This is a genomic window from Thauera sp. ZXT1-4, assembly GCF_052598215.2.
The window spans coordinates 1-56278 of sequence record NZ_JBQWSN020000007.1 but is presented as its reverse complement, the minus strand read 5'-3'; the positions used below and the strand labels follow the sequence as shown (position 1 = coordinate 56278).

Genomic DNA, 56278 nt, shown 5'->3' with positions numbered 1-56278 from the left:
TCCGACCCATGCTGCAACGCACCATCGCGGCATGAGCAAGCGATGCGGATGCAAACACCCATACTCAAGGAGATTCACATGAGCAACTACGTCACCCCCGAGCAGTTCGTCGCCGCCAACAAGACCAGCATCGAAACCATGCTGACCCTGGCCAACACCGCCTTCGCCACCGTCGAGCGCCTGGCTGCCCTGAACCTGAACACCGCCCGTTCGCTGCTGGAAGACGGCGTGGCCAACACCAAGGCCCTGCTGGCTGCCAAGGACGTGCAGGAGCTGACCAACCTCCAGATCTCGCTGGCCCAGCCGGTCGTCGAGAAGGCCGTCGCCTACACCCGTAGCGTGTACGAAATCACCTCGCAGACCCAGGAAGAAGTCTCCAAGGTCTTCGAAGGCCAGATGGCCGAAGTGAACAAGGGCGTCGCCACCGCACTCGACAAGGCTGCCAAGTCGGCACCCGCCGGTTCGGACGTTGCCGTCGCCGCCGTCAAGTCGGCCATCGCCGCCGCCAACAGCGCCTACGACAGCATGAGCAAGGCCGCCAAGCAGGTCGCCGAGATCGCTGAAGCCAACGTGGCTGCCGCGACCAACGCCACCGTCAAGGCCGTGAGCACCACCGCCAAGACGGCCGCCCCCAAGAAGGCTGCCTAAGCCTCTTCGGTACCGCTGAACAGAAAGGCCCCGCATTGCGGGGCCTTTCTGCGTCCACGTACGCTGGAACGTGGCCGCGTGAGAACTGAATCCGGCGGACATCGAAAGGCGGCGGAAACACCGCCCCCTCCAGCACTCCGGCCGCCGCAACCTGGTCCGATTACCGCTCTGCAGCTGCTGCCTCAGACGTCCTGCGCGCTCTTTCGCTCGGCGCCGCCCGCATCTTCTTCGGGCGTACCTGCCGGACTGGCTGCCACCTCGGCGTTCCCATAGTGGTGCGGAAACAGCCGATGCATCTCGGCCTCGATCCAGGCCTCGGCCCGCTCGCTGACGTCACCCGCCTTTGTGCCTTTGGTGTCGATCGCAGGACCGATGCTGACGATGATCTCCCCCGGGCGCTTGATGAAGGCATTGCGCTGCCAGAACTCACCCGCATTGTGCGCCACCGGCACCACCGGAACCCCCGCACGCTTGGCCAGGATCGCACCGCCCGGCTTGTAGCGCCGGGTCGTCCCGGGCGCAACCCGGGTCCCCTCCGGAAAAACCACCACCCACAGACCTTCCTTGAGGCGCTCGCGCCCCTGCTCGACCACCTGCGCGAGCGCATCCTTGCCCGCGGAGCGGTCGATCGCGATGCCCGGGATCATGGCGAGCGCCCAGCCGAAGAAGGGGACGCGCAGCAGTTCGCGCTTGAGCACGTAGCACAGCGGCGGAAAGATCACCTGCAAGGCGATCGTCTCCCACGCCGACTGATGCTTGGACAGCACCACGGCCGGCCCCGCAGGGATGTTCTCACGACCGAGCACGCGGTAGCGAATGCCGAGCACGTGGCGGATCACCCACATCATGATCGGCACCCAGCTGGTGATCAGCCGGTGGCGCGTCATCGGCGGCAGCCAGAAGAACAAGGTCGGGAAGACCACATAAGGCACCGTGACGACGGCGAGCGCGATGGCGAAGAGGATGGAGCGGATCAGATGCACTTCAGTACTCGAAGGGTTCAGGATGTCAGTTCGGCCGCAAGAGTGGCCAGGTCGGGGAACACCTCGGTGCCGGGCGGCAGTTCCGGGTTCTCGCGCGTCTTCTCGCCCTTGCCGGTGAGCACCAGATAGGGCTTTGCGCCCACCGCTACCGCAGCCTGCAGGTCGCGCAGGCTGTCCCCCACGACCGGCACGCCAGTCAATTCCACGTTGAAGCGTGCGCCGATCTGCTCCAGCATGCCAGGCTTCGGCTTGCGGCAGTCGCAGGTGGAGTCGGCCGGATGCGGGCAGAAGAAGATCGCATCGAGACGACCGCCGACCTGCGCGAGACTCTTGACCATCTTCTCGTTGATCGCGTTGAGCGTATCCATGCCGAACAGCCCGCGCCCGACGCCCGACTGGTTCGACGCCACCACCACCCGCCAGCCCCACTGGTTCAGGCGAGCGATCGCTTCCAGCGCGCCAGGGATCGGCTTCCACTCATCCGGCGACTTGATGAACTGATCGGAATCGAGGTTGATGACCCCGTCGCGATCTAGAATGATGAGCTTCATCGTCTTGCTCCTTGCGTCGCAGCGACCCCCACGCCCCATGCGGCCGCGGGGTAATCAGGCCGACAGGCGCGAGATGTCCGCCACCTGGTTCATCAGGCCGGCAAGCTGCGCCAGCAGCGCGAAGCGGTTCTGGCGCGTCAACGGCTCTTCGGCCATCACCATGACGTCCTCGAAGAACTGGTCCACCGCCGCGCGCAGCCCAGCGAGCGCACACAGCGCGTCGGTGTAGTCCTCGTTGGCGACGTGCGAGCGCACCAGCGGCGCGACCTCGACCACCTGGCGGAAGAGCGCCTTCTCGGCTTCCTCCTGCAGCAGCGCGAAGTCCGGCTCGCCCGGCGTGCCCTCGGCCTTCTTCAGGATGTTGACGATGCGCTTGTTGGCGGCGGCCAGGGCCTCGGCCTCGGGCAACGCGCGGAAGGCTTCCACCGCGGCGAGCTTGGCCGGCACCAGATCGATGCGCGCGGGCTTCAGCGCCAGCACGGCGTCGATCACGGCGCCGTCGCGGCCCGTCTCGCGGAGCAGGTTCTTCAAGCGCTCGAACATGAAGTCCTGAAGCTGTGCGGAGAAGTCTTCGGTGGTCAGCAGGCCGGGCTTGAAACCGCCTGCAGCGGTGTCGATGAGCTTCGGCAGCTCGAGCGGAAGCGGCGCCTCGATGAGGATGCGCAGCACGCCGAGCGCGGCGCGGCGCAGCGCGAACGGATCCTTGTCACCGGTCGGCACCATGCCGATGCCGAAGAAGCCGACCAGAGCGTCGAGCTTGTCGGCCAGCGCCACGGCGGCGGCGACGTTGCCCGCGGGCAGCGCGTCGCCGGCGAAGCGCGGCTGGTAGTGGGCCTGGATGGCATCGGCGACGACCTGCCCTTCGCCGTCGGCGAGCGCGTAGTAGCGGCCCATGATGCCCTGCAGCTCGGGGAACTCGCCCACCATGTCGGTGACGAGGTCGGCCTTGGCCAGACGCGCGGCGCGCTTCGCCGCGGCGACGTCGCCATGCAGTTGGGCGGCGATCGCGCCTGCCAGCGCCTCGACGCGCTCGACGCGCTCGAGCTGGCTGCCGAGCTTGTTGTGGTAGACCACCGGCGCCAGGCGCGGCAGGCGCGCCTCGAGCGTCTGCTTCTTGTCCTGCTCGAAGAAGAAGCGCGCGTCCGACAGGCGCGGGCGGACCACGCGGGCGTTGCCGGCGACGATGTTGCTCGGATCGGCCACCCGCATGTTGGAGACGATCAGGAAGCGGTTGAGCAGCTTGCCGGCACCATCGAAAAGCGGGAAGTACTTCTGGTTGGCGCGCATGGTCAGGATCAGGCATTCCTGCGGCACGGCGAGGAACTCGGCCTCGAACTCGCCCACGTACACCGTCGGGTGCTCGACCAGCGCGGCGACCTCATCGAGCAGGTCGGCGTATTCGTTGAGCAGCGCGCCCTGCTTCGCTGCTTCGGCGAGCAGCTGGCGCTCGATGTCGGCGCGGCGCTCGGCGAAGCTGGGGATGACCTTGCCCTCGGCGAGCAGCGTGGGCTCGTAGGCGTCCGCAGTCGCAATGTCGATGTCGCCGCGGCTCATGAAGCGGTGGCCGCGCGTCGTGCGGCCCGAGTCCAGGTCGAGCACGCGGCCCGGCACCACGTCAGCACCGTGCAGCAGGGTGAGCTTGTGCACCGGACGCACGAAGGTGGCATCGCCGTCGCCCCAGCGCATGACCTTGGGGATGGGCAGTGCCTTGATCGCGTCCTGCACGATGCCCGCGAGGACGTCGGCGAGCTTCGCACCCGGCACCATGGCGGTGTGGAACAGCGCCTCGGCCTTGCCGTCCATACGACGTTCGAAGCCGACGAAGGCGTCGGCGGCAATGCCCTTCGCTTCCATCTTCTTCAGCAGCGCCGAGGTCGGCTTGCCCTCGGCGTCGAGCGCCACGGACACCGGCATCAGCTTCTCGGTGACTTCCTTGGCTGCGGCTTCGGAGGCCACCTGCGCCACCGTCACCGCCAGCCGGCGCGGGCTGGCGAAAGTGCGAAAAGCCGCGTCAGTGGGCGCCAGCCCCCTGGCCTTGAGGCCCTCGGCGATCTTCGTGGCGAAAGTCTCGCCCAGGCGCGGCAGGGCCTTGGGCGGCAGTTCTTCGGTGAGCAGTTCAACGAGCAGGGTCGCGCTGGTCATCACGCGGCCTCCTTGGTGGTGTTCAGCATCGGGAAGCCGAGGGCTTCGCGGGATTCGAAATAAGCCTGGGCGACGGCGCGCGACAGGTTGCGGATGCGGCCGATGTAGGCGGCACGCTCGGTCACCGAGATGGCGCCGCGGGCGTCGAGCAGATTGAAGGTGTGCGCGGCCTTCAGCACCATCTCGTAGGCCGGCAGCGGCAGGCCGACCTCCATCACGCGCTTGGCCTCGGACTCGTAGTTGGCGAACAGCGAGAACAGGAAGTCGACGTTGCTGTGCTCGAAGTTGTAGGTCGATTGCTCGACCTCGTTCTGGTGATAGACATCGCCGTAGGTGACCGCGCGCCCGTCGGGGCCAACCGACCACACCAGGTCATAGACGTTTTCCACGCCCTGCAGGTACATCGCCAGGCGCTCGATGCCGTAGGTGATCTCGCCCAGCACCGGCTTGCAGTCGAGACCGCCGACCTGCTGGAAATAAGTGAACTGGGTGACCTCCATACCGTCCAGCCACACTTCCCAGCCCAGGCCCCAGGCGCCTAGGGTGGGATTCTCCCAGTCGTCCTCGACGAAGCGGATGTCGTGCACCATCGGGTCGATGCCGAGCGCACGCAGGCTGTCGAGGTAGAGTTCCTGGATGTTCAGCGGCGAGGGCTTGAGCACCACCTGGAACTGGTAGTAGTGCTGCAGGCGGTTGGGGTTCTCGCCGTAGCGGCCGTCCTTGGGGCGGCGCGAGGGCTGCACGTAGGCGGCGTTCCAGGGCTCGGGGCCGATCGCACGCAGGAAGGTGTGGGTGTGGCTGGTGCCGGCGCCCACCTCGAGGTCGTAGGGCTGCAGCAGTACGCAGCCGCGCTCGCCCCAGAAGTGCTGGAGTGTGAGGATGACTTGCTGGAAGGTCGGTTTCACGAGTCTGGATTCGGTGGTCATGGTCTCGGGCAGCCTCCGGGCTGCGCAGCGCACGCAAAGGCGATGATTTTAACGGGCTTCGGGCTGCAAGGGGGCGTCAGACGTGCGCAGGGCGACCCATCACCGCGGCAGTCACGATCAGCAGGGCCACACCAATCGCGAGCCAGTCGCCCCCGCGCGCATACGGCGTGAGCCCCGCGTAGCCCTGCGCCTCAACGCGCAGCACGCCACGTTCGAACGCGGGTAGCAGCGCGGCGACGCTGCCATCCGGCTGCACCAGCGCGGTCATGCCGGTGTTGGTCGAGCGCAGCATCGGGCGTCCGGTCTCGAGCGCACGCACACGGGCGACCTGCAGGTGCTGGGGCTGAGCGAGCGAGTCTCCGTACCAGGCGAGATTGGAAATATTGAGCATCAAGGTGGCCTCCGGCAGCGCGCGTGCGAGCTCTGCACCGAAGAGATCCTCGTAGCAGATGTTGAGCGCCACGCGTTGCGCGCCGAAGCGCATCGGCGGCTGGTCGGGGGCGCCGCGCGTCTGGTCGGACATCGGAATCTGCGCCAGCCGGTAGAACCAGCCGAAGAGCGGCGGCGAGTACTCGCCGAAGGGCACCAGGTGCTGCTTGGCGTAGTACTGCACAGGCGCGGTGCCGAGGCTGATCGCCGCGTTGTAGATGTGCCCGGCCTCATCGCGGCGGAACACGCCCATCACGAGGTCTCCGCCACCTTCACGTGCCGATTGTGCCAGCCATTCCAGGTAGCCTTCAGGCAGGCGATCGAGCAGTGTCGGCACGGTGGTCTCGGGTAGCACCACGAGCGCAGGCGGCTGCGGCCCAGCAAAAGCTTCGCGCACCAGGTCCAGGTTTGCCTGGAGCACGTCGGCAAAGCGCTCCGGATCCCACTTCAGGCTCTGCTCGAAATTCGTCTGCACCAGCGCCACGGTGACCGGCGCACCGCTCGGCACGGTCCATCCCCGGCCAGCCAGCCCCATGCCGACTGCGAGCACGACGCCCACCACCGCCACCGGCGCCCAGCGCCGCACGGGGGCACCACGCCCCATGGGCAGGAAGACCACCAGAGCAGCGACGAACGCGGCAAGCCCGCCGACGCCGTAGGCGCCGATCAGCGGCAGATAGCCGGCGAGCGGACTGGGTGGCGTCTGCGAGTAACCGACGCCCAGCCAGGGAAAACCGGTAAACACCACGCCGCGCAGCCACTCGGCGAGCAGCCAGAGCGCGGCAAAGAGGGCGGCTGAACGCACGGGCGCCGCAGAAGGCGCTCGTCGTGGGGGCGCGGCTCCGACCCTTTGCGCGGAACGCGGCGGGCGTCGACGATGCAGGCCCGCAAAGCCAGCGCCGGCAAGTCCCGGGAAAAGTGCGAGGTAGCCACAGAACAGGGCGATGGCAAGCACGGCCAGCGGTGCAGGCATGCCACCATAACGCTCGAGGGCCACGTACAGCCAGGACACCCCGCCGGCAAAAGCGCCAAACCCCCAGACGAACCCGAGCGCAAAACCGTCACGCAGGCGGGTCACACCGACGAGCAGCCAGGCGAGCACCCCCAGCGAAATCAGCGCGAGCGGATACCACTCGAAGGGCGCGTAGCCGAACACCGACGCGCCGCCCGCAAGCAGCGCGAGCAAGGCGCGACGCCGCATCACTCTTCCACGGGCTCGGGCTGGGGCAGACGCTCCACCACCAGGGTATGCACCCGGCGACTGTCGGCGCGCAGAACCTGAATCTTCAGCCCTTCCACCTCCAGTGCCTCGCCACGCTTGGGCAGGCGCCCGAAATGGCGGATGACGAGACCACCGACGGTGTCGTACTCCTCGTCGCTGAAGTGGGTCGCGAAAGCCTCGTTGAAGTCCTCGATCTCGGTCGTCGCCTTGACGCGGTAGCGTCCGTTCTGATCGAGACGGATGCTGTCGCCAGCCTCGTCGAAGTCGTATTCGTCCTCGATGTCGCCGACGATCTGCTCGAGCACGTCCTCGATGGTGACCAGCCCGGCCACGCCGCCGTATTCATCAACCACGATCGCCATGTGGTTGCGCGATACGCGGAACTCGCGCAGCAGCACGTTGAGGCGCTTGGATTCGGGCACGAACACCGCGGGGCGGAGCATGTCGCGCAGATCGAACTCGCGCCCGGCGAAGTAGCGCAGCAGATCCTTTGCGAGCAGGATGCCGGCGACATCGTCCTTGCCGTCTCCGATCGCGGGGAAGCGCGAGTGCGCGGTGTCGATGGCGAAATTGACGATCGCATCGATCGGATCGTCCAGGTGCACGCAGTCCATCTGCGCGCGCGGGATCATCACGTCGCGCACCTGCATGTCGGACATCTGCAGGGCGCCTTCGATGATGGAGAGCGCATCGGCGTCGATCAGGTTGCGATCGAAGGCCGAGTGCAGTTGCGCGAGGAGTTCTTCGCGATCTTCCGGTTCGCGCGAGAGAAAGGCCGAAAGTCGCTCAAGTAAGGAAGGTTTAGGGGAACTGTCCATTTTGGGTGTCGACGTCTCCGCTTCAGGCGCTCAAGGCGTATGGGTCGGCGTAGCCCAGCTCGCGCAGGATGGCGGTCTCGAGCGACTCCATCTCGGCGGCTTCCGCTTCGGTTTCGTGATCGTAGCCCTGCAGGTGCAGCATGCCATGCACGACCAGATGCGCAAAGTGCGCCTCCAGGGTCTTGCCCTGGGCGGCCGCCTCGCGCACCACGACCGGCACGCACAGCACCAGGTCACCGGCGAGCACATCGCCCCCGGCATCGGGCGCGCCGGGCAGCGCCTCGTTTTCTGCATAAACGAAAGTCAGGACGTTGGTGGCGTAGTCCTTGCCCCGGTAGTCGCGATTGAGCTCACGCCCTTCGGCCTCGCCCACCAGACGCACGGTGACCTCCGCGTCCCGGCGCGCCGCGGCCCGGACCCAGCGGCGGATGTGATTTTTCTTGGGCGCGTTGGCCTTGTCCTCGCCTTCCAGCGCCTTCTGCACCGAGAGCTTGAGCACCGGCTCGTGTCCGCCTTCGGGCAACTCCAGCGGATCGACAAAGCGCATGTCGTGATGGACGTCTACGCGCAGGGTGAGCAGATTGCAGGCACCTGGCTGCAGCGAAAGCATCGGCACCGCGCTATCGTCCTCACAATCGGCCTCGATCTCGAGATCGCCCCAGGCGGACTCGGGGAAGGCCAGCAGCAGCCGGCGGCCGTTTCCGAAGTCGATCTCGAGGCGCTCGGCCTTCACCCGGCTCGCCTTGCCATCAGCGGCGATCGCGGTGATTCGGGGCGTGCTCACGACTGTGTCATTCGCCATTTCGGGAGTCTTCCTCTTCCTCTGTCTCTTCTATTGCCTGCGTCGCCCTCGCGCGCGCGGCGGCCTTCTCGCGCTCGATGCGCGCAGCTTCGCGGTCGTAAGCTTCCACGATGCGTGCGACAAGCGGATGACGGACCACGTCTTCCTTGCGGAATTCGGTGATGGCGATTCCGCGCACCTCGGAGAGCACCTCGCGCGCTTCCCTCAAACCACTGCGCTGGCCGCGTGCCAGGTCGACCTGGGTCAAGTCGCCGGTGACCACGGCCTTGGCACCGAAGCCGATGCGGGTGAGGAACATCTTCATCTGCTCGGGCGTCGTGTTCTGCGCCTCGTCGAGGATGATGAAGGCGTTGTTGAGCGTGCGCCCGCGCATGAAGGCGAGCGGCGCAATCTCGATCAGGCTGCGCTCGAAGAGCTTGCCGACGCGGTCGAAGCCCATCAGGTCGTAGAGCGCGTCGTACAGCGGGCGGAGATAGGGGTCGACCTTCTGCGCGAGGTCGCCGGGCAGGAAGCCAAGACGCTCGCCCGCCTCGACCGCCGGGCGGGTGAGGATGATGCGCTCGACCAGGTCGCGCTCGAAGGCGTCCACCGCACTCGCCACCGCAAGGTAGGTCTTGCCGGTACCGGCCGGGCCGATGCCGAAGGTGATGTCGAATTCCTGGATATTGCGCAGGTACTCCACCTGGCGGGGCGTACGACCGTGCAGCTCGGTACGCCGCGTCATCAGCACCGGTGCGGACTGCGGCGATTCGCCCTTGTTGGCGATCTCGATCAGGCCAAGCTGCACGTCGTCGAGCGAGAGGTCACTCTCGGCGCGCTCGTAGAAGTGCTTGAGCGCCATCTCGCCGCGCAGCACCTGCGCCGGATGACCGGTGAGCGTGAAGTGCTCGCCACGCCGGCTCACGGTGATGTCGAAGGCGTTCTCGATCTGGCGCAGATTCTCGTCGAGCACGCCGCAAAGGTTTGCGAGCCGGGCGTTGTCGACCGGTTCGAAGAAGACTTCAAGGGTCTTCGCCATTCAGGATTCCCGGGTGAGGATTTCGCCGCGCAGGCTGTGGGGCAGCGCGGCAGTGATGCGCACATCCACGAACTGCCCGATCAGGCGGTCGCGCACGGGCGAGTCGGAAGGGAAGTTGACCACGCGGTTGTTGTCGGTGCGCCCCATCATCTCGACCTCGGCGTTCTTCTTCGCCGCGCCCTCGACCAGAATGCGCTGCACCGAGCCGACCATGGCCTCGCTGTTGGCCTGGTACTGCGCGTCGATGCGCTTTTGCAGGCGGGCGAGCCAGGCGAGCTTGGTGTCGTGCGGCACAGGGTCTTCAAGGTCGGCCGCCGGCGTGCCAGGACGCGAGCTGTATACGAAGCTGAAGGAGCCGTCGAAGCCGATGTCCTCGATCAGCTTCATGGTCTTCTCGAAGTCGTCCTCGGTCTCGCCAGGAAAGCCGACAATAAAGTCCGAGGTCAGCGACAGATCCGCGCGCGCCGCGCGCAGCTTTCGCACCACCGACTTGAACTCGAGCACCGAGTAGCCGCGCTTCATCGCCGCCAGCACGCGGTCCGAACCCGACTGCACCGGCAGGTGCAACTGCGAGACGAGCTTGGGGATCTTCGCGTAGCAGTCGATCAGGCGCTGCGTCATCTCGCGCGGGTGCGAGGTGGTGTAGCGGATGCGTTCGATGCCGGGGATCTCGGCCACGCACTCCAGCAGGAAGGCGAAGTCCCCCTGCTCTCCGTCCTCGCGCACCAGTTCGCCGCGCCAGGCGTTGACGTTCTGGCCCAGCAGCGTCACTTCCTTGACGCCCTGCGCCGCCAGGCCGGCGACCTCGGCGAGCACGTCCTCGAGCGGGCGCGACACCTCGTCGCCGCGGGTGTAGGGCACGACGCAGAAGGTGCAGTACTTTGAGCAGCCCTCCATGATCGACACGAAGGCGCTCGCGCCCTCGACGCGCGCCGGCGGCATGGCGTCGAACTTCTCGATCTCGGGGAAGGAGATATCCACTTGCGAGCGCCCGGTCTGCTTGCGCGCCTCGATCAGGCCGGGCAGGCGGTGCAAGGTCTGCGGGCCGAACACGACGTCCACATAGGGCGCGCGCTTGACGATGGCCTCGCCCTCCTGGCTGGCCACGCAGCCGCCCACGCCGATGATCAGCCCGGGCTTGGCCTGCTTGAGCAGGCGCGCACGCCCGAGATCGTGAAACACCCGCTCCTGCGCCTTCTCGCGCACCGAACAGGTGTTGAAGAGGATCACGTCGGCCTCTTCCGGGTCGTCGGTCTTGACCAGTTCTTCGTGGGCACCGAGCACGTCCGCCATCTTCTCGGAGTCGTACTCGTTCATCTGGCACCCGAAGGTGCGGATGTAGAGTTTCTTCATGTTCAGGAAAACACCAGGCTGAGCCTTGCGGCCGTTCGGGCGAGTATCGCGGCAGCCATCAGCGCTTGGGCTCGGGCATGGCCGCTTCTTTCGGGGTGAGGATCCACACCCGGTGCACCTCGCCATTGCTGTCGAGCAGCATGCGCACCGTATGGCTTCCACGAATGTGGGATGGCAGCACGATGCGGTTGTGGGTGTCACGGATCTGCGCACCGGGACTCAGGCGCAGCGCCAAGTCCTTAACCCGAACCACGCCGGGTTGCGAGAACCCGGCCGTCGCCTTCACGGCATCATCGGGAATCGGCCGCGGCAGCGCCGCAACCGCCAGCGAGGACGCCATGCCAAGCACGCTGACCATGAGAACGGAAACAAAATGCGGGCGCAAGGGCAGACCGGACAGATCCGGAATGGTAGGAACAGGCGGCGATCATCCCCGATCGCCCGCCTGATGTCAATGCAAAAGCCTTATAAATCAAGACTTCGGAGGTAGGCCGCGCGCCACCCGCGGCCGCTCGCCCAAGCCCTCGCCTTTCGGCTTTCGGCCGGCCGACTGTTGACGCATCCCGGCCCGACCCGCTATATTCGCGCGCTCTGTTGGTGATGTAGCTCAGACGGTTAGAGCGATGGATTCATAACCCATAGGTCGGCGGTTCGATTCCGCCCATCACCACCAACAAATTCAAGGGCCTGCAGCGATGCAGGCCCTTTTCATTTTCAGCCGGGCTAACACCGGGCTAACACCAGCGCCGAAAACGTTAGCCCGCGCCCGTCGCCCGCCCCGACTCAGCAGCCCCAAGAAGCCCGACAAACTGTCGGACTCCACGCCCATGCGCCGCCGCTCCAGGCAGAGCGTGTTCGCCACCACAAAGCGAGAAACCCGCCACTCGGACGGGTCCAGTTTGAATTCAATTTGAAAACGGGGATTTTTTCTCCGCGTGCGGGGCCTGTGCGGTCTAGCCTCTGGCGGTTCCAGACTTTCAGCCCGACCCCGTCACCGTTGAAGCTCGGCAAGCTCTCGCGCCAGGCGGTCGCGCTTGGGCAGCAGGTGTGGCAGTCGGTGCGCGCCCCACGCCGACGGGTGCGCGTTGTGCCGCTCGATCTCAGCTTCTACCCCGGCCAGTGCAGCCCGCAGCCTGTCGACGGCAGCCTCTTGAGCGCGTCGGCAGGGGATTCCGCAGTAACGTCGCTTGCGCCCCTTGCCCGATTGATTCAGCGGCTTTCCGCAGGTACGACAGGCATCAGGCATCGCGGCGAAAAACTCCGGCGATTCGGTCAAAAAAACCACGTTTAGCTCAAGAGACTGGACCGTGCGGTTCCCAGTCTAGCTGACGTTGAGTTTCAGCCCCCCCTGCCGGTGGAACTGCTAGCCACAGACGACAGAACCGCGCACGGGGCGGATCTGGCTGCTGTCGCTGAGTGAAAGTCACTTCGCACCGGTCATAACGTAAGCGTCAGCGATGACCAAGCATGAAAAACCCGCCACGCGGGCGGGTGCCTCATGTGCCGATCGGGGCTGCCCGACAGAGTATTACTGCTGAATGCCAGCTTGCGGGATGTCCGTGACGGTCTCCTTTGCAGCTGTAATCACCGTTGGGAGTTGGCACCTTTGCTGGATGGCGACTTTTTCTAGCGCATCCCTCTCACCCTTTAGCTTGGCGTACTCGGCAGCTTCGGGACCGTCCCCGCCTTCCAAGAAGAACAACGTCGGCCAGAAGAGGATCATGCCTACGGTCATTTGTGCCGTATCGTTGTCCGCGTCTTTCTTCAGGCCAGCGTACAGCTCGTTGGCCCTACCTGACACTCGCTCCAACTCGGCCCCAATTTGCGAACAGTCATAATTTTGGTACTGCAAGGGCGATACTGATGCCGTCGCGATCTTGTCTGGATGAGTGGCACAGCCTGTCACGGCGAGCATGAACGCTGCAGTAGCAGCGGCGGTTACCAGATGCCTCATAGGTGCGATCCTTTGGAGTGAGCTAAAAGCCAAGACATAACGTTCTGTAACGAAACATTACGTTAAGCAGCTCTACTTGTGAATTAGACAAAGGTCATAGGCTCTACCCTCTACGTTCAGCTCTTCCCAAGCAAACAGCATGGTCGCTTAACGCTTGGCGCAGGGATCAGCGCCGCCTCAGCCCGTCGAGCCGCGCCTCCACGATTCCAAGCTGTCGCGCCCACGCCTGCATGACGCCGCCTGTCAGCCGGGAGTGTTCGGCTCGCAGTCGCCAGAAGGTGCGCCAGTGCATCCCCTTCGGCTTGCCGCCCTCGCCGTTCAGGATGCCGGGTTCCCACCCTAGCCTCGCCCGGATCGCATCGGCCCGCCTGATTGCGCGGTCGGTGTCGCTCTCGCGCTGCACCTCGTAGGCCAGTCGGTAGCAGCGCTGACAGGCGAAGATCGCGCCGCCGTACAGGATCGCCACGCGCCGCCCACAGCACGGGCACAGGAACCACGGACGTTCGCCACCATAGTGGCAACTGCTGCGACTGAGCCGCACCGTGTAGTCGTAGTCCTTCCATTCGCCCCGGTCGGTCGCACGGTAGCACAACTGGATAGACGCCTCGCCCGCCTCGATATTTACGCTCGCCCGCTTTTGCCCGTTGCGATACCAGTTCCAGCCGCCACGCCACCCAGGCACCAGCACGCCAGCACGATGCAGCTCGCGCACGTCGAGCCGCCGATAGTGCGCAGTCACATCACGTCCACCGCGCCGCCCGCTACCGCTTCCGCCCATGGCACCCCCGCAGATTTACCGAAATCATCAGGCAGCTTGACCACATGAAAGCAGCCCCGAAACGCCCGCATCCCTCGCCAGCATTGGGATGCAGCCTGTTTTTACGATGTGCGATTTTTCGCATGGTGTCAGCCCTCGTGCGGCAGGTAGCTGGCGCAGCCGTCGCCATGGTCGTCAGGCAGCTTGCGCAGCGGGTGATGCTCGCCATACGCCCCAGGCAGATCGTCGCGCCCTGAGCAGTAGCCCGCCGACAGGCCCGGCCTTTTGCGGTGTCGGCATGTCGAGCAGCCCCTCGCCGCCGATTGCCGCGCCGATTCATGCGCCGATTGCGCCAGCGGCTCAGGCAGCGGTTCAGCCGCCACGGCATCGGGATAGGCCACCAGCGCCTCGGGATGGTCGGCAGCAGGCGCGAAATGTACCTCCACCGGCTCACGGTCGGCGTAGTGCAGCAGCCAGCGGGTTGCCCGGATCGGCGGCGCGGTGTCAGTCGGCGGCATCACGCTGGAATCGCCCCCGCCTTTGTCCTTTTCGGCCGTTCCAGCCGTTCCGGCCAGTGTTTGCAAGGGATTCGCTGGAACGTCTGCCGGAACGTCTGCCGTTCCAGCCGTTCCAGCGGCCCGTTCCAGCTTGGCGAGCAGGTCATCAAGCCCCATTGCCCACCCCATGCAGCGCGTCGGCACGGACGTGATAGACGCGCACCTTGCGCCCGCCGACGTTCTCGGTTTTCGAGCGTTCGCCCGTCGCGCTCGCTTTGGGGATCACGCCCGCCGCTTCCAGCACGTCGAGCGCCCGCTTGAAGTCAAAGCCCTTCAGCGCCTCGCGCAGCCCGTCCGCGTTGAACAGGTACAGCCGCCCGCCCGCGTCGTCAGGCTTCCACCAGCCCGCCCGGTCACGGATCGCCGCGCCGTCTGCCGTCCAGTCGGAGAACCGGCTATCACCATGCCGTTCGAGGAACCCGGCCAGCTTGTCGAGAATTTGCCGCCGCTCGTCATTGCCACCGCCCCGCATGGCCCGCCACGCCTGGAACCCGATCACCGCAGCATCGAGCGCCGCACCTTCCGGCCATCCGGTGATGCCGTACTCGGTCGCAAGTTCGCCCGCCAGCGCCAGCAGTGAAAAGCGGGATGCCGCTCGCTTGTCCTGCCCTTCGGCCTCTGGCGGGTTGAAGTCAGGCAGCGCCTTGAAGCGTTCGAGCCGCCCGGCCATATCGCGCTCGTCGTGGGTCAGCCGTTCGAGGAACGCCCGCCCGGCCCGGCCATGATGTTGAGTCGCCGCCCGCTTGATCGCATCCGACAGCGCGGTGCCGCTCGCCATGCCGTGCAGTTCATCGAAGCAGCCGAAGCGCCGCGCAGCAGGGATGTCGAGCAGCCGCACCGCCTGCCCTGCCTTTGTGCGGTGTCCGCCTTCCATCATCGTCGTGCCGATGGTGCGCTCGCCCGTCGAAACGATAAACGCCTGCCAGCGGGTAACGGATCGCGCCGCGCCGGTACGGCTTGCCCGTTGCTTGCTGCGCCCGTTGCCCAGGCTATAGACGATTGCGCCCACCTCGCGGGGATCGCATTCGCTGATTTCATCGAGCGCCAGCAGACAGTCATTGAACAGCGCCGCCGCGCCTTCCATGCCGTTCGCGGTCGCCCGCCAGCTCCGCCGATACCCAGGCCCGCCCCACACAGAACACGCGGCTTCCAGAACCGTCGTCTTGCCGGTCGAGGAATCGCCCACGAAATGCAGCCCGCCGCCCTCGGTATTGGTGCGCTTGAGCAGCGGCCCCGCGAACGCCGCCGACAGCCCCAGCACGAACAGCGGGTTCGCCACCGCCCGCCCCGCAATCTCGGCTCGCCACCCGTCGAGCGTTCCGGCCTGCCCATGCTCGTCGTGCGAGCGTTCGCCGCTCTGGAAGATCACGCCCGCCGCGTTCGGCCCGATCACCGCATCAGGCAGCACGAACACGTTGCCGCACCATCCGACTTGCAGCGCGCACCGGATGCGCTTCTTCGGCGTGCGCTCTTGCAGGTAGCGTGCGAGCGTCTGGCGCGCGAAGGGATCAAGTTCCAGCCCCATCGCCAGCAGCTCGCCGCGCAGATCGGAACCGTCGCCCTTCAGCAGCTCCATCGGCATCGCCCACGAACGCCAGCGGCCCGCCGTGTTCTTGAAGCGCAGCAGCCGCCCGAAATTGTTTTCGCTGCCGTCGAAGGTCTGGGCCTCGATATGCAGTGGCCCGCACACCCAGGAATCGACGGGAACCGGCATTTCCTCCTTCTTCGGCTTGCTCATGCCGTGCAGCCACACGCCCGGCCTCAGCTTCCGCCCGGTGTCGAGCAGCGTCCAGTCGTCATACACCTTGAAGCAGGGGCGGTCATCCTCTGCCACGGACTGCACCACCTTTTCCTCGGTGCCGCCGCCAGCGGTCGCAGCCTCGATCAGTTCGGCCAGCGCCGGAACGTCTGGAACGTCTGCCGTTCCGCCTGCCGTTCCGCTGGAACCCGCGCCGCTATTGGGCGGAACGCCTGGAACGTCTGGAACGTCGAAAAACGGATGAAGCGATGGAGAATCAGCCTCAGCGCCGGAAAGGTCGGCGGTCATGGTGTCGAGCAGGTCATTCGCCATGACGCGCCCCCTTCCGACGGATCGCCGCCGCATCGTTGAAGTCGGAACCGGCCACGCCCTCGGGGAACTCAGGAACGATCAGCCGCGCCCCGGTCGCCTTTGCCGCAGCGGTCGCGTAGGTCACGCCTGGATTGCCCTCGGTCTGGCGGTCGTTGTCCGCGCAGATCACCAGATCAGCACCAGCCCAGGCGGATCGCGCCGCCCTCGCCACAGCCAGCAAGTTGCCCGCGTTCATCGCGCACAGCACCGGATGCCCGGTTTCCTCATGCAGCGTTGCGCCGGTCGCCCACCCCTCGCAGATCAGGATGATTGCCGGGTTGCTCAGGCCGCCAATCGGAGAGAACAGGCCACCCGCCCGGCCCGGCTTGAACCGCTTGCCGCCGTCCGCCTGGATGCGCTGCACGTTCCACAGCAGCCCGTAAGCATCGAACAGAGGAACGATCAGCAGCCCGCCACGCTGGCGCAGGTTGTGCGGCTTCACCGCCTTTTCCAGAAGGTACGGGTGAGCCGGGTCAGCCGGAACCGCAGCAGCCCATTCGGCCCGCGCCTCGATAGCCCGCGCCTCGTGTTCCGCCCGCCGCTCGGCTTGTGCCTTCAGTCGTGCCGCCTCGATCAGCTTGGCGAAGGCTTCACGCTCGGTGTCACTCATGCGCTTGCCGTCCGCCGCCCAGGTCGAGCGCAGGCCGGTTTTCCACGAACCGAAAGCGCCAGCGGCCCGCCCGTCGAGGTGCAGCGCATACCAGCCGTTGCGGGAACCGCCCTTGTCGCCTTCAACGTGGAAGCGGTGCAGTTGCCCGTCCGCCTCGATCACGTCAGGCGGAACCACCCCGGCCTCGCGCATGGCGGCGCGGAACAGTTCAATGGTGTCGTAGCTCATCAAGCCACCCCCATCAGCAGCAGCCCGGCCACCGCCGCGAGAACCAGCAGCCCGGCCACCTCGGGATCAATGCCGCCCGCCTGTTTCGGACGCAGCACATAACGCGCCATCCGGTGCGGAGCGCGGCCCGCTTCGGACGGTTCCGCCGTCCACGCGGTGTCGATTTGCTCGCCCTGGTCGCGCAGTTCGCAGATGCGCTGCGCCGGGTTCATGATTTCGAGGTACAGCCGCGCCTCGGTCGTCGTGATCCATCCGGCCTCACGCATCGCCGCCTGAAGTCGCGCCCGTTGCGCATCGCAGCCGTTGCCCGGAAAATCCGCGTGAATCTGCTGAAGCAAGCCCTTACGGGTCGCGCCGTCGCCACGGTCGCGGCCCGTTCCTTTTTCGGTCATGGCTTGCCCCTTACGCAGTCGCGCCGGTTTCGCGCACACGCGCCGCCAGCCATGCGTCAAGGTCGGCACGGCGGTAGCGGACTTTGCGCCCGATCTTCAGGAAGGGAAGCGCATAGCGCCCGGTCGAGCGCCATACGGACAGGGTGCCGGGCGATACGTCGAGCATCGCGGCAGCGGCTTTGTCGTCGAGCAGATCAGCGCCCGCCGCGATCAGGTTTTGCAGGTTTTGGGTTGTCATGGTTCGCGTCCGATTGAACCCGCAACGCTCGAATGCGTTGCGGTATGGATGCGAACTCTGAAGAAAGGCAGGATGGCGAAAAATGCCGACAAGGGGCCACCCGTAGCAGGCTGGCCGCTTGCCGTGTCGGTCTAGCCGCTAGGCGGACTTCCTCATCCACTCAGCAATAGTGCGTTGCGCGTTCTCGGGAGAAAGGTTCGCGCCGATTGTGCGGCCATGCGCCATGACGGATTCTTTTAGATCGTGTGCAGCCTTGTTTGCAGAAGGCCACTCACCAGCGCGGTATTGCTCAACAGTCCATTCTCGCAGCTTTTTCATGGGCGTATGGCGCTTCGCTGCCCCAATCGCGCCCAACTCAGAGAAGTTGATTCGACGAGCCGCAGCAATTGCCGCCTCCACATCCTCGCTGCCTCGATTGGCGTATTCCACACACCTTATTGCAGCAATCCCTACTGACATAGCGTAATCAACAAAAGCCCGCGATTTGAGGCTATCCCATCCTTGTGCTTCAAAGGATAGGCTGTGATCCTCCCAAGTCCTGGTGCGCCACGTATCCACAGCGAGCGCACACGCCTCACCAAGCGCCCGCAAAACCTCCCTCCCCTGCGGGCTATCACCAAAAGCTTTCCACAGTCGATCAGCCTCTTTGGAGTACTCCGGGCAGTCGCTGAAGTCCTGCTGCCAGTCGTCGATAGCGTCATGGATAAAAAGAAGCCCTCCCTCTGACACGTCAAGATCAATGCCAACGGATTCCGCGCTAACTCGTAGTTGACGCTCTGCAAACTCAAACTGCTTTTCAGTGCTCATTCTGCGCCCCTTTACGCTTGCCCTTGAATAAGGTGCCGCGCCAGCCGGGCAAGGGAACCCGGTTTTCGGCCTCGGGGATCAGCCTCGGCCTAGGCGCGGCAGAACTGAAGTTTTCTTAAGTCATGCAGCGCCGCGCTTGGTCGGCAGCGTCACCACGTCCGCCGCATCCTTCAGGCCCGCCGCTTCGAGTATGGCGCTTGTTGCGGTATTCACGGACTGGCGAACCGGATCAAGGTCTAGCCGCGCATAGATCGCCGTCGCTTGCGGGGATTTGTGGTTCAGAGACTTGCCGATGATCGCAAGGGACGCGCCGGTTCTCGCCTGCCAGCTTCCCAGGGTGCGCCGCAAGTCATGCAGCGTTACCCCGTTCGGCACGTCGCGCCCGTAGGGGATGCCCGCCCGCGCCATAACGCGCTCAACGGCCTTCTTCGGCTCAACGATATGGCCCGTCCGCCCGGTGCCGGGGAACACGAACCCGCCGCCCGTCGCATCCTTCCGCGCTTCGAGGATCGCCACCGCTTCCGGGCATAGGGTCACGCTCTGCGGCTCGTCGTTTTTCGTGCGCGGGATGCGCCACACGCCTGCCGACAGATCAAGCTCGCGCCAGTGCATCGCACACAGGTTGGCCCGCCTCGCGCCCGTCAGCAGCGCCAGCAGGATGAAGTCGCGCATGATCGGTTCTTCTTCGGCCACCGCCGCGAAGAACCGCGGCAGTTCATCGGCTTGCAGGAAGCGGTCGCGGGAAACCTTCTTGCCCGCCACCTTCACGCCTTGCGCCGGGTTGTAGTCGAGGAACCCCCACTCCACCGCCTTGCCGAAAACGCCCGATGCAAGCGCCCGGATGTTGCGCACGGTCGCCACGGACTTGCCCGCCCGCTCCGCGTCGTGCAGCACCTTGGCAATCATGGCGCGGTCGATTTCCGACAGCTTTTTGCCGCCCATCGGCTTTTGCAGGTAGTCGCGGAACCGCTGCACGTCAGCAGCCCATGCCCGCTTCTTTTCGCCGTGCCGGGTGCCGTACTCGGTGAAAAACTCCGACAGCGTAGGTTCAGCCTTGAACGCCCGCCGCGCCGCCGCAGGGTTCGCGCCGCTGGCGAACTCGCCAAGCGCCAGCGCCGCAGCCTTCCGGGCTTGCTCACAAGTCATGTCGGGGAAGGTGCCAAGTTTCACCCAGGCCACCGAAGCACCCGCCCGCTTCACCACATAGAAGGTCTTGGTGCCCGCCGCCGTCGCCCTCAGCGCCAGCTTGCGAACCTCGGTGTCGTAGATCGTCAGCCGCTTGCCCGGCTCGGGAAGTTCGAGCGCCTGGAGCGTCGTTTTCGAGAACTTGAGATTTGCCATTCACTCACCCTGCATCGTCCGGGCTAACATCGGGCTAACACCGGGCTAACATTTCACGGCAAAAACCGTCCAAAACCGTGTTAGCCCGTTAAGGTGAGTATCGTATAAGCACCTTGTTTCGTAAAGAGTTATTAAGCTCGATTAACCCACAGGTTTACAGCGAAACACGGATTCATAACCCATAGGTCGGCGGTTCGATTCCGCCCATCACCACCACCAAACACAAAGCCGCTGATTCGAAAGGATCAGCGGCTTTTTGCTTCTGCAAGTGGCACGGGATGCCTGCTCCGACACGTCCTGCACCCTATGGCGCGCTCGCCGTCCGGCAGCGACTCGACTATGTGAGCTTCAAGGTCCTGACCCGCAGCGACCGCGCACTCTCAAACCCACCCGCCCTCCTGACGCCTTCGATCAAGATGCGGTCGAAAGCCGTCTATCCGCCCCCTGCGAACCGGAAGCTCAACGCATTTGCCGCCGGCACAGAGGATGAAACCGAGCCGTTGGCATGTGTTACTGGACACCAGAAAACGGCATCCGGCCTACGCCGCACCCACTTGCCTCCCTTTTGAGCAACCCATGCAAGCTTATGGCAAACAAGGCTTCGCCACACTTATCCACAGCTCTGCCAACAGCTCTTTCCCCACGGACTGGGGACAACCCAGCGCGAGGGTCGCAAAGCAGGCGCAATCGGGAGCGGACGACGCCGACGGTGGGTTGCCTCAGTCAGCGGCCTACGATTCGACGCAGTTCCGCCCTGCGAGCTTGGCCCGATAGAGCGCCATATCGGCACGCTTGATCAGCGCATCGAAGCCCTCGTCGTCGGCAAGCACGACGGCCCCGAAACTGGCGGTGACAGAGCCCGCCGCGTCGAAGTGTCTGGCCTCGATGCCCGCACGCAGGCGCTCCGCGGCGCGAAGGGTTTCGCTCAGGTCAGCACCGGAGAGCAGCAACAGGAACTCCTCGCCCCCCCAGCGCCCGACCACATCTTCCTCGCGCACCTGCTCGCGCACCACTTCGATCACGCCGCGCAACACGGCGTCGCCAGCGTCATGGCCGTGGGTGTCGTTGATCTGCTTGAACAGGTCGAGATCGAACATCACCAGCCCCAGCGGCGTGCCAGTGGCATGGGCGCGTGCGATCGCATCGTTGAGCCTGCGAGAGAACTCGGCCCGATTGGCCGCGCCGGTCAGGGTGTCGGTGGTGGCCAGGATGCGGATGCGCCGCTCGACCTCCTTGCGCTCGGTGATGTCACGGCAGATGCAGAAGATGAGCTTCTGTCCGCGAAAGATCGTGCGGCTGTTACTGAGCTCGATCTCGACGACGCTACCGTCCTTGCGCATCTGACGGGTTTCGAAGTGGTGTCCATCCGCATCGATGCAGTGAATCATCTCGAGCAGATCATCCGCCGTGTACTCGTAGGCCCAGTCCCACACGTGGAGCTGATAGATCTCTTCCATCGTGTGGCCGAGCGTCTCCGCGAAGCGCGGGTTCGCCTCATAGACCCGGCCATTCTGGTCGAGTACGACCACTCCGTCGCGTGACTGCGCAAACAGGGTGTGCCACAGAGAGTCCCGGTCGCGGAGAAGTTGCTCCACGGTTTCGCGCTCGAAGTACCCCGCGTCGGGGTCTTCAGCAGGCGCTTCCTGCGTCAGGGGATTGTGACTGGCATTCATTTGGATCGGATTGACAGCTTGTTAGGGACGGCCCGCCTGAGAACGGAACCATCTGACCAATAGCTTGCGCGACTCAAGACGCAAGAACCGTAATTTTTGTCACACATACACAATTTATTATGTTTTTAGCCTTTTATCCCCACAGACATGATTCTTCCCGGAAGCACCAGGAATGAAGTTGTGTCCGGTTTATAGTTGAAATCTATGCATCAACGTCGAACGATCAATTAGCCAGAATATAAGCACTCGTTTATGTTTGCCGGACAACCGACACGGAGTTCACCCATGAATGAGGAGATTCACACCGACATCGCGATCATCGGCGCCGGCAGCGCAGGACTGTATGCCCTGCGCGAGGTGCGCCGCGCCGGCCGCGACTTCCTCCTGATCGACCGCGGCCCACTGGGGACGACCTGCGCGCGCGTAGGCTGCATGCCCTCCAAGGTGGCGTTGCACGCCGGTGCGCAATGGGCTGCACGCAGCCAGTTCGCCGAGGCCGGCATCCGTGGAGCAGAGAAGCTGGAGATCGATCTGAGCCGCACGTGGGCCCATGTGCGCAGCAAGCGCGACCAGTTCACCGCGAGCGCGGCCGGCAAGGCGCGTGAGGCAGCGGGCAAGCGTCTGATCGAGGGCAGCGCGCGCTTCATCGAGCCGACGCTGATCGAAGTCGAAGGGCCGGCGGGCGTGCGACGCATCCGCGCACGGGCAGTCGTCATCGCCACCGGGTCACGGCCGGTGATACCGGCCTGGCTCGACCCGGTACGGGAACGCACCGTGAGCACCGATGAACTCTTCGAGCTCGAGACCCTGCCGCACTCGGTAGGCATTCTTGGCCTGGGCGCGATCGGTCTGGAGATGGGCCTCGCGCTGTCCCGGCTCGGCGTGGGCGTGGTCGCGGCAGACCTCGCACCGACGATCGCCGGCATCGCCGACCCGGAAGTGGGCGAGCGTGCGATCGCCCACTTCGGCGAGGAGATGGAGATGTGGCTGGGTGCCCAGACGACGGTCACCCCGATTGGGCGGGGCGTGCGCATGCGGGCGGGCGACCGCGAGGCCGACGTCGAATTGCTGCTGGCCGCGCTCGGCCGCCGCCCGAACGTCGACGGGCTTGGGATGGCCGAGGCCGGTTTCCCGCTCGATGAACGCGGCATGCCCAGGTTCGACCCCACGACCCTGCAGATCGGCGATCTGCCGGTCTTCATCGCCGGCGACGCCAACGCGGACCGCCCGCTGATGCACGAGGCCGCCGACGAGGGTGCAATCGCCGGCTTCAACGCCGCACGCGGCATCCCGGTGCGCTTCGCGCGCAAGGTCGCGCTCGGCATCGCCTTCACCGATCCGGACATCGCCAGCGTGGGCGCACGCTTCGACCAGCTCGACCCGGGACAGATCGTGGTCGGCAAAGCGACCGGCGCAGCCAACGGACGCGCCCGCATCCTTGAGGCCCAGTCCAGCCTGCTGCACGTGTACGCCGACCGCAAGGACGGCCGCCTGTTGGGCGCATCCATGATGATGGCCGGCGGCGAGCACATCGCCCACCTGCTCGCGTGGGCGATCCAGCGTGGCGAAACCGCGCGCAGCCTGCTCGAACTGCCCTTCTATCACCCGGTGGTGGAAGAGATGCTGCAAACAGCGCTACAGGACATCGTCCGCAGCCTTGGCGATGACAGTCCCCTCCCCATCGGACTTGCACAGGAAACCGAAGCATGAAGCACAGCCCTACCCGCCTTGCCACTTTGGTACTTGCCGCCGCCCTCGGCTGCAGCACCGCACACGCTGCGGCCCCGCTCGAAGTCCAGCTCACCGGCGTCCAGCACGCGCGCGGCGCAATCCGGGTCGGCCTCTACGCCGACGACAAGACCTTCCGCAAGGAAGCCCAGGCGCTGGCCCTGCAGCAGGTGCCGGCCACGCCCGGCAATGTCGTGGTGCGCTTCGACGATCTCGCCCCCAGCCGCTACGCGATCATGGCTTACCACGACGAGGACGGTAACGGCGAGATGAACCGTCGCTTCGGCATGTTCCCGACCGAGGGCTATGGCCTGTCGAACAACCCGCAGGTCGTTGGTCCGCCCGCCTTTGCGGACAGCGCCTTCGAAGCCGGAGAAAAGGCGCACACGATCACGATCGAGCTGCGTTACTGAAGCGCATCCCGGCAGTGTGCATGGCAAAACCCCGCCCCCGCCACCGACGCCCTGGTCCTGTTGGGGGTGCCGGATTACCTCAAGCACATGCTGGACGAGGCAGTCTCGGACTGAAGCAGCTGCGGCGCGCCAGCGCACGCGCGGTGAGCGGTGAGCGGGCTCATTTCAAGCGCAGGATGCGCACCGCACCCGCCAGCACCAGCACGCCGATCACGCCACCGACCACCCAGTCCGGCCACGCTCGCCCACTCCACGCCACCAGCGCGCCGGCTGCGATGACGCCGAGGTTGGCGAGCACATCGTTGGCCGAGAAGATGTAGCTCGCCCGCATATGCACGCCGCCCTCGCGGTGCCGGGCAATGAGCACCAGGCAGGCCACATTGGCGGCGAGCGCGAGCAGCGACACGCCCATCATTCCGGCCGCCTCGGGCATCGCACCGGTCACCACGCGGCGCGCGACCTCGGCGAGCGCACCCAGCGCCAGCACCATCTGCAGTACGCCCGCGAGCCGCGCCGCCGCCAGCTTGTAGCGCGCGGCGCGGCCCACTGCGTAGAGCGCGACGCCATAGACCGCCGCGTCGGCGAACATGTCCATCGCGTCCGCTACCAGCCCCGCCGAGCGCGCCCACAGACCGGCGCCGAGCTCGATCACGAACATCAGCACGTTGATCGCGAGCAGGATCCTCAGCACGCGCGCCTCGGCCGCATCATCGGGGAGCGTGGCGACCTGCGCTTCGCCGTCTGCCAGCAGGCGCGACTCGGCCAGCTCCGCACCATAGCCCAGCGGCACCAGGCGCGCGAGGATCTCCGCCGGATCACCGCCGTGATCCACTGCCAACCGCCGTCCGGCAAGGTCGAATTTCAGCGCTGCCACCGGGGCATCGGCCAGGCACATGCGGACCATCTGCTCCTCGGACGGGCAATCCATGCCGGGAATGCGGAACACGCTGCGCGTATGCGCACCGACCACGCCAGCCCGTTCGGCCTCCCGCCGGGCATCGCACGTCTCTCCCCCTGCTCCGTGCGCCCGGCCCAGCGTGCGTGCACCACCGCCGGCTGCCTGGGGGGGCTGCAGGCACGCCGCCGTTCCGGCGCAAGCGCACTCGCCACCACAGGATGACGGAGCTCCCTCTGCTGCCTCGCGCGTGCGCTCACTCATCATCGCTCGTCCATCGGTTGGTTGCAGTCTGTATCACCCCCTTTTCACGGATGCCGGACTGCGGTTGCAAGAACGTGGCCATGTCGGTTGTGACCCTCTGCGGTAGATGCCAGAACATGCCCGCCCCGCATTTTGGCGCAGCCCGCACTCGACGGGTGAGGCAGGCTGCGGGCTGGGCCTGACATAATGTAGCCCACCGAGTTCGCTGCCCTGCCATGACCACTCCCGCCATGACCACACCTGCCAAACCCCTCGCCGGCCTAAAGGTTCTTGAGCTCGGCACCCTGATCGCCGGTCCCTTCGCCGCCCGCATCCTCGCCGAGTTTGGCGCCGAGGTGATCAAGATCGAGTCCCCTGACGGTGGCGATCCACTGCGAACATGGCGCAAGCGCTACGAGGGCACCTCGCTGTGGTGGTACCTGCAGGCACGCAACAAGAAGTCGGTGACGGTAAACCTGAAACATCCCGACGGGGTGGAGGTGGTGCGCAGGCTGGCAACCGAGGCCGACATCGTGGTGGAAAACTTCCGCCCCGGCGTGCTCGAGAAGCTCGGTCTGGGATGGGAAACCCTGTCGTCCCTGAACCCCGGGCTGGTCATGCTGCGCCTGTCGGGCTTCGGCCAGACCGGACCGATGGCGCAACAGCCCGGCTTCGGCGCCATCGGTGAGTCGATGGGCGGGTTGCGCTATGTGACCGGCTTTCCCGACCGCCCGCCGGTCAAGACCGGGATCTCGATCGGCGATTCGATCGCCGCACTGTGGGGGGCGCTCGGCGCAATGATGGCGTTGCGCCACCGGGAGGTGAACGGCGGTCAGGGTCAGGTGGTTGACGTAGCGCTGTACGAGGCCGTGTTCGCGATGATGGAATCGCTGGTGCCGGAGTTCGACGTGGTCGGCTTCGTGCGCGAACGCACCGGCAACATCATGCCCGGCATCACCCCCTCCAATACCCACACCACGAAGGACGGCCGTCACATCACCATCGGCGCCAATGGCGACGCAATCTTCCGCAGGCTGATGAAGGCGATGGGACGCGACGACCTCGCCGCGGACCCGACGCTGGCTGACAACGCAGGGCGCGATGCCCGCCGTGATGAACTCTACGCCGCGATCGACACCTGGGTCGCAGGGCGGGACGAGGCCGAGGCGCTCGACACGCTCGCCACCGCAGAGGTGCCGGCCTCGCGCATCTACTCGGTCGCGGACATGTTCACCGATCCGCAATTCCTTGCGCGCGACATGCTGCAGACCGTGAAGCTGCCCGACGGGCGCGACTGCCGCATGCCAGGCGTGATCCCCAAGCTATCGACAACGCCGGGGGGAACCGAGTGGATCGGCCCGGCGCTCGGCCAGCACACCGACGCGGTGCTGGAGGCGCTGGGGTATACGCCCGCCCAGATCGGAGCCCTGCACCAGGCTGGCGCCATCTGAACGGGACCCAATCCCGCAAGCGCGTATCGGCTTCTACCCCAAACTGCCGATAGGCGGCTGAGCCACATCAAGGCACATCGCAGGCGGAGGCGGACAATCGCCGCTTCCCCACCCTCGGAGCCACCATGTCCAGCGAACACTTCCCCGCCTTTTTCGACCGCGTCCCTCGCATCGTCGTGCGCGATCCACTGGCCGACTTTCTCGGTGCTGCCGAGGGCGGCGTGCTCGAGTATGGATATGCCGACGCAGTACGCCTCGCGGGCCACTCCTGCCCCACCGTAGCGTCCGCCTATGCGCTCGCCCACCACGCGATGACCCGTCTGTTTCCGGACGAAGTCCCCGTGCGCGGGACGGTCCGGGTGAGCTTCCAGCATCCACTCGACGAAGGGGTGACGGGCGTCATCGCAGCGGTAGTCGGCCTGCTTACCGGCAGCGCACAGGACGGGGGTTTCAAGGGAATCGGCGGACGCTTCGTGCGCCGCAACCTGCAAACCTTCGGCGCGCATGCGCAACCGCTGGCCCTGCGCTTCACGCGCAGCGACAACGGTGCAACGCTGGACGCCGCAGCAGAACTCTCGAAAGTGCCGCCGCACCCCGACATGGCTGCGCTGATGCAGGTATGCATGCGCGGTGCGCCCGATGCGGCCCAGGCAAGACGCTTCGGCGAACTCTGGCAGGCACGCGTGGAGCGGGTGCTGCTCGAGCACTGGAACGACCCCGAGGTGTTCCACTTCCTGGCCTGATGTGGCGGGCCGGGCACGCCTGCCTGCCGGGCCGCCCCGTTCCCCGCTGAACTACGCCGGCTCTGCTTCGAAGAAGCGGAAGGTGCCCCGCGTGCCGCGCTTGACGCTATACAGCGCAGCATCGGCACGGCGGATCAACTCCTCCGCGTCCGCCGAGCCATCCGGCCCGAGCGCGATCCCAACCGATGCGCCGATCTCTGCCGTCCCTTCGGGTAGCTCGAAGGGGCGCGCCATGTCGACACAGATGCGCTCCGCGACTTCCCTCGCATCATCGAAGCCGTTGACCTCGTCGAGCACCACTGCGAACTCGTCGCCCCCCAATCGGGCGACCGTGTCCGAGCCACGTACGCAGTCGCGCAGGCGGCGCGCCACCTCGACCAGCAGCGCATCGCCCGCCAGGTGACCGAAACGGTCATTGACACCCTTGAAGCGGTCGAGATCCACCAGCATCAGTGCAAAGCGGTCGCCATGCCGATGCGCCTTGGCCATCGCCGTCTGCAAGCGGTCGCTGAACAGACTGCGGTTGGGCAGTCCGGTCAGGGCATCGTGGTCGGCACGGAAGCGCAGCTTCTCCTCGGCCTTCTTGCGCGAGGTGATGTCGGTCATCGTGGCCACATAGCCTTCAAGCCCGTCGGGCCCGAGGATGCGCGTCACCGACATCCACTGCACGTAGAGATCGCCATCCTTGCGCCGATTCCAGATCTCGCCCTGCCACACGCCGTCGCGCCCCAGCGCTGCAAACATGCGCTCGAAAAATCCTGCATCGTGGCGACCGGAGCCGAGCATCGCGGGATTGCGGCCGATCACTTCGTCGGCACCGTAGCCGGTAATCTCCGAAAAAGCAGGATTGACCTGGACAACGCGGCCCGCGGGGTCGGTCACCATGATGCCTTCCGCCGTACTGTCGAAGATCGCCCGGTAACGTGCCTTGCTTGCGGCCAGGCTGCGCTCGCTGCGCTGGTGCATCTCCACCTCGGCGGCGAGGCAGCGGTTGGCTTCGGCGAGTTCGCCCGTGCGCGCGACAATCAGCTTTTCCTGTTCGGCATTGATGCCGCGCACGAAGCGCAGGTGGCGAACGTTGGCCCGCAACAGACCATGGATCAGTCCGGCAGTGAGCAGGAAGGCGACCAGGTAGAGCGCGGCCGCGCGTTGCAACAACTCGTCGCGGCGGGCGACCAGCACCCCGGCGGGCATGCTCACCGAAATACCGCCGCGGATGTCGCCAACCTCATAGCCCTGCGCGGCATGGCACTGCATGCAGGGCTCCTGCACGCGCAGCGGTGCCATGTAGCGATGCACCGGCGCATCGGCCTGCTCACGCACCAGTTCCAGGACCTCCGGCTCCCCGGCTTCGAAACGCTGCAGTGCGTTCTTCTCCCACAGGTCGGGCTGGTTTCCCGGGCGAATGGGGGTCAGGCTTGTGATATGCAAGCGAATGCCATCGCCGCGCGACGCGAGCTCCGCGATCTGGCGCGTCATGAAGGCAGGGTTGATCATGGTCAGGCGCTTGCCGTCCACCGTCTCGAGGTCACGTCCCGGGTGATCGAGATAGGGATTGGGCTGAGCCTTGTCGCCGACCGGCACATAGACGCCACCGTGTTGCGCATTCCATTCGCGCGTCGTCTGGACCAGCGAGAACAGTGCCGCCCCACGCTCACGCGCGATCGCGAAGACGGTGTCGTCGATCAGCCGCCGCTCAAGCGCGAACAGCGCTCCGAACAACACGGCACCACACAGATAGACGAGCCATATGCTGCCCGGCAAGTGGCCATCGCCGCTCGCCTGGACGGGGTCCATGACGCGTGCCGGAGCATTCATGGCGAGATTCTAACGGCAGTTGCAGCATCAGGCGCGCAACAGCGCCTGCGCGCGCGCAGCCGCCCCACCCCTCTCCTCGGCCTCTTCCACCTCCTCACCCAGAAACCCCCCACTCTGGTGCGCCCACAGGCGTGCATAGAGTCCCCCCCGGGCGAGCAGGCTGCGGTGGTCACCCTCCTCGACGATGCGCCCCTTGTCCATCACCACCAGGCGATCCATGGCCGCGATCGTCGATAGCCGGTGCGCAATCGCGACTACCGTCTTGCCTTCCATCAGGCGGTAGAGGCTCTGCTGGATGGCGGCCTCGACCTCGGAGTCGAGCGCACTGGTGGCCTCGTCGAGCAGCAGGATGGGGGCATCCTTCAGCATCACGCGCGCGATCGCGATACGCTGCCGCTGGCCACCGGAGAGCTTGACGCCGCGCTCGCCGACATGGGCATCATAGCCGCTCCGGCCATGCGGATCGGAGAGGCCCAGGATGAAGTCGTGCGCTTCGGCACGTTGCGCCGCAGCGATCATGTCCTCATCGGTCGCATCAGGGCGGCCGTAGAGAATGTTGTCGCGCACCGAGCGGTGCAACAGCGAGGTATCCTGCGTCACCATGCCGATCTGCGCACGCAAGCTGTTCTGGGTAACCCCGGCGATGTCCTGGCCATCGATCAGGATGCGACCCTGTTCGAGGTCGTAGAAGCGCAGCAGCAGGTTCACCAGCGTCGACTTGCCCGCGCCCGAGCGCCCGACCACGCCGATCTTCTCGCCCGGGCGAATGGTGAGCGTGAAATCGTCAATCACCTTCCTGGCCTGCGGGCCGGTTGCACCGTAGGCGAAACCCAGCTGCTCGAAGCGGATCTCGCCACGGCACACTTCCAAGGGCTTCGCCTCCGCGCAATCGACGACTGCATGCGGGCGCGACAAGGTGTTGATGCCGTCCTGTACGGTGCCCACATTCTCGAACAGCGCAGCCATCTCCCACATCACCCAGTGCGACATGCCATTGAGGCGCAGCGCCATCGCGCTGGCCGCCGCGACCGCACCGATGCCCACCTGGCCCTGGCTCCACAACCAAAGCGCAACCCCGCTCGTGGCAAGGATCAGCAGCATAGAAAGGCTATGGTTGATGATCTCGATGCCGCTGACCAGACGCATCTGTGCGTGCACGGTGTGCATGAACTCCTGCATCGCGCCGCGCGCATAGGCCGCTTCGCGCCCCGCGTGCGAGAACAGCTTCACCGTCGCGATGTTGGTGTAGGCATCGGTGATGCGTCCGGTCATCAGCGCCCGCGCATCGGCCTGCGCACGCGAAACCTTCGACAGTCGCGGCACGAACCAGCGCAGCGCGAAGCCGTAGAGCACGAGCCAGCCGAGAAAAGGCGCCAGCAACCAGGCGTCAAAGCTCCCGACCACCAGCACCATGGTGACGAAGTAGATGCTCACGAAGACCAGGATGTCGGTGAGGATCAGGCAGGTGTCGCGCACTGCGAGCGCGGTCTGCATGACCTTGGCCGACACGCGGCCTGCGAACTCGTCCTGGTAGAAACTCATGCTCTGGCCGAGCATCAGGCGGTGAAAGTTCCAGCGCAGGCGCATCGGGAAGTTGCCCGCCAGGCTCTGGTGCTTGAGCATGGTCTGCACCGCCACGAGCACGATACTGCCGAGGATGATGGCGGCGAGCAGCAACAGCGTACCGCCCTCGTCCGCCCACAAGTGCGCCGGCTCGACCTCGGCCAGCCAGTCGACCACACGACCGAGCATCGCGAACAGCAGGGCCTCGAAGGCACCGATGGTCGCGGTCAGCAGCATCATGCCGAGGATGAAGGGCCGCATCCCCTCGGTGCCTGCCCACAGGAAGGCGAAGAAGCCGCGCGGCGCGGGGCCGGGAGCGGCTTCGGGATAGGGGTCGACGCGACGCTCGAACCAGCTGAAAGGCAAGGGTGTTCTCCGGGAGCAGTGCAGGCTGTGACAAGTGGAGTGTGCCGCGAGTGCCTGCGCCAATGCAAAAGGCCCCGCGCGAGGCGGGGCCGTGCATGCTTTGCGGTGTGGATCAGGCCGCCGGCGAGGTGCTGCGGATCAGGTGGTCGAAGGCCGACAGCGAGGCCTTGGCCCCTTCGCCCATGGCGATGATGATCTGCTTGTACGGCACCGTGGTGCAGTCGCCCGCGGCATAAATGCCCGGCACCGAGGTCTGTCCCTTGGCGTCAACAACCACCTCGCCGAAGCGCGACAGCTCGACCGTGCCCTTGAGGAAGTCGGTATTGGGCAGCAGGCCGATCTGCACGAAGATACCCTCGAGCTCGACGCGGTGCTCCGTACCCGAAACACGGTCCTTGTAGTTCAACCCGTCAACCTTCTCGCTGCCGGTCACTTCGGTGGTCTGCGCCGACTTAATCACGGTGACGTTGGGCAGGCTGTAGAGCTTCTTTTGCAGCACGGCGTCGGCCCGCAAGTCCTCGGCGAACTCGAGCAGCGTGACATGGGCCACGATGCCCGCGAGGTCGATCGCAGCCTCGACACCGGAGTTGCCACCGCCGATCACCGCCACGCGCTTGCCCTTGAACAGCGGGCCATCGCAGTGCGGGCAGTAGGCCACACCCTTGCCGCGGAACTCTCTCTCACCCGGCACGTTCATTTCGCGCCAGCGCGCGCCGGTGGCGACGATCACGGTCTTGGCCTTGAGGCTGGCACCGTTCTCCATCTTCACTTCGTGCAGGTTCTCGCCCGGCAGCACGGCGGCGACACGTTGCAGGTTCATCACGTCGACGTCGTATTCCTTGACGTGCTCTTCCAGGCTGGCGACCAGCTTCGGGCCTTCGGTGTACTTCACCGAGATGAAATTCTCGATCGCCATCGTGTCCATGACCTGGCCACCGAAGCGTTCGGCCACCACGCCAGTGCGGATGCCCTTGCGTGCGGCGTAGATCGCCGCCGCCGCGCCGGCCGGGCCGCCGCCCACGACGAGCACGTCGAATGCCGACTTCTCGGACAGTTTCTTCGCGTCGCGCGCCGCGGCGCCGGTGTCGACCTTGGCGAGGATCTGGCCGAGCTCAAGACGGCCCTGGTCGAACTCTTCACCGTTGAGGAACACCGTGGGCACCGCCATGATCTGGCGCGCCTCGACTTCCTTCTGGAACAGCGCGCCGTCGATCATGGTGTGGCGGATCTTCGGGTTCAGCACCGCCATCAGGTTGAGCGCCTGCACCACGTCCGGGCAGTTGTGGCAGGACAGCGAGATATAGGTCTCGAAGTTGAGCTCGACGTCGAGGGCCTTGATCTGCTCGATCACATCGGCCTCCACCTTGGGCGGGTAGCCACCGGCCTGCAGCAGCGCAAGGATCAGGGAGGTGAACTCATGGCCCATCGGCAGGCCGGCAAAGCGCACGCGGGCTTCGCCGCCGCGCGGGCCGACCGAGAACGAGGGCTTGCGCTCGTCGTCGTCGCGGCGCTCGACGAGCGTGATATGCGTCGACTGCTCCACGACATCGTGCAGCAGCTCGAGCATTTCCTTGGACTTCGGGCTGTCGTCCAGCGACGCCACGATCTCGATCGGCTGCGTCACCCGCTCCAGGTAGGCTTTCAGTTGAGTCTTGATATTGGCGTCGAGCATGACAGGCTTCCTTGATTATTTTTTGAACGCTGGTGTTTTCAGCGCTGCGGATATGACGCAGCCGGCGTGTAGCCGGCTGCGTGGGCTTGCAACCCAGGCCGGATCGGCCCGGGGGAACTGCAGCGATCGTCTTAGATCTTGCCGACCAGGTCGATCGACGGAGCCAGGGTCTGCTCGCCTTCCTTCCACTTGGCGGGGCAGACTTCGTTCGGGTGGGCGGCCACGTACTGGGCAGCCTTGAGCTTGCGAACGGTCTCGGTCACGTCACGGGCGATGGCGTTGTCGTGCACTTCCATCGTCTTGATCACGCCTTCGGGGTTGATCACGAAGGTGCCGCGCAGCGCCAGGCCTTCCTCATCAATATGCACATCGAAGGCGCGGGTCAGCTGATGCGTCGGGTCGCCGACCAGGGCGAACTGGGCCTTGCCGACGGCGGCGGAGGTCTCGTGCCACACCTTGTGCGAGAAGTGCGTATCGGTGGTGACGATGTACACCTCGGCGCCAACCTTCTGGAACTCGGCGTAGTGATCAGCCGCGTCCTCGATCTCGGTCGGGCAGTTGAAGGTGAAGGCAGCCGGCATGAAGATCAGAACGGACCACTTGCCCTTCAGGTCGGCGTCGGTCACTTCGATGAACTTGCCGTTCTTGTAGGCTTGGGCTTTGAACGGTTGGACCTGGGTGTTGATCAGCGACATCTGTATTCCTCCGGTGAGTTGCGGTGAAGCGGTGTGTGAAAACTCGATGGACTAAATTTTAGACCTGTTCCACACATTGCTCTAATTGATTATGGAGATGCCATCGATTGGAATTCACTATGATCATCCAGCGCGATGTCCAAGCTGCCGCACCCCCATCTTCGCGCCAGGCCATCCGAAACGAATCTGCAGCACCCGGCAACTCAGCCTACATTTGGACGGATTAAAAGAAATCAAGCGCCGGCAAGATGCCTGCGCACCGAAATCACGGCGCCGAGCCAGCCGAGGAAAGCAGCGAACACCACGATGGCGACCGAAACCCGCCAGTCTGGCCCGCTGAGCAGGAAGATCGCCCCGTAGGTTTCCGCAAGCCGCGCCACCGGCTGCGCGAGCCCCGTTACACCTGCCCAGATCGTGCCCAGCGCGACAAGCCCGCCAAGCGCCCCCTGCAAACCGCCGAACCAGTAGAAGGGGCGGCGGATGAAGGGGTCGGTCGCGCCGAGCAGGCGGCTCACCGCGATCTCCTGGCGCTGCGTGAGGATCTGCAGGCGGATGGTGTTGAAGGTGACGATGACGAGCGCGAAGCCAAGCAGGCCAGCGAGCATCAGCACCGCCGAGCGCCCAAGGCCAATCAGCGCGTGCAGGCGCTGCACCCAGGCCGAGTCGAGCTGCACATGCGCAACCCTGGGCCAGGTCTGCATGTCCTGCGCGAGACGATCGAACAGTTCCGGCGCCTCGCCCCGTGGCGAGATCACGAAGGCGTCGGGGAGCGGGTTGGCCTGCAGGCCACCCAGCACGTCGCCCAACCCTGCCGCCTCCAGCTGGCGCAACCCCTCTTCGCGCGGCACGTAGCGATAGCTCGCCACCTCGGACTCAGCCTTGATCCGGCGTTCGATCGCCGCCACCTCCGCCTCGCTCGCACCCACCTCCAGAAAGACGCTGATCTCCGGACTGCCCGATACGCCACGCACGAGCGAGGCGACGTTGTCCAGCAGCAGATACCCGCCGCCGGGCAGCGAGAGCGCAATGCCCACCACCAGCGCGGACAGCAGTGTGCCCAGTGGTTGGGCGGCAAGCCTGCTCAGGGCATGGCCGATCGCGCGCAGATGCAGATACAGCCAGCTCGTCATGCGTACGCCTCCATCGCGGGACGCCCGGTCGGGCGCGTATCCTCGACGAGTTGCCCCTTGGCGAGCACGAGCCGCCGCGGCCGGCTGGCCGCGAACAGCGAGGCATCGTGGGTCGATACAAGCACGGTGACACCGGCCTCGTTGAAGGAGCGGAACAGCGCGGCGATCTCGGCCGCATAAGCGGGATCGAGGTGGGCGGTGGGCTCGTCCGCGATCAGGATCGAGGGCCGATTCACGATCGCGCGTGCAATGGCCACCCGCTGCTGCTCGCCCCCGGAGAGCCCCGCCGGCATCTCCTTGCCACGCCCTGCAAGCCCCACGCGCTCCAGCGCAGCAGCCACCCGCCGGGCGGCATCCCCCGGTGGGTGACCGGTAATCACCAGCGGCAGGATCACGTTGTCGTAAACCTTACGGTCGAACAGCAGGCGGCTCTCCTGCAGCACCAGGCCAAGATTTCGGCGCAGATAGGGAATCGCCGTCTTCGGCAGGTGGGAGACGTCCTGCCCGTTGATCAGCACGCGCCCCGAGGTCGGGCGTTCGATCACCGGGATGAGCTTGAACAGCGTGCTCTTGCCCGCACCGGAGTGCCCGGACAACACGACCAGTTCGCCGTGGCGGATCTCGAAGCTGACATCGGCCAGCGCCGTGTAGCCCCCCGCATAGCGTTTGGCCACGGCCTCGAAAACGATCATCTGCGCGCTTCCGCCCCGACCTTGACTGCGGCGGCGCCCGGCTCGAACAGGGCATCCACGAACTCCCGCGCCTTGAACGGCTGAAGATCGTCGATGCCCTCACCCACGCCGATGAAACGCAGCGGCTTCGGGCACTGGCGTGCGATCGCAGCCAGCACGCCACCCTTTGCGGTGCCGTCGAGCTTGGTCACCACCAGGCCGGTGACGCCGATCGCCTTGTCGAAGGCCTTTACCTGCGCGAGCGCGTTCTGCCCGATGTTGGCATCGAGTACCAGCAGCACTTCATGGGGGCCGGAGGGATCGGCCTTGGCGATCACCCGGCGCACCTTGGCGATCTCTTCCATCAGGTGCAGTTGGGTCGGCAGTCGGCCCGCGGTGTCGGCGAGCACAACGTCGATCCTGCGCGCACGGGCGGCATTGATCGCATCGAAGATCACCGCCGCTGCATCGCCACTGTCCTGCGCGACCACGGTGACATTGTTGCGCTCGCCCCAGGTCATCAGTTGCTCGCGCGCAGCCGCGCGGAAGGTGTCACCTGCAGCCAGCAGCACGCTCTTGCCCTGGGCCTGGAAGTACTTTGCGAGCTTGCCGATCGAGGTCGTCTTTCCGGAACCGTTGATGCCCGCGATCATGATGATGAAGGGCTGGTACCCCTCGACCCGCAGCGGCACCTCGAGCGGCGCAATGATCTCGTGCAAGCCGTCGGCCAGCGCCTTCTGCAACTGGTCGGCGGTCTCCAGCCGGTCGCGCTTCCAGCGCCGGCGCAGATCGTCGATCAGGTGCTGCGTGGCATCGACCCCGCAATCGGCCATCAGCAGTGTCGACTCCAGCTCCTCAAGCAGGTCCTCGTCGATCTTGCGCAGCCCGAAGAGGCTCGCCAGGCCGCCACCGAACTGCTGGCGGGTGCGGGCAAGGCCGGCCTTAAGGCGCTCGGTCCAGGATTTCTTCGCGGCCGGCTCAGCAGCGGGTGCTTCCAGCTCTGGCTCTGGCTCTGGCTCTGGCTCTGGCGCTGGTTCGGGTTCGAGTTCGGGTTCGGGCTCCAGCACAGGGCCGGGCTGCTCTGCCGCGAAAGCCGTCGACATCCGCACAGGGGGCTCGCACTCAGTCGCTGACGCATTCTCCGACACCGTGGCAGGTTCGCGCTCGACGGCGGGCTCAGCATCCCGCACCGCAGGAGGCAACTCACCGGCGGACGCGCCTTCGTGCGCTTGCGGCATGGCAGGCGCGCCCACGGCCGGATCGGAAGCTTCGGCCGTGCCGTCCAGCCGTCCGTCAGACGTCTCTGCGACGCCATCCACCACGCCCTCGGGCGACGGCTTCAGCCCCTCGCCGGACAGGTGCCCGGGCTCGGGCTGCACCTCGGAGGCTGCTTCGGCAGGCTCCACCGCCTCGGCAAGCTCCGGTGCCTTGGCGGCGTCGTCGGCCTTGCCGAACTTCTTCTTCAGGAAACCAAACATGAAACGCTCGGGTCAGAGGGGACGTTTTGCGTCGGCGCCTGCACGTCCGGCCAGCCTTGGGCGCGCGCCGCCGATCACGCTAAGATGCGGCTCCCCGGCCAGGCTGCGCAATGCGCGCCGGGCCTCGCGGAGTGCCGCGAATTCTAACAGATGCAGGACAACTCCATGATTCGCCACACCCTTGCCCGCACACTGCTCGCTGGCGCCGCAATCGCCGCGCTGACCGGCGTGCCCGCCCACGCCAACCCTTTCGAAACCACGCTCGACAACGGCATGAAGCTGATCGTCAAGGAGGACCGCCGCGCCCCCTCGGTGGTGCACATGGTCTGGTACCGCGCCGGCGGCATGGACGAGCCGGACGGTGTCTCGGGCGTTGCGCACGTGCTCGAACACATGATGTTCAAGGGTACGCAGAGCGTGGGGCCGGGCGAGTTCAACAGGCGCGTCGCTGCCGTCGGCGGGCGCGACAACGCCTTCACCGGCAAGGACTATACCGCCTACTTTCAGCAGATCCCGCCCGAGCATCTGGCGCAGATGATGGCGCTCGAGGCGGACCGCATGCAGAACCTGGTGCTCACCGATGACGAGTTCGCGCGCGAGATCGAGGTGGTGAAGGAAGAGCGGCGGCTGCGCACCGACGACCAGCCCCGAGCGCTGGTGTTCGAACAACTGATGGCTACCACCTACACCGCCCACCCCTATCGCCGGCCGGTGATCGGCTGGATGCCGGACCTCGAGGCCATGCAGCCCGAAGATGCCCGCAACTGGTACGCACGCTGGTACGCGCCCAACAACGCCTATCTGGTGGTGGTCGGCGATGTGAACCACGAGGAAGTCTTCCGCATGGCCACCGAACACTACGGCCGCATCCCGGCGCGCGCGCTGCCCGAACGGCGCATTTCGCCCGAGCCGGAGCAGCGCGGGCCGCGCAGTGCAATGGTGCGGGCACCGGCCGAGCTGCCCTATCTCGCCATGACCTGGCATGTTCCTGCGCTGCGCGACCCGGTCGCCGACCGCGAGGCGCACGCGCTCCAGGTGCTGGCCGCGGTGCTGGATGGCTACGACGGCGCACGCCTCACCCGCCGCCTGGTGCGGGACGAACGCCTAGCAGTCAGCGTGGGTGCAAGCTACGACACCGGAAACCGCGGCCCCTCGCTGTTCTATCTCTACGGTGTCCCGGCCGCCGGAACCTCGGTCGAGTCCCTGCAGCACGCCTTGCATGCCGAGATCCGGCGCATCCGCGACGAAGGGATCAGCGCCGAGGAGCTGACCCGAGTGAAGACGCAGGCAGTGGCCGCGCAGGTGTTCAAACGCGACTCGCTGATGGGTCAGGCGATGGAGATCGGGTACCTGGAGTCGGCAGGCCTCTCTTGGCGCGATGAAGCCGCCCTGCTCGAAGGCCTGCGCTCGGTCACGGCGGAGGAGGTGCAAGCCGTCGCGGCCCGCTACTTCAGCGACGACCGCCTCAACATCGCCCAGCTCGAACCACAGCCCCTGGAAGACAAGCGCCCGCGCTCGCCCTTCACCACGCTGCGCCACTGACACGAGGGAGGACTTCCATGATCGCTCGCCTTCTGCATCGCCCAACCGCCCGTCTCATTGGCGGCGTCCGCGCGCTCGCCCTGAGCCTCACGCTGAGCTTCGGGCTCGGTGCCACCTCCGCTGCGCTGGCCGCTCCGGAGATCCTCCACTGGACCGCGCCCACCGGTGCCCGCGTCCATTTCGTCGAGAGCCGCGCACTGCCGCTGGTGGACGTCCAGATCTCCTTCGCGGCAGGCAGCGCCCTTGACGCCGCGGACAAGGCAGGCCTGGCCAGCATGACGCACGCCTTGCTCGACGCGGGTGCAGGCGAACTGGACGAACAGACCATCGCCGACCGCAAGGCCGACCTCGGCATCCAGCTCAGTGGCGGTACCGACAACGATCGCGTCAGCCTGTCCTTGCGCAGCCTGTCGTCCGCGGCGGAGCTGGACGCGGCGATCGCGCTTGTTGCCGATCTGCTCGCCCGACCGAGCTTTCCCGAAGCGGTGCTCGAGCGCGAGCGCAGCCGCGCCGTCGCGGCCCTGCGCGAAGCCCTGACCAAACCCGCCACGCTGGCAGCTCGCCAGTTCACTGCCTCGCTGTACACAGATCACCCCTACGGCCGCCAGAGCACGCCCGAGTCACTGGCTGCACTCACGCGCGCAGATCTGGTGGCCTTTCACCGCAAGCACTACGGTGCGAACCGGGCGACGGTCGCCATCGTCGGCGATCTCGATCGCGCTGCAGCCGAACGTATCGCGGTGCGACTGACCGAGCGACTGCCTGCAACCGAGCCCGCCACGCCACTTCCGGATCCAGCGCCCGGCGGAGCAAGCATCCTACGGATCCCGCACCCGGCGGCGCAGGCGCACATCCTGGTCGGCCAGCTCGGCATGACGCGCGAAGACCCGGACTATTTCCCGCTCCTGGTGGGCAATTACATCCTGGGCGGAGGCGGCTTCGTATCGCGACTGACCACCGAGGTGCGCGAGAAGCGCGGCTTCGCCTACAGCGTCTATAGCTTCCTCGCCCCGCAGCAGGTCGCCGGCCCCTTCCAGATCGGCCTGCAGACCCGCGGCGGCCAGACCGAGGAGGCGCTCGACGTCGTGCGCGACACCCTGGCGCAGTTCATTGCGGAAGGCCCCACTGCCGACGAGCTGCAAGCCGCTCGCGACAACCTCGTCAACGGCTTCGGTCTGCGCCTCGATTCCAACGCCAAGTTGCTCGATTACGTCTCCATGATCGGCTTCTACGGACTCGCGCTCGACTGGCTGGATCGCTACCCGCGCGAAGTGGAGGCCGTCACCGCAGAAGCGGTGCGCGAAGCCTGGCAACGGCGCATTCGGCCCGAGCAGTTGATCACGGTGATCGCCGGAGGAGACGGCGACCGCAACGACGTTCCGCCACCGGCCGCGGGCGCGGAGCCCCCCCAGTGAGTCGCGTCCGCATCGTCGGCGGCACTTGGCGCTCGCGCCAGATCGAAGTCGCCGGCGTCACCGGCCTCAGGCCAACCCCCGACCGCGTGCGCGAGACCCTGTTCAACTGGCTGGGGCAGGATCTGCATGGGCAGCACTGCCTCGACCTCTTTGCCGGCAGCGGCATCCTTGGCTTCGAGGCGGCCTCGCGCGGCGCAGCAGGCGTGGTGCTGGTGGAGCGCGATCCGCGTGCGCTGGACGCACTGCACAAAGCCGCAAAGACCCTGCTGGCTTCGCAAGTAGAGATCGTCCGCGGCGATGCGGTAAGATTCGCCCAGACGACGCCGCGCACCTTCGACGGCGTCTTCCTCGACCCACCTTACAACCAGGGCTGGATCGAGCGGGTGTCACCCTGGCTGGACCGTCTGACGGCACAGGGAGGGTGGCTATATGTCGAATCCGAAGCCGTCATTGAACAGCTCGGCAACTGGCGCTCGGTCAGACAGGGCCGCGCCGGTCAGGTCCATTTCCACCTGATGCGCAGGGGCGATGAATGAAGCAAGCGATCGCGGTCTATCCAGGCACGTTCGACCCGTTCACGCGCGGACACGAGGATCTCGTGCGCCGGGCGTCGCTGCTGTTCGAGCGCGTCGTCGTCGCTGTAGCGCGCAGCAACAGCAAGAACCCGATCTTCAGCCTCGAGGATCGCGTGGACATCGCACGCGACGCGGTTTCTGCCTTCACGAACGTGGACGTTGTCGGCTTCGATTGCCTGCTGATGGATTTCCTCAAGCAGCAGGACGCCCGGGTGATCCTGCGCGGATTGCGCGCAGTGTCCGACTTCGAGTACGAGTTCCAGATGGCGGGCATGAACCGCAAGCTCTATCCGGACGTAGAGACGGTATTTCTGACGCCCGGTGAGGAGTTCATGTTCATTTCCGCCACGATGGTGCGGGAGATCGCCCGCCTCGGCGGCGACGTGAGCAAGTTCGTGCAGCCCAAGGTGCTCGCACGACTGCAGGAAAGACTCAAATCAAAGTAAACGCAAGGAAGCGAAGACCATGGCTCTGATGATTACCGACGAATGCATCAACTGCGACGTCTGCGAACCGGAATGCCCCAACGGCGCGATCTCACAGGGCGAAGAGATCTATGAGATCGACCCCGACAAATGCACCGAATGCGTCGGCCACTTCGACGAACCGCAGTGCCAGCAAGTCTGTCCGGTGGACTGTATTCCGGTGGATCCCGGCCACCAGGAAACCCACGAGCAACTGATGTCGAAGTTCCTCAAGCTGACCGGCAAGGCCTGACGAGGGCCTGAGTAGGCCACACGGGGGCCGACTCGTGTCATCGCCCGCGCGGAGCGCCTTGCAGCGCTCCGCGCGGCGCGCATCGCGGCACGCTCAGGCTGCGGCGCGCTCAGCCGCCTGCGCCTTCCGGCCCGCCGGAGGCGCACCGAGCGCAGCGGCAACGCCATCCTGCAACACAGCGAGTTCATCGAGCAGCGCACACACCGCCTGCTCGCTCTGCTTGAGTTCCTCGACGCGGTTCTCCAGCGTGTCCGTCGCCTCATGGATGCGCTTGACGCTCTCCAGCCTGCGCTTGAGCTGGATCTGATACTCACGCACCTGCGTCTCCAGCGGCGACATCACCGCCCGCAACCACTGCTCGACGTCGCGATTGGCCACCTCGAAGGTGCGCCGCGCCTGCACTGCCACGGTCTCGAAGAATTTCTGCGTCAACGCATGCTTCTCGGTCGTCACCAAGGTCAGCGCGGTATTGAGCTGACGATCGAAGGCCGCCTCCAGGCGCTCGAGCTCCTTCTCGTAACGCAAGGTCGAAAAGCTCTCTGGAGCACTCAGCTTCAGCCCGTGCTCCACACTGAAGCGCTTGTACATGCTGTCAAGCATGCGCGTGATCTCGCCGATCTCGGTCGTGGAGCGCTGCAGGTTGGCCCGCAGGTTGCGGAAGTACCCTTCCATGGCGTCGCGCAGGCCGCGCGTGAAGGAGGACTCCAGCATCGCCTCCCGCGTACGACGGGTTTCATTGCGCAGCGCATCAAGCCCCATGTGTGCGAAAAGGTTGTTGGTGAGATCCGAAAACACCGAGCGCACCGCGTAGTACTTCTGCAAGCCCTGCTCGAACTCTTCCTTCTCGCTGCGGATCTTGCGCATCATGTACTCGATCACGCTCTGATTCTTGCCGCGCAGATCCGTCAGTTCCTGCAGCTGTTCGCGCAGGCTCGCCAGCCTCGCCTCGAGCAGGGTACGCGTGCAGGCAGCGACTTCACCCGTCTCGGCAAGGGTATCGTCACGGACGATTTCCTGGCGTGCAGGCAGCACGTCCTCCGCAAGCGCGCGCTCGAGTTGCGGGATACGGCTGCGTTCGAGCAGCGCGGCGTCATTCTGGATGCGCGCGACGAGCCCTTTTTGCGCAGACACCGGGAACACCGCCTCCCGCCCTACGCCGAGCGTTGCCGCCACGGCGTCGATCTGACGTGAAATCTCACTCTCGATACGAGCATCGTCGCGCAATCCGTCCCACAGGCCGTCGATCTTGTTGAGCACCACCATGCGCCCGTGCTGGCGCGCGCCGCCAGCCCGCACATAGTCGCGCCAGATCGCGAGGTCGCTCTGCGTAACCCCGGTGTCGGCAGCGAGGATGAACAGCACCGCGTGCGCATTGGGCAACATGGAGAGCGTGAGCTCGGGCTCAGCCCCGATCGCGTTGAGGCCCGGCGTGTCGAGCACCACCAGCCCCTGCTCCAGCAGCGGGTGGGGAAACTGGATGAGGGCATGGCGCCAGCTCGGGATCTCGATCCGCCCGTCAGCATCGGGCGCGATACCCCCCTTGCCCTCCAGATCCACAGCGAAACCGAGCGCGGCCGCCTCCTCTGCGCTCACCTTCTCGGTCTGCCCTACGCGCGCGAGCGCAAGCTGCAGTTCGGCAGTGTCTGCAGATTCGAGCGGCAGCACCACCCATTCCTCGGGGTAGCGCTTGAGTTCGCTCACCGGCGTGCCGCGCGCCCGGGTGCGGATCGGCAGCAGGCGCAGCTCCGGCGTTGCGCCCTTGGTCCATTGCAGTTCGGTGGGGCACATGGTGGTACGCCCCGAACTGGAAGGGAGGATGCGGTCCCCGCGGTCCGCGAAGAAGACCGCGTTGATCAGCTCGGACTTGCCGCGTGAGAACTCCGCGACGAACGCCACCGTGAGCCGGTCGTCGTACAGACGCTCGAGCAGGTATTGCAGCCGCATGTCGGACTGCGCATCGCCAACATCGTTGCGCGAGAGCCAGGTGCGCAGACGGCTCACCGCCTCGGCGGCATGCATGCGCCAGCGCCCGTAGGCGGAGAACTGTTCAGTCAGATCGGTCATCGGCTGCTCACCTCTGCGTCGTCGCGGCAAATGCGCCCGTGAATGGAGGAACCACGAGGGGCGGAAGATTCCGCGTAAATATATCCATTGAACCATACCTTCATCTCTGGCGCGCTTCCGTGCGAAATTGCACGCCCCCGGCGCACCCGCGACTCAGCCGCGGCGCTGGCAATGTGGACAGAGGAAGGTCGAACGCTGCGCACTCAGGATGCGCCGCACCGGCCGCGCACATACGCGGCAGGGCTCGTCTTCGCGCCCATAGACGAAGTATTGCTGCTGGAAGTACCCGGGCCTGCCGTCGCCGCCGACGAAGTCCCGCAAAGTGCTGCCGCCAGCCTCGATGGCAGCCGAGAGGGTTTCGCGCACCGCTTCCGCCAGTCGCGCGCAGCGTCGCGGCCCGAGCCGGCCTGCCGCCTCCAGCGGGTGGATCCTGGCCCGGAACAGGCTTTCGGATGCGTAGATGTTGCCCACACCGACGATGCGATGGCTGTCCATAAGCACGTGCTTGATCGGCGCGCGCAAGCCGCGCGTGCGGCGATACAGCCAGCCGCCTTCGAAGCCGTCGCCCAAGGGCTCGATTCCCAGCCTGGCAAGCAGCGGATGCACAGTGGCATCCCCCGCTTGCCAGGCCACCAGTCCGAAGCGGCGTGGGTCGCGCAGGCGCAGCGCCTGCGCGCCGAACACGAAATCAACGTGATCGTGCCGCCCCGGAGGCTCGTTCGCAGGCACCACCCGCAGGCTACCCGACATGCCCAGGTGAACGATCACCGTGCCGCTGCCAAAGTCGAAAAGCAAATACTTCGCCCGTCGCCAGACGCGCTCCAGCCTGCGCCCCGCCAGAATGGAGGCAAGCTCGGCCGGCACCGGCTGGCGCAGGTTGGCATTGCGCACCACGAGCCCACCGAGCACCCGCCCTTCGGCGTGGGGCCGGATGCCGCGGCAGGTGGTTTCGACTTCGGGCAGTTCGGGCATAGCAAGGGCTCGGGGCAGGGTTCTCGGGCGCCCGCGCCCGCACGCCGAAACGACAGCGGAGCGGGCACCGGCACAACAGACAGCGAAGCTGCGTTGCCGACGGGTTGCAGCCATGGCATCGATCTGCATACCATGGTGCGAAACGAATTCTAGTCGAGCCGCTCCAAGGCAGGACAGCGCCGCGCCGCGGACGCTTCTCCAGCCTGCGGCTCAGCCGCAACCCCCACACGTCGTGCGGACCCCTTTTCATGAAGATTCAGCTTTCCCGCCTCGCCCGCTCGGTCTGCCTCGCTCTGGCACTGAGCACCAGCGGCAGCGCCCTTGCCGCCAATGGCGATCCGATCGGCGGCCCCCTGCCCGCGCAGGAACTTACCCCGCGTACGCTCTACCATTTCCTGCTCGCCGAGATCGCCGGCTCACGCGGCCAGATCGGGCTGTCGGCCCAGCTCTATCTTGATCTCGCACGCAGCACGCGCGATCCGCGCATCGCCCGCCGTGCGACCGAGATCGCCATGTACGCACGCAACCTGCAGATGGCGCGCACCGCGGCAGGCATCTGGGCGGAAGTCGCCCCCGAGTCGGAAGAAGCACGGCGCGTGCTCGCAAGCATGGAGGGCCGCGAACACGGTGACAGCGTCAACCTCGACGCCGTGCAGATCCAGCTCGCACGCGTGCTGGCGCAGTCGAGCGAACGCCTGCCGCAGAACCTGCTCGGCCTGAATCGTGCATTGGCCCGCGTCCCGGACAGGCAGGCCGTACGAAGCATCGTTCAGCGGCTGACCGAGCCCTACCTCGACGCTCCGGAAGCACACATCGCTCGCGCCCAGGCCGCCCTGGGCGCGCAGGACGCCATGGGCGCGCTGGCGGGAGTCGAGCGTGCGCTCGAGCTGCGCACTGGCTGGCCTCCTGCGGTGCTGATGAAGGCACAGATCCTGCAGCAGGCTGGCGCACAGGACGAGGCCCTGGCCCACTTGCAGAAGGCTGTGACGGACGCCCCCGACGACCGCGAGCTGCGCCTGGCATGGGCGCGAAGCCTGGTGTCGGCTCAGCGCTACGTGGAGGCGCGCGATGAGTTCCGCAGCCTGCTCACGGGCACGCCGGGAGACGCCGAACTGCTCTATGCGGTGGCTCTGCTGGCCGTGCAACTGGGAGACCCCGCCGACGCCGAGATCCACTTTGCCCGCGCGCTCGCAGCCGACTATCCGCGTCCGGACCTGGTTCGCCTGCACATGGGCCAGATCTCCGCCGACCGGGGCGACGGGGAAGCCGCACGCAAGTGGTTCGACGAGATCAGCGACCTCGACCTGCGCCCCGAAGCTACCATCCGCAGCGCGCTCAGCCTGGCCCGTGAGGGGCGGATCGACGAAGCCCGCGCCCGGCTTCAGGGCGAAGATGACGAACCCGAGATCCTGCGCCGCTATGTGCTCACCGAAGTGCAGATCCTGCGCGATGCCGACCGCAGCGGTGAAGCGCTGCTCGTCATCAATGAAGCCCTGCGCGAAACGCCCGACGACACCGGCCTGCTCTACGAAGCCGCGATGCTGTCCGAGCGACTGGACCGCCTCGACCTGATGGAGTCGCGCCTGCGCCGCGTCATCGAACTCGACCCGGAACACGCACACGCCTACAACGCGCTCGGCTATTCGCTCGCGGACCGCAGCTTGCGCCTCGAGGAGGCCGAAACCCTGATCGTGCGTGCGCTCGAGCTGCTCCCCGACGACCCCTTCATCCTCGACAGCCTGGGCTGGGTGCGCTTCCGGCGCGGTGACACGCCGGGCGCCCTGAGCCACCTTGAGCGCGCATACGGCATCCGCCAGGATGCCGAGATTGCCGCTCACCTTGGCGAGGTCCTGTGGTCGGCGGATCGCCGAGAGGACGCGCGGCGCATCTTTGCCGAAGCACTCATCGCGCACCCGGAAAACCGCGTGCTGCGGGAAACCATGGACCGCCTGGGGGCGCAATGACGCTGCAAGTCCCCCGCAACGGGGCCGCCGCAGTGCCGGCGCGCACGATCGCCGCCATGGCCGCGGTGGCGCTGCTGTCGGCCTGCGCCCCGGTCGAGATACGTGAAGGCATCACCGTAGCCGCGCGCGCTGCAGCCCCGGCCTTCCTCCTCGAGGGCCGGATTTCGGCCACCGATGGCCGGCAAGCCGCAAATGGCGGCGTGGCTTGGCAGCACACCGCACGGACGGACCACCTCACCTTGTTCAGCCCCCTGGGCCAGATCATCGCGCGCCTGGAGAGCAGCGCCGACAGCGCGACTCTCACGCGGGCGGACGGCACCCAGCACACCGCCCCAGACGCCAACGCCCTGCTGCCCGAGCTTCTCGGCATCGAACTGCCCGTAGCACGCCTCGCAAGCTGGGTGCAGGGCGCCCCCGGAGCGTTCGCCGAGGTGCGCGCGCACGACGCGGCCGGCCGCCCGCTGCTGGTCATCGACCAAGGCTGGCGCATCGACTACCCTGGCTATGCGGACGAAGGTCCGCAGGCGCTGCCCGCACGGATCGACATCTCGCGCGGAGAAACGCGCCTGCGCCTGGTCATCGATTACTGGACGCTTCCGCAGTGAACGCCACACCCCCCGACATCCAGGCACCCTACCGCCTGCTCGGCTGCCCTGCGCCAGCGAAACTGAACCTGTTCCTCCACGTCGTCGGCAGGCGCGCAGATGGCTACCACCTGCTGCAGACCGCATTCCGGCTGCTGGACTGGGGGGATACGCTCGACTTCACGCAACGCGCGGACGGAAACATCGTCCGTGTCACTGAAGTGGCGGGCGTTCCTGCCGAGCAGGATCTGGTCGTGCGCGCGGCGCGCCTGTTGCAGCAGCACACGGGCTGCACGCTCGGCGCAGACATCGCGCTGCACAAAGCGCTGCCCATGGGCGGCGGCATCGGCGGCGGCAGTTCTGACGCGGCCACGACGCTGATCGCACTCAACCGCCTGTGGAACACTGACCTGAGCCGGGCACGCCTGCAAACGCTCGCCCTGCAACTGGGCGCCGATGTGCCGATGTTCGTGTTTGGCCGCGACGCATTTGCCGAGGGAGTGGGTGAGGTCCTGCAGCCGCTGGAACTGCCGCCCGCCTGGTACGTGATCCTGTCGCCCGGAGTCCAGGTGCCGACGGCGGAAATTTTTTCTTCCCGGGACTTGACGAGAAATACCACTCCCATCAGAATGGCGGACTTCGCAGCAAGCACTACCCGGAACGACCTGCAGCCTGTGGCCTGCAGCCATTACCCGGAAGTGCGCAAGGCGATCGACTGGCTGGCGGCCAAAGCGCCGGCCAGAATGACAGGCTCGGGTGCCTGCGTGTTTGCAGAGGTCGACTCCGAACAGGAAGCCGACCGCATCACGAAACTTTGCCCGCCAGCGTGGAGCGCTTGGAAGGCGAAAAGTCTGACTCGCCATCCGCTTTACGGTTGGCTACAATAGCGCCCGCTTCGTCAGCAGATCGTTTTTGCAGGCGAAAAGGTTTCTTGGGGAGTCGCCAAGTCGGTTAAGGCACCGGATTTTGATTCCGGCATTCGAGGGTTCGAATCCTTCCTCCCCAGCCAGATGACGACGGGCAGGCCATGAGCCTGCCCGAGTCGTTTCTGCGCGACGGCTTTTATTCGCGCGTCGTTTTAACGGCTTCGGAGTAGCTGAAATGCCCCACGGCAGCCTGATGGTCTTCACCGGCAACGCCAACCCCAAGCTTGGCGCCGATGTGACGCGACGTCTGGGTATCTCCCTCGGTTCGGCCACCGTCGGCCGCTTTTCGGACGGTGAAGTCAACGTCGAATTGCTCGAGAACGTGCGCGGCAAGGACGTCTTCGTCCTGCAGCCCACCTGTTCCCCGACCAACGACAACCTGATGGAGTTGCTGGTGCTGGTCGACGCGCTGAAACGCGCTTCCGCGGGCCGCATCACCGCAGCCATCCCCTACTTCGGCTACGCCCGCCAGGACCGCCGCCCGCGTTCGGCTCGCGTGCCCATCACGGCCAAGGTCGTCGCCAACATGCTGCAGGCAGTGGGCGTCCAGCGCCTGCTGACGATGGACCTGCACGCCGACCAGATCCAGGGCTTCTTCGACATCGCGGTCGACAACGTCTATGCCGCACCGGTGCTGCTCGCCGACCTCGACAAGCAGAAATACGACGATCTGCTCGTCGTTTCGCCCGACGTCGGCGGCGTGGTGCGCGCGCGCGCCTTTGCCAAGCGCATGGAGTGCGACCTGGCGATCATCGACAAGCGCCGCCCCAAGGCCAACGTGTCCGAAGTGATGAACATCATCGGTGAGGTCGAAGGCCGCACCTGCGTGATCATGGACGACATCGTCGACACCGCGGGCACGCTGTGCAAGGCGGCTGCAGCGCTCAAGGAGCATGGCGCCAAGCGCGTGCTGTCCTACTGCACGCACGCCGTGCTGTCAGGCGCTGCCGTGTCGCGCATCAACGATTCGGCGCTCGACGAACTCGTCGTCACGGACACCATCCCGCTGCGCGAAGACGCCAAGGCCTGCAACCGCATCCGCCAGGTCTCGGTGGCTTCGCTGCTCGCAGACACCATCCTGCGCATCAGCAACGAGGAGTCGGTTTCCTCGCTGTTCATGGAATAAGTATTTTGCCCGTCCGGCCTTGCGCCGGATGGGCTCTCACCGTCCTCGCCTGGTCGCGGGCTGGGACACTCATCACTCAGGAGCAACACAATGCAGATCGAATTCAAGGCCACCAAGCGTGACGCTCAAGGTACGGGTGCGAGCCGCCGCCTTCGTCGCGCAGGCCAGCTGCCGGGCATCATCTACGGCGGTGCGGGCGAAGTCAGCCTGATCACCATGGATCACAACGAGCTCTACCACCTGCTGCGCAAGGAAGCCTTCCACGCCTCCGTGCTCTCGATCGACGTCGAAGGCAAGAAGGAATCGGTGGTGCTGCGTGACTCCCAATGGCACCCGTTCAAGCAGCAAGTGCTGCACCTGGACTTCCAGCGCATTGCCGCCGGCGAGAAGATGCACCTGAAGGTGCCGCTGCACTTCTCCGGCGACGACGTCAGCCCTGCCGTCAAGCTCGGCGGCTGCATGATCTCCCACGTGATCAACGAAATCGACGTCCAGTGCCTGCCGAAGGATCTGCCCGAGTTCGTCACGGTCGACCTGTCGGCACTTGAAGCTGGTGCATCGGTGCACCTGTCGCAGGTCAAGCTGCCCGCCGGCGTCGAGCTGGTGCAGCATGGCGAAGGCGACCCTGTCGTGGCGACCGCCCTGGTGGTCAAGGGCGCTGCTGCTGAGGGCGAAGCCGAAGGCGAGCAGGCCTGAGCCTATCCGTCGCGCTGACCCGGATCACCGAGACCGACCCCGATGAGCAACGCGTTCGCACGCCCGCCTCGTCTGATCGTTGGCCTCGGCAACCCGGGTGCCGAATACTCCGAAACCCGGCACAACGCCGGGTTTTGGTTTTGTGAGCGACTCGCCGACAAACTCGGCACACGCTTCTCGCACGAATCCCGTTTCCACGGCTTGGTCGCCAACGCACGCGAAGCTGGTATGTGGCTGCTGATGCCGCAGACCTTCATGAACCGCTCCGGTCAGGCCGTCGGCGCGCTCGCGCGCTTCTACCGCATCGAACCGGCCGAAATCCTCGTCGTACACGACGAACTCGACATTCCCCCCGGCCAGTTGCGCCTCAAGTTCGGCGGCGGCCTCGGCGGCCACAACGGTCTGAAGGACACCTCCGCCCACCTCGGCACGAATGACTACTGGCGCCTGCGCATCGGTATCGGCCATCCGGGCGACCGCAACGAGGTGGTCAACTTCGTGCTCAAGCCCGCGCGACGCGAAGAGCAAGGGCAGATCGACGAAGCGATTGCCAAGGCGCTCGCCCTGTGGCCGCAGATCATGCGTGGAGAGCTCAACGCCGCGGCAACCAGGCTGAACGTCCGCCCCGCAGCACCCAAGCCGCCCAAACCATCTCAAGCACCGAAGCCCACCAAGGCACCCGACTCGCCAGCCGCGGACAATACCGGCGCCGACAACTGAGCGCCTGCGCCGACCCCTGCCCGCTCAGTACCCGACCGCCGCCAGCGCGCGCAGCGGTCCGACACGACGGATCGACTCGATCTGCTCCGGCTGACGTGTGTACAGTGTTCCGCCAAAGCACACCGCGCTCATCGAGATGCCCTCGAAGTGCTCCTGACTGCGGGGCAGCATCAGCAACCAGCCATCGGATACCAGCAGATTACAGGCTGGAAGCAGCCCATCCACGCCAGGCTCCAGGTCAAGCGCCCTGCATGCGCGAACGTAGGCCGCATGCATGCTCGCCGCAGCCTCGTGTGCCACCTCACCCTGACCGCAGCGCACGCGCACGAAGCTGTGCTTCATCGGCAGCGCAGGATGTACCGCAACGTCCTGTTCCACGACCGAATCAGGCAGCGCTGCCGCAAAGAGGCGCAGGTTCGCATTGCCTTCAGCAGGCGGCATCCACTGCACATGCTTGTGGCGCTGGCTGGCGCCAGCGGCCGTGCCCCCGTTGTAGAGGCCGATCCCGCCCGCCTCGGCCATGATTTCGGCAAGCGCGGCAAAGTCGCTGCGCGTCAGCGGCAGCAACTGCTCTTCGAACGTCCGTCGCGCCAGCACCAGATGCCCTTCGCAGAGCGGAAACTTGTTCAGGATTGCCACATGCGCATCACCTACCGGGCCAACCGTGAGTTCGGGGTCCGGGTTCAGGAAGGGGTTGAAGTTCGGATCGCGCGGCCCGCCCGGGATCGCAACCTCCTCTCCGCCCCGGCCCGCCTCTCTTTCCCCCGCAGCCAGCGGACGCTTGGTCGCATCCTTGGCTGCCAGCGAGGACACCCAGCGCACGATGAAGCGCATGCCAGCATCCTCGAGTTCAATCTGCTCGGCCTGTACCGGCTGCAACGCACCCGACGCCAGCGCGCTCCTGCTGCGCGCATCGATGGCCGCGATCCACTTGCTTGTCATCCGGTCCGTCTCCTGTTCGTTATTGGGCAAATGTAGGAGGCCCCATTGTAGGCCGGAACCACACCTGAGACCCCCAGGGCCGACACGCAACGGCAATCCGCTCGGCGGTGCAGAGCCTGTTTGGCGCCCCCGGGCGGGCACACCCTTTGGAGGCGCACACTGCGTCACGGTACAATCCCGGGTTTCCCCACACCGGATCAAGGGCGTAGCCCAAGACAAGGCTGCACGCGCACCGGAACGATCAAGGATTCACATGAGCCTGAAATGCGGAATCGTCGGCCTGCCCAATGTTGGCAAGTCGACCCTCTTCAATGCGCTGACCAAGGCCGGCATCCAGGCCGAGAACTACCCCTTCTGCACCATCGAGCCCAACGTCGGCATCGTCGAGGTGCCCGATCCGCGCCTTGCCGCGCTGTCCGAGATCGTCAAGCCGCAGAAGATCCAGCCCGCCATCGTCGAGTTCGTTGACATCGCCGGCCTGGTCGCAGGCGCCTCCAAGGGTGAAGGGCTGGGCAACCAGTTCCTCGCCAACATCCGCGAGACCGACGCCATCGTGCATGTCGTGCGCTGCTTCGCCGACGACAACGTGATCCACGTGTCGGGGAGCGTCGATCCGATCCGCGACATCGAGGTCATCGACACCGAGCTCGCGCTCGCCGACATGGCCACGGTAGAGAAGGCGCTCAACCGCTACAAGCGCCCCGCCGCTTCCGGCGACAAGGAAGCCAAGATCCTCGTCGCAGTGCTCGAGAAGTGCTTCGCCCAGCTCGACCAAGGCAAGGCCGTGCGCGCGCTCGACCTGTCGAAGGAAGAATGGGCCAGCCTCAAGCCCTTCTGCCTGATCACCGCCAAGCCGGTGCTCTACGCCGCCAACGTCGCCGAGGACGGCTTCGAGAACAACCCGCACCTGGACGCCGTGCGCGCCCATGCCGCCACCGAAGGCGCCGAAGTGGTCGCGCTGTGCGCGGCGATCGAGGCCGAGATCGCAGACCTCGAGGACGCCGACAAGAAGGAGTTCCTCGAGACCATGGGCCTGGAAGAGCCCGGCCTCGACCGTCTGATCCGCGCCGGCTACAAGCTGCTCGGTCTGCAGACCTACTTCACCGCTGGGGTGAAGGAAGTGCGCGCATGGACCATCCACGTCGGCGACACCGCACCGCAGGCCGCCGGCGTCATCCACACCGACTTCGAACGTGGCTTCATCCGCGCCCAGACCATCGCCTTCGACGACTTCATCCAGTACAAGGGCGAGGCCGGCGCCAAGGAAGCGGGCAAGATGCGCGCGGAGGGCAAGGAGTACGTGGTCAAGGACGGCGACGTGCTCAACTTTCTGTTCAACGTCTGACGATTTTTGCTGGATCTCTGTGGCGCTCAGTAGCGCTTGGTGGACAGGTTGGTCCATTTGAAATCAATGGGTTGCGTAAACAATACAGTCTGCTGAGCGTTCCTATTGTTCATCGAGGTCTGGAAAATTCGGGGGTAGCGTTGGGGGTACTCGTGTTCAACCGTGGGGGTACTTTTCCCCGCAGTGGAGTCCAACGATGCCCGAAAACCTACTCACCGACCTCAAGGTCAGGTCGGCCAAATCGACTGATCGAGACTGGAAACTTTCAGACGGCGGGGGCTTGTTCCTGCTGGTCAAGCCTACTGGCGGCAAGCTCTGGCGGTGGAAGTACCGCCTGCAAGGCAAGGAGAACCTCTTTGCCATTGGCGGCTTTCCTCAAGTAAGCCTTGCGGATGCACGTGCGGCCCGAGAGAAGGCGCGTGCCCTGGTCAAGCAAGGCATTCATCCTGCGCATGAGCGGCAGCAGGTCAAGCGGCGCAACCTCGAAGCGCTGGAAGAACGCAAGCGCGCTCGTGAAAGCTCGTTCGCCAAGGTGGCGAAAGCGTACCTGGCGGAGATCAAGCCAGTCTTTGCGCTCAGTTCCTACCGCACGAAAGAATCCCGCATCAGGAAGTACCTGTCGCCCAAGTTCGATGGGATGCCAATGAGCGACATTGGCGTGAAGCAGATTCGCCCGCTGCTGGAGGAGTGCAAGTTACACGGTGCGTGGGCGGCCATTCACGTCAAAGGCGATCTTGCGGCCATCTTCGAGTTCGCGGTGGTGCGGGGTCTGGTCGAGGCCAATCCTATTCCCAGTCTTCGCGGGCTGCTGCGCGTGCCGTTCAGCGAGAGCAAGGCCGCGATGACGCGAGAGCAAATCCAGAAGTTCTATCAGGAGTTGCGCGGCTACCGGGGCTATCCGGAAACCTCGTTGTGCCTGCGGCTGATTGCGCTGACTGCCTGCCGTCCAGGGGAGGCGGCGGATGCCGAGTGGGACGAGTTCGACTTTGAGGATGCCTTGTGGCGTCGGCCTGCGGCGAAGATGAAAGCGCGACGTGACCATGTCAGCCCGTTGTCGGCGCAGGCTATTGCCGTGCTGAAGGATTTGCAGTGCATCACGGGTGGTGGACGCTATCTGTTCCCACACCGGAGCGGCAAGGGCTTCACCACGCCCAATCGGCTGACCTACGCGATGCGAGATATGAACCTGGGCCGGGGCACCACGCCGCATTGCTGGCGGACGACCTTTTCGACCTGGGCCAACGAGAACGGATACCGGCCTGATGCAATTGAACGGCAGCTTGCCCACGTGGAAAGCAACAAGGTGCGGGCGACGTACAACAAGGCGCTGCTGCTGGATCAGAGAAGGACGCTGTTGCAGGACTGGGCGGACTATCTGAGTGCCGCGGAGGGCAGTGGCACGGTATAGGGGCAACTTCGCCGGGTGTTGCAGAACGAATGGACAGATGCGGTCTTTTCCTTTTCTGGGTAGGGCCGTTGCCCCTTGGGTGCCGTTCCCTTGCCCTTTGCCTTCGCCCAGGGATGGTCGCTGGAAATGGGGTAAAAAATGGATTAAATGGGGTAATTATTTATTTATTGCCCCTTTTATATTCATGTTGTTCATTTCCTTTTTGGTCGGCCATACCAGCCTCCCACGACAGATCCAATGTTCAGGAAATGAGGTAATCAAACACATAAAAGAGGTATTTTTAGAGACAATACCCCATTTAAGAGCTATGATTACCCCATTTACACAGCCTGGCTTACATTTCTATGCACTCGCTCACACCCGAGTACCTTGCCGCGCTTCGCTTCGATGGCACTCAGGCCGCCACGTTGCGCACACTGGGCGAGTACCAGGGTAAGCAGCAACTCTACGCTGCGCAGTCACCCGAAGCCCTCAAGGGGCTACGCCAGATCGCGGTGGTGGAGTCCACCGAGTCATCCAGCCGGCTGGAAGGCGTTGTCGTCGCACCCTCGCGGTTGAAGTCTCTGGTTATCCGCAACGCAACGCCAAAGAGCCGTTCCGAACAGGAGATCGCCGGCTACCGTGACGCCCTGGCGCTGATCCACGAGTCTGCCGCGCACATGCCCTTTAGCGAGGGCGTAGTGCTGCAACTGCACACCCTGCTGTACCGTTACATGCCGCAGGCGGGCGGGCGCTGGAAGGCTACCAACAACGACATCATCGAGCGTCACCCAGACGGCACGTCGCGTTTGCGCTTCCAGCCAGTTGCTGCGCACCTCACACCCATGGCAATGGCCGATCTGACCGGGCGCTACGCCACTGCGCTGGACCAGCACTTGGCCGACCCGTTGGTACTGGTGCCGCTGGCGATGCTCGACTTCCTGTGCATCCACCCTTTCCCGGACGGCAACGGTCGCATGTCCCGCTTGCTGACCTTGCTGCTGCTCTATCACTTCGACTATGCGGTGGGCCGCTACATCAGCCTGGAACGCATCTTCGAGGACACCAAGGAAGGCTATTACGAGACGCTGGAAGCCAGCTCGCAGGGCTGGCATCAGGGGCAGCATGACGTCAAACCCTGGCTCGACTATTTCTGGGGGGCCTTGCTACGGGCCTACCGTGAATTCGAGGAGCGTGTCGGCACCATCGAGCGGGGACGTGGCAGCAAAGGTGACCGCGTGCGCGCGGAAGTCCTGGGGCGCACTCTGCCATTTTCTATTTCCGAAATAGAAGAAGCCTGCCCGGGCGTGAGCCGTGACATGGTTCGACTAGTGCTGCGAGCGATGAAATCAGAAGGCTTGATTGAATCGACGGGTAAGGGGCGAGGCGCGAAGTGGCTTCGCACCAATCAATCGGGTGAGAAATGAGTACTCAAAGAAACATCATCAATCATGGCATCCGCGACAACCATACTCGCGGCAAGGTCGCCGACTTCCTGGCCGAGAAAATGGTCGCGGGCAGCCAACTTTCCGTGGTGTCTGCCTACTTCACCATCTACGCCTACGATGCGCTGTCCAGTCAGCTTGACCAGATCGATCATCTGAACTTCCTGTTCGGCGAACCCCGCTTCATCGCTTCGCTCGACCCGGACAAGACCGACAAGAAGGCTTTCAAGATCGAAGACGAAGGACTGGAATTGGCCAACCGCCTGCAACAGAAGGAAGTTGCTCGTCGCTGCGCTGCATGGCTGCGCGACAAGGTCGATATCCGCTCAGTCCGCCAGGCCAACCTCCTGCACGGCAAGCTCTATCACATTGACGATGGCCGACGTGAACATGCGCTATTGGGCAGCTCAAACGTAACCGTCCGAGCAACCCCGTAGTTCCCGGTCAGTGCTGAATCATCGATCGTTGCGTCTCCGAAACTCACTTCTGGAGAGCGACGACGATGGAGCAGGAGAGACTGATGGCGCAGGCGGAGCTACCGGCTCAGCGCCGTGGCGAGGTGGCCGTACAGCGGCGCGTACACCGGGACGATGCATTCTGGCGCGCGCATGAGCAGCAGCGGCGTCGGCAAGGCTTGAGCATTCCGCAGTATTGCCAGGCCACCGGCCTGGCGCTGTCGACGTTCCGCCACCGCATCAACCGCCTGGCCGCTGCCGAGGCGGCGCCGGCGGTGGGCGAAGCCGGCGGTCGCTTCATCGCGCTCGCGCAGGCAGCCCCGAGGGTGCAATCCGATACGGTGGAGCTCGAAGTGGTGCTGCCCGAATCGATGACGCTGCGTCTGCATGGCGCGGCTGCGCGGCAGGTGCTCGATCGCGTGCTGGCGCGACTCCCGTGATCCTGTCCTCGGCGATCCGTGCCCACGTCTATAGCGAGGCGGTCGACATGAGGAAGTCGATCGATGCGCTCGCGCAGATCGTGTCGCGCTGCATGGGCATGAACCCGCTCTCGGGCCAGGTGTTCGTGTTCATCGGCCGGCGTCGCGACAAGGCCAAGCTGCTGGTGTGGGACCGTCATGGGTTCTGGGTGCTGTACAAGCGCCTGGAGCGCGGGCGTTTCACCGACCCCGCGCGGCTGTCGGGTGACGGCCTGGCGATGAGCGAGTTGCTGGCCTGGCTCGATGGCATCGATCTGTCGCGAACACGCCGCCTGGCGCCGGTGGCGGCCAGCGTCGTGGGGTAAATCGCGGCTGCGTGGGCAATCGGTGATTCACCGCATTCACCCGAGGTGCCGGTGCTGGCATTCTTTGATCTATGAACCTGCCTGTCCCGATCGATCGCGCCAGCCTGCCCACGGAGCTTGCTCCGCTGCAGGATCTGGTGCTCGAACTGGGGCAGCAGATGCAGGCGATGCGTGCGCAGTTCGACGCCCAACTC

Annotated in this window: 53 protein-coding genes and 2 tRNA genes; 24 read left to right on the top strand and 31 right to left on the bottom strand. The window is 65.5% G+C overall.

What is annotated here, in order from left to right; genetic code table 11:
* The first annotated feature begins 78 nt into the window (after positions 1–78).
* A complete protein-coding gene (locus tag ACUH78_RS07720) occupies positions 79–648 on the top strand; it encodes a phasin family protein (RefSeq protein ID WP_418365195.1) in 570 nt (189 codons plus the stop codon).
* Positions 649–830: 182 nt separating this feature from the next.
* On the opposite strand, the gene ACUH78_RS07715 is transcribed toward ACUH78_RS07720, so the two are convergent.
* From ACUH78_RS07715 to ACUH78_RS07670, 10 genes are all read right to left on the bottom strand, one after another.
* A complete protein-coding gene (locus ACUH78_RS07715) occupies positions 831–1631 on the bottom strand; it encodes a lysophospholipid acyltransferase family protein (protein ID WP_445333172.1) in 801 nt (266 codons plus the stop codon).
* A 17-nt stretch (positions 1632–1648) separates the two neighbouring features.
* Positions 1649–2182: a D-glycero-beta-D-manno-heptose 1,7-bisphosphate 7-phosphatase gene (gmhB, locus tag ACUH78_RS07710; RefSeq protein ID WP_418365197.1), complete on the bottom strand. Its 534-nt coding sequence runs from the start codon at positions 2180–2182 to the stop codon at positions 1649–1651.
* Positions 2183–2236: 54 nt separating this feature from the next.
* On the bottom strand, positions 2237–4324 hold the full coding sequence (glyS, locus tag ACUH78_RS07705) for a glycine--tRNA ligase subunit beta (RefSeq protein ID WP_445333173.1): 2088 nt from the start codon (positions 4322–4324) through the stop codon (positions 2237–2239).
* Positions 4324–5250 (bottom strand): glycine--tRNA ligase subunit alpha, encoded by a 927-nt coding sequence (glyQ, locus tag ACUH78_RS07700; protein WP_418365199.1) that lies wholly within the window; start codon positions 5248–5250, stop codon positions 4324–4326. The genes glyS and glyQ overlap by 1 nt, the downstream gene beginning before the upstream one ends.
* Positions 5251–5326: 76 nt before the next feature.
* Positions 5327–6880, bottom strand: coding sequence for an apolipoprotein N-acyltransferase (gene lnt / locus ACUH78_RS07695; protein WP_445333174.1), 1554 nt, complete (start codon positions 6878–6880; stop codon positions 5327–5329).
* Positions 6880–7719, bottom strand: a complete 840-nt coding sequence (locus tag ACUH78_RS07690) for a CorC family transporter (protein ID WP_418365201.1) — start codon at positions 7717–7719, stop codon at positions 6880–6882. The genes lnt and ACUH78_RS07690 overlap by 1 nt, the downstream gene beginning before the upstream one ends.
* Positions 7720–7741: 22 nt before the next feature.
* Entirely contained in the window at positions 7742–8521 is a 780-nt protein-coding gene (gene ybeY, locus ACUH78_RS07685) for an rRNA maturation RNase YbeY (RefSeq protein WP_445333175.1), read from the bottom strand.
* Positions 8511–9539 (bottom strand): PhoH family protein, encoded by a 1029-nt coding sequence (locus ACUH78_RS07680; RefSeq protein WP_445333176.1) that lies wholly within the window; start codon positions 9537–9539, stop codon positions 8511–8513. The genes ybeY and ACUH78_RS07680 overlap by 11 nt, the downstream gene beginning before the upstream one ends.
* Complete coding sequence (gene miaB / locus ACUH78_RS07675) at positions 9540–10892, bottom strand: tRNA (N6-isopentenyl adenosine(37)-C2)-methylthiotransferase MiaB (protein ID WP_445333177.1); 1353 nt, start codon at positions 10890–10892, stop codon at positions 9540–9542.
* Between the two features lie 58 nt (positions 10893–10950).
* Complete coding sequence (locus ACUH78_RS07670) at positions 10951–11250, bottom strand: hypothetical protein (protein WP_418365205.1); 300 nt, start codon at positions 11248–11250, stop codon at positions 10951–10953.
* Between the two features lie 238 nt (positions 11251–11488).
* Between ACUH78_RS07670 and ACUH78_RS07665 the strand changes: the two genes are divergently transcribed.
* Positions 11489–11565, top strand: a tRNA-Met gene (locus ACUH78_RS07665).
* A gap of 855 nt (positions 11566–12420) precedes the next feature.
* On the opposite strand, the gene ACUH78_RS07660 is transcribed toward ACUH78_RS07665, so the two are convergent.
* The 10 genes from ACUH78_RS07660 to ACUH78_RS07615 all read right to left on the bottom strand — a co-directional run bounded on the left by ACUH78_RS07660 (position 12421) and on the right by ACUH78_RS07615 (position 21559).
* Entirely contained in the window at positions 12421–12846 is a 426-nt protein-coding gene (locus ACUH78_RS07660) for a hypothetical protein (protein WP_445333178.1), read from the bottom strand.
* Between the two features lie 166 nt (positions 12847–13012).
* Positions 13013–13585 (bottom strand): hypothetical protein, encoded by a 573-nt coding sequence (locus tag ACUH78_RS07655; RefSeq protein ID WP_445333179.1) that lies wholly within the window; start codon positions 13583–13585, stop codon positions 13013–13015.
* 167 nt (positions 13586–13752) lie between these two features.
* Complete coding sequence (locus ACUH78_RS07650) at positions 13753–14277, bottom strand: hypothetical protein (protein WP_445333180.1); 525 nt, start codon at positions 14275–14277, stop codon at positions 13753–13755.
* Positions 14267–16231 carry a DUF927 domain-containing protein gene (locus ACUH78_RS07645; protein WP_445333181.1) on the bottom strand — a complete coding sequence of 655 codons (1965 nt, stop codon included), beginning with the start codon at positions 16229–16231 and terminating at the stop codon, positions 14267–14269. The genes ACUH78_RS07650 and ACUH78_RS07645 overlap by 11 nt, the downstream gene beginning before the upstream one ends.
* Positions 16221–17108, bottom strand: a complete 888-nt coding sequence (locus tag ACUH78_RS07640) for a toprim domain-containing protein (protein ID WP_445333182.1) — start codon at positions 17106–17108, stop codon at positions 16221–16223. Before ACUH78_RS07640 ends, ACUH78_RS07645 begins: the two co-directional genes overlap by 11 nt.
* Positions 17108–17500 (bottom strand): helix-turn-helix domain-containing protein, encoded by a 393-nt coding sequence (locus ACUH78_RS07635; RefSeq protein WP_445333183.1) that lies wholly within the window; start codon positions 17498–17500, stop codon positions 17108–17110. Before ACUH78_RS07635 ends, ACUH78_RS07640 begins: the two co-directional genes overlap by 1 nt.
* Positions 17501–17510: 10 nt before the next feature.
* Positions 17511–17738 (bottom strand): helix-turn-helix domain-containing protein, encoded by a 228-nt coding sequence (locus tag ACUH78_RS07630; protein ID WP_445333184.1) that lies wholly within the window; start codon positions 17736–17738, stop codon positions 17511–17513.
* A 138-nt stretch (positions 17739–17876) separates the two neighbouring features.
* Positions 17877–18545, bottom strand: coding sequence for a hypothetical protein (locus ACUH78_RS07625; protein ID WP_445333185.1), 669 nt, complete (start codon positions 18543–18545; stop codon positions 17877–17879).
* A 120-nt stretch (positions 18546–18665) separates the two neighbouring features.
* On the bottom strand, positions 18666–19886 hold the full coding sequence (locus ACUH78_RS07620) for a tyrosine-type recombinase/integrase (RefSeq protein WP_445333186.1): 1221 nt from the start codon (positions 19884–19886) through the stop codon (positions 18666–18668).
* A 731-nt stretch (positions 19887–20617) separates the two neighbouring features.
* Positions 20618–21559 (bottom strand): sensor domain-containing diguanylate cyclase, encoded by a 942-nt coding sequence (locus ACUH78_RS07615; protein WP_445333187.1) that lies wholly within the window; start codon positions 21557–21559, stop codon positions 20618–20620.
* Between the two features lie 285 nt (positions 21560–21844).
* On the opposite strand from ACUH78_RS07615, the gene ACUH78_RS07610 reads away from it, so the two are divergent.
* On the top strand, positions 21845–23269 hold the full coding sequence (locus tag ACUH78_RS07610) for a dihydrolipoyl dehydrogenase (RefSeq protein ID WP_445333188.1): 1425 nt from the start codon (positions 21845–21847) through the stop codon (positions 23267–23269).
* Complete coding sequence (locus ACUH78_RS07605) at positions 23266–23700, top strand: DUF2141 domain-containing protein (RefSeq protein ID WP_445333189.1); 435 nt, start codon at positions 23266–23268, stop codon at positions 23698–23700. Before ACUH78_RS07610 ends, ACUH78_RS07605 begins: the two co-directional genes overlap by 4 nt.
* A 160-nt stretch (positions 23701–23860) precedes the next feature.
* On the opposite strand, the gene ACUH78_RS07600 is transcribed toward ACUH78_RS07605, so the two are convergent.
* The gene (locus ACUH78_RS07600) at positions 23861–24646 is read right to left on the bottom strand and encodes a cation efflux transmembrane domain-containing protein (protein WP_445333190.1); all 786 of its coding nucleotides are present in this window, start codon (positions 24644–24646) and stop codon (positions 23861–23863) included.
* 443 nt (positions 24647–25089) lie between these two features.
* On the opposite strand from ACUH78_RS07600, the gene ACUH78_RS07595 reads away from it, so the two are divergent.
* Together ACUH78_RS07595 and ACUH78_RS07590 are read left to right on the top strand one after the other, a co-directional pair.
* On the top strand, positions 25090–26289 hold the full coding sequence (locus ACUH78_RS07595; RefSeq protein WP_418365210.1) for a CaiB/BaiF CoA transferase family protein: 1200 nt from the start codon (positions 25090–25092) through the stop codon (positions 26287–26289).
* A gap of 125 nt (positions 26290–26414) precedes the next feature.
* Positions 26415–27032 (top strand): hypothetical protein, encoded by a 618-nt coding sequence (locus tag ACUH78_RS07590; RefSeq protein WP_445333191.1) that lies wholly within the window; start codon positions 26415–26417, stop codon positions 27030–27032.
* 51 nt (positions 27033–27083) lie between these two features.
* Here the strand turns inward: ACUH78_RS07590 and ACUH78_RS07585 are convergent, their stop codons facing one another.
* From ACUH78_RS07585 to ftsY, 7 genes are all read right to left on the bottom strand, one after another.
* Positions 27084–28850 (bottom strand): diguanylate cyclase domain-containing protein, encoded by a 1767-nt coding sequence (locus ACUH78_RS07585; protein ID WP_445333192.1) that lies wholly within the window; start codon positions 28848–28850, stop codon positions 27084–27086.
* 27 nt (positions 28851–28877) lie between these two features.
* Positions 28878–30779, bottom strand: a complete 1902-nt coding sequence (locus ACUH78_RS07580; RefSeq protein WP_435750543.1) for an ABC transporter ATP-binding protein — start codon at positions 30777–30779, stop codon at positions 28878–28880.
* A gap of 112 nt (positions 30780–30891) precedes the next feature.
* A complete protein-coding gene (gene ahpF, locus ACUH78_RS07575) occupies positions 30892–32451 on the bottom strand; it encodes an alkyl hydroperoxide reductase subunit F (RefSeq protein ID WP_445333193.1) in 1560 nt (519 codons plus the stop codon).
* 131 nt (positions 32452–32582) lie between these two features.
* Positions 32583–33146, bottom strand: a complete 564-nt coding sequence (ahpC, locus tag ACUH78_RS07570; protein WP_418365215.1) for an alkyl hydroperoxide reductase subunit C — start codon at positions 33144–33146, stop codon at positions 32583–32585.
* Between the two features lie 233 nt (positions 33147–33379).
* Positions 33380–34276 carry a permease-like cell division protein FtsX gene (gene ftsX, locus ACUH78_RS07565; RefSeq protein ID WP_445333194.1) on the bottom strand — a complete coding sequence of 299 codons (897 nt, stop codon included), beginning with the start codon at positions 34274–34276 and terminating at the stop codon, positions 33380–33382.
* Positions 34273–34968 carry a cell division ATP-binding protein FtsE gene (locus ACUH78_RS07560; protein ID WP_445333195.1) on the bottom strand — a complete coding sequence of 232 codons (696 nt, stop codon included), beginning with the start codon at positions 34966–34968 and terminating at the stop codon, positions 34273–34275. Before ACUH78_RS07560 ends, ftsX begins: the two co-directional genes overlap by 4 nt.
* A complete protein-coding gene (gene ftsY / locus ACUH78_RS07555; protein WP_445333196.1) occupies positions 34965–36425 on the bottom strand; it encodes a signal recognition particle-docking protein FtsY in 1461 nt (486 codons plus the stop codon). The genes ACUH78_RS07560 and ftsY overlap by 4 nt, the downstream gene beginning before the upstream one ends.
* Before the next feature lie 165 nt (positions 36426–36590).
* Here ftsY and ACUH78_RS07550 point away from each other — a divergent pair, with 165 nt between their 5' ends.
* The 5 genes from ACUH78_RS07550 to ACUH78_RS07530 are packed head-to-tail and all read left to right on the top strand — an operon-like array spanning position 36591 to position 40674.
* A complete protein-coding gene (locus tag ACUH78_RS07550; protein ID WP_445333197.1) occupies positions 36591–37967 on the top strand; it encodes a M16 family metallopeptidase in 1377 nt (458 codons plus the stop codon).
* 17 nt (positions 37968–37984) lie between these two features.
* On the top strand, positions 37985–39382 hold the full coding sequence (locus ACUH78_RS07545; RefSeq protein ID WP_418365220.1) for a M16 family metallopeptidase: 1398 nt from the start codon (positions 37985–37987) through the stop codon (positions 39380–39382).
* A complete protein-coding gene (rsmD, locus tag ACUH78_RS07540; protein WP_435750550.1) occupies positions 39379–39918 on the top strand; it encodes a 16S rRNA (guanine(966)-N(2))-methyltransferase RsmD in 540 nt (179 codons plus the stop codon). The genes ACUH78_RS07545 and rsmD overlap by 4 nt, the downstream gene beginning before the upstream one ends.
* On the top strand, positions 39915–40403 hold the full coding sequence (gene coaD / locus ACUH78_RS07535) for a pantetheine-phosphate adenylyltransferase (protein WP_418365222.1): 489 nt from the start codon (positions 39915–39917) through the stop codon (positions 40401–40403). Before rsmD ends, coaD begins: the two co-directional genes overlap by 4 nt.
* 19 nt (positions 40404–40422) lie before the next feature.
* Positions 40423–40674: a YfhL family 4Fe-4S dicluster ferredoxin gene (locus ACUH78_RS07530; protein WP_418365223.1), complete on the top strand. Its 252-nt coding sequence runs from the start codon at positions 40423–40425 to the stop codon at positions 40672–40674.
* A gap of 93 nt (positions 40675–40767) precedes the next feature.
* Here the strand turns inward: ACUH78_RS07530 and ACUH78_RS07525 are convergent, their stop codons facing one another.
* Together ACUH78_RS07525 and mutM are read right to left on the bottom strand one after the other, a co-directional pair.
* Positions 40768–42738: a dynamin family protein gene (locus tag ACUH78_RS07525; protein WP_418365224.1), complete on the bottom strand. Its 1971-nt coding sequence runs from the start codon at positions 42736–42738 to the stop codon at positions 40768–40770.
* A gap of 153 nt (positions 42739–42891) precedes the next feature.
* A complete protein-coding gene (mutM, locus tag ACUH78_RS07520) occupies positions 42892–43710 on the bottom strand; it encodes a bifunctional DNA-formamidopyrimidine glycosylase/DNA-(apurinic or apyrimidinic site) lyase (protein ID WP_445333198.1) in 819 nt (272 codons plus the stop codon).
* A gap of 248 nt (positions 43711–43958) precedes the next feature.
* On the opposite strand from mutM, the gene ACUH78_RS07515 reads away from it, so the two are divergent.
* The 7 genes from ACUH78_RS07515 to pth all read left to right on the top strand — a co-directional run bounded on the left by ACUH78_RS07515 (position 43959) and on the right by pth (position 49726).
* Positions 43959–45674: a tetratricopeptide repeat protein gene (locus tag ACUH78_RS07515; RefSeq protein WP_445333199.1), complete on the top strand. Its 1716-nt coding sequence runs from the start codon at positions 43959–43961 to the stop codon at positions 45672–45674.
* On the top strand, positions 45671–46279 hold the full coding sequence (lolB, locus tag ACUH78_RS07510; RefSeq protein WP_445333200.1) for a lipoprotein insertase outer membrane protein LolB: 609 nt from the start codon (positions 45671–45673) through the stop codon (positions 46277–46279). The genes ACUH78_RS07515 and lolB overlap by 4 nt, the downstream gene beginning before the upstream one ends.
* The gene (gene ispE, locus ACUH78_RS07505; RefSeq protein WP_445333207.1) at positions 46261–47145 is read left to right on the top strand and encodes a 4-(cytidine 5'-diphospho)-2-C-methyl-D-erythritol kinase; all 885 of its coding nucleotides are present in this window, start codon (positions 46261–46263) and stop codon (positions 47143–47145) included. Before lolB ends, ispE begins: the two co-directional genes overlap by 19 nt.
* Before the next feature lie 45 nt (positions 47146–47190).
* Positions 47191–47267: transfer RNA gene (locus ACUH78_RS07500), tRNA-Gln, on the top strand.
* Between the two features lie 92 nt (positions 47268–47359).
* Complete coding sequence (locus tag ACUH78_RS07495; RefSeq protein WP_002931055.1) at positions 47360–48310, top strand: ribose-phosphate pyrophosphokinase; 951 nt, start codon at positions 47360–47362, stop codon at positions 48308–48310.
* 90 nt (positions 48311–48400) lie between these two features.
* On the top strand, positions 48401–49006 hold the full coding sequence (locus ACUH78_RS07490) for a 50S ribosomal protein L25/general stress protein Ctc (protein WP_418365228.1): 606 nt from the start codon (positions 48401–48403) through the stop codon (positions 49004–49006).
* Positions 49007–49048: 42 nt separating this feature from the next.
* Positions 49049–49726: an aminoacyl-tRNA hydrolase gene (gene pth, locus ACUH78_RS07485; protein WP_418365229.1), complete on the top strand. Its 678-nt coding sequence runs from the start codon at positions 49049–49051 to the stop codon at positions 49724–49726.
* Between the two features lie 24 nt (positions 49727–49750).
* On the opposite strand, the gene ACUH78_RS07480 is transcribed toward pth, so the two are convergent.
* Positions 49751–50668, bottom strand: a complete 918-nt coding sequence (locus ACUH78_RS07480) for an ATP adenylyltransferase family protein (protein WP_445333201.1) — start codon at positions 50666–50668, stop codon at positions 49751–49753.
* A 253-nt stretch (positions 50669–50921) separates the two neighbouring features.
* On the opposite strand from ACUH78_RS07480, the gene ychF reads away from it, so the two are divergent.
* The 6 genes from ychF to tnpB all read left to right on the top strand — a co-directional run bounded on the left by ychF (position 50922) and on the right by tnpB (position 56084).
* Entirely contained in the window at positions 50922–52013 is a 1092-nt protein-coding gene (ychF, locus tag ACUH78_RS07475; RefSeq protein ID WP_418365231.1) for a redox-regulated ATPase YchF, read from the top strand.
* 196 nt (positions 52014–52209) lie between these two features.
* The gene (locus tag ACUH78_RS07470; protein WP_445333202.1) at positions 52210–53421 is read left to right on the top strand and encodes an integrase arm-type DNA-binding domain-containing protein; all 1212 of its coding nucleotides are present in this window, start codon (positions 52210–52212) and stop codon (positions 53419–53421) included.
* A 344-nt stretch (positions 53422–53765) separates the two neighbouring features.
* Entirely contained in the window at positions 53766–54827 is a 1062-nt protein-coding gene (locus ACUH78_RS07465) for a Fic family protein (RefSeq protein WP_445333203.1), read from the top strand.
* Positions 54824–55282, top strand: a complete 459-nt coding sequence (locus ACUH78_RS07460; RefSeq protein WP_445333204.1) for a phospholipase D-like domain-containing protein — start codon at positions 54824–54826, stop codon at positions 55280–55282. The genes ACUH78_RS07465 and ACUH78_RS07460 overlap by 4 nt, the downstream gene beginning before the upstream one ends.
* A 65-nt stretch (positions 55283–55347) precedes the next feature.
* The gene (gene tnpA / locus ACUH78_RS07455) at positions 55348–55740 is read left to right on the top strand and encodes an IS66 family insertion sequence element accessory protein TnpA (RefSeq protein ID WP_510497557.1); all 393 of its coding nucleotides are present in this window, start codon (positions 55348–55350) and stop codon (positions 55738–55740) included.
* Positions 55737–56084: an IS66 family insertion sequence element accessory protein TnpB gene (gene tnpB, locus ACUH78_RS07450; RefSeq protein ID WP_418362628.1), complete on the top strand. Its 348-nt coding sequence runs from the start codon at positions 55737–55739 to the stop codon at positions 56082–56084. The genes tnpA and tnpB overlap by 4 nt, the downstream gene beginning before the upstream one ends.
* Positions 56085–56278 lie beyond the last annotated feature (194 nt).

Coding starts and splice junctions, on each gene's coding strand:
- ACUH78_RS07720 (WP_418365195.1), top strand. CDS start 79: ATGAGCAACTACGTCACCCCCGAGCAGTTCGTCGCCGCCAACAAGACC.
- gmhB (WP_418365197.1), bottom strand. CDS start 2,182: ATGAAGCTCATCATTCTAGATCGCGACGGGGTCATCAACCTCGATTCC.
- glyS (WP_445333173.1), bottom strand. CDS start 4,324: ATGACCAGCGCGACCCTGCTCGTTGAACTGCTCACCGAAGAACTGCCG.
- glyQ (WP_418365199.1), bottom strand. CDS start 5,250: ATGACCACCGAATCCAGACTCGTGAAACCGACCTTCCAGCAAGTCATC.
- lnt (WP_445333174.1), bottom strand. CDS start 6,880: ATGCGGCGTCGCGCCTTGCTCGCGCTGCTTGCGGGCGGCGCGTCGGTG.
- ACUH78_RS07690 (WP_418365201.1), bottom strand. CDS start 7,719: ATGGACAGTTCCCCTAAACCTTCCTTACTTGAGCGACTTTCGGCCTTT.
- ybeY (WP_445333175.1), bottom strand. CDS start 8,521: ATGGCGAATGACACAGTCGTGAGCACGCCCCGAATCACCGCGATCGCC.
- ACUH78_RS07680 (WP_445333176.1), bottom strand. CDS start 9,539: ATGGCGAAGACCCTTGAAGTCTTCTTCGAACCGGTCGACAACGCCCGG.
- miaB (WP_445333177.1), bottom strand. CDS start 10,892: ATGAAGAAACTCTACATCCGCACCTTCGGGTGCCAGATGAACGAGTAC.
- ACUH78_RS07670 (WP_418365205.1), bottom strand. CDS start 11,250: ATGGTCAGCGTGCTTGGCATGGCGTCCTCGCTGGCGGTTGCGGCGCTG.
- ACUH78_RS07660 (WP_445333178.1), bottom strand. CDS start 12,846: ATGAGGCATCTGGTAACCGCCGCTGCTACTGCAGCGTTCATGCTCGCC.
- ACUH78_RS07650 (WP_445333180.1), bottom strand. CDS start 14,277: ATGGGGCTTGATGACCTGCTCGCCAAGCTGGAACGGGCCGCTGGAACG.
- ACUH78_RS07645 (WP_445333181.1), bottom strand. CDS start 16,231: ATGGCGAATGACCTGCTCGACACCATGACCGCCGACCTTTCCGGCGCT.
- ACUH78_RS07640 (WP_445333182.1), bottom strand. CDS start 17,108: ATGAGCTACGACACCATTGAACTGTTCCGCGCCGCCATGCGCGAGGCC.
- ACUH78_RS07635 (WP_445333183.1), bottom strand. CDS start 17,500: ATGACCGAAAAAGGAACGGGCCGCGACCGTGGCGACGGCGCGACCCGT.
- ACUH78_RS07630 (WP_445333184.1), bottom strand. CDS start 17,738: ATGACAACCCAAAACCTGCAAAACCTGATCGCGGCGGGCGCTGATCTG.
- ACUH78_RS07625 (WP_445333185.1), bottom strand. CDS start 18,545: ATGAGCACTGAAAAGCAGTTTGAGTTTGCAGAGCGTCAACTACGAGTT.
- ACUH78_RS07620 (WP_445333186.1), bottom strand. CDS start 19,886: ATGGCAAATCTCAAGTTCTCGAAAACGACGCTCCAGGCGCTCGAACTT.
- ACUH78_RS07615 (WP_445333187.1), bottom strand. CDS start 21,559: ATGAATGCCAGTCACAATCCCCTGACGCAGGAAGCGCCTGCTGAAGAC.
- ACUH78_RS07610 (WP_445333188.1), top strand. CDS start 21,845: ATGAATGAGGAGATTCACACCGACATCGCGATCATCGGCGCCGGCAGC.
- ACUH78_RS07605 (WP_445333189.1), top strand. CDS start 23,266: ATGAAGCACAGCCCTACCCGCCTTGCCACTTTGGTACTTGCCGCCGCC.
- ACUH78_RS07595 (WP_418365210.1), top strand. CDS start 25,090: ATGACCACACCTGCCAAACCCCTCGCCGGCCTAAAGGTTCTTGAGCTC.
- ACUH78_RS07590 (WP_445333191.1), top strand. CDS start 26,415: ATGTCCAGCGAACACTTCCCCGCCTTTTTCGACCGCGTCCCTCGCATC.
- ACUH78_RS07585 (WP_445333192.1), bottom strand. CDS start 28,850: ATGAATGCTCCGGCACGCGTCATGGACCCCGTCCAGGCGAGCGGCGAT.
- ahpF (WP_445333193.1), bottom strand. CDS start 32,451: ATGCTCGACGCCAATATCAAGACTCAACTGAAAGCCTACCTGGAGCGG.
- ahpC (WP_418365215.1), bottom strand. CDS start 33,146: ATGTCGCTGATCAACACCCAGGTCCAACCGTTCAAAGCCCAAGCCTAC.
- ftsX (WP_445333194.1), bottom strand. CDS start 34,276: ATGACGAGCTGGCTGTATCTGCATCTGCGCGCGATCGGCCATGCCCTG.
- ACUH78_RS07560 (WP_445333195.1), bottom strand. CDS start 34,968: ATGATCGTTTTCGAGGCCGTGGCCAAACGCTATGCGGGGGGCTACACG.
- ftsY (WP_445333196.1), bottom strand. CDS start 36,425: ATGTTTGGTTTCCTGAAGAAGAAGTTCGGCAAGGCCGACGACGCCGCC.
- ACUH78_RS07550 (WP_445333197.1), top strand. CDS start 36,591: ATGATTCGCCACACCCTTGCCCGCACACTGCTCGCTGGCGCCGCAATC.
- ACUH78_RS07545 (WP_418365220.1), top strand. CDS start 37,985: ATGATCGCTCGCCTTCTGCATCGCCCAACCGCCCGTCTCATTGGCGGC.
- coaD (WP_418365222.1), top strand. CDS start 39,915: ATGAAGCAAGCGATCGCGGTCTATCCAGGCACGTTCGACCCGTTCACG.
- ACUH78_RS07530 (WP_418365223.1), top strand. CDS start 40,423: ATGGCTCTGATGATTACCGACGAATGCATCAACTGCGACGTCTGCGAA.
- ACUH78_RS07525 (WP_418365224.1), bottom strand. CDS start 42,738: ATGACCGATCTGACTGAACAGTTCTCCGCCTACGGGCGCTGGCGCATG.
- mutM (WP_445333198.1), bottom strand. CDS start 43,710: ATGCCCGAACTGCCCGAAGTCGAAACCACCTGCCGCGGCATCCGGCCC.
- ACUH78_RS07515 (WP_445333199.1), top strand. CDS start 43,959: ATGAAGATTCAGCTTTCCCGCCTCGCCCGCTCGGTCTGCCTCGCTCTG.
- lolB (WP_445333200.1), top strand. CDS start 45,671: ATGACGCTGCAAGTCCCCCGCAACGGGGCCGCCGCAGTGCCGGCGCGC.
- ACUH78_RS07495 (WP_002931055.1), top strand. CDS start 47,360: ATGCCCCACGGCAGCCTGATGGTCTTCACCGGCAACGCCAACCCCAAG.
- ACUH78_RS07490 (WP_418365228.1), top strand. CDS start 48,401: ATGCAGATCGAATTCAAGGCCACCAAGCGTGACGCTCAAGGTACGGGT.
- pth (WP_418365229.1), top strand. CDS start 49,049: ATGAGCAACGCGTTCGCACGCCCGCCTCGTCTGATCGTTGGCCTCGGC.
- ACUH78_RS07480 (WP_445333201.1), bottom strand. CDS start 50,668: ATGACAAGCAAGTGGATCGCGGCCATCGATGCGCGCAGCAGGAGCGCG.
- ychF (WP_418365231.1), top strand. CDS start 50,922: ATGAGCCTGAAATGCGGAATCGTCGGCCTGCCCAATGTTGGCAAGTCG.
- ACUH78_RS07470 (WP_445333202.1), top strand. CDS start 52,210: ATGCCCGAAAACCTACTCACCGACCTCAAGGTCAGGTCGGCCAAATCG.
- ACUH78_RS07465 (WP_445333203.1), top strand. CDS start 53,766: ATGCACTCGCTCACACCCGAGTACCTTGCCGCGCTTCGCTTCGATGGC.
- ACUH78_RS07460 (WP_445333204.1), top strand. CDS start 54,824: ATGAGTACTCAAAGAAACATCATCAATCATGGCATCCGCGACAACCAT.
- tnpA (WP_510497557.1), top strand. CDS start 55,348: ATGGAGCAGGAGAGACTGATGGCGCAGGCGGAGCTACCGGCTCAGCGC.